The sequence below is a fragment of the Filibacter tadaridae genome, assembly GCF_900609045.1.
Taxonomy (GTDB): Bacteria; Bacillota; Bacilli; order Bacillales_A; family Planococcaceae; genus Sporosarcina; species Sporosarcina tadaridae.
In genome coordinates this window covers 1-48,154 of the sequence record NZ_UXAV01000030.1, presented here as the reverse complement: position 1 = coordinate 48,154, position 48,154 = coordinate 1, and the positions used below count along the sequence as shown (strand labels likewise).

The window sequence follows — 48,154 nt, the reverse complement described above, 5'->3', positions numbered from 1 at the left end:
GAGCAAGCTCCTTATTGTCCGCTCGACTTGCATGTATTAGGCACGCCGCCAGCGTTCGTCCTGAGCCAGGATCAAACTCTCCATAATAGAAGAAAATGAATAGCTCATTTCTTGCTGGCATTAATTAAAAGAATATATTTCAATTCTTCGTTAATGACAATTTGTATTCCTTTGCGCCGACGTAAGTCGGTTACTCAGAAATGTTTTGCTCGAGTGCACTTGACACTCTCGCTATATTTCATTGACGTTTTGCTGTTCAGTTTTCAAGGTTCATTTTATGTCGTTCGCTGTCGGTTAGTGTTGCTCGCTCCCGACTGCTTAATTAATATACCAAGCATCTAAACAAAAGTCAACAGTTTATATTAACTTTCTTCAAAACTTGTTGAACCTCCTATTAAAATCAAGGATTTTACCTACCCGCCCACAGACTCCAATTCAATTGAAACGCCGCCACTACAACACTTAAACGTTTCACAACTCATCTCCTCTATATAAATACAGGTTCTAACAAAAAACGACTCCCCTCTTTTCAAAGGGAATCGTTTTTTGAATGGCGTTCTATTTAATAAATATAAAGTACAATAAAAAGATAACCCATAAACCATACATGATTGGATGCACTTCTTTTCTTCTACCACTTACAATCATTGTAATCGGATAGAAAATGAAACCAATCGCAATTCCGGTTGCAATACTATACGTAAGCGGCATTGCGATAATCGTAAAGAACGCAGGCACTGCAATCTCGAATTTGTTCCATTCAATATTACCCAGTGACGAAACCATTAATACACCCACAATTATTAATGCCGGCGCAGTCACATGAGAAGTGATGACCATAAGAAGTGGTGATAAGAATAAAGCTAATAAGAATAGTATACCTGTAATGACAGATGCAAAACCAGTTCTAGCGCCTGCCGCAACACCTGCTGTGGATTCTATGTAAGATGTTGTTGTCGATGTTCCGAACACAGCCCCTGTTACAGTCGCCATAGAATCTGCTAGTAATGCCCTTCCCGCTCTTGGCAGTTTATCATTCTTCATAAGTCCCGCTTGGTTCGCAACTGCAACTAATGTTCCCGCTGTATCAAAGAAGTCGACGAAAAGGAAAGTTATGACCACAACCAGAAATTGAGTTGTCAACAATGAACCGGGATCATGGATAATTGCATCGAACGCCGCACCGAAAGTTGGTGCAACACTTGGTACTTTGTCAACGATTTTGGTTGGTATATCAATAAGTCCTGCTACCATTCCAACAACCGTCGTAAGTATCATTCCATAAAAGATGGCACCCTTTATTTTGCGAACCATCATTATTACAGTGATTAGGAGACCGAATATCGCCAATAACGTTGTCCCTTGTGACAAATCACCAAGTGTGACAAGCGTGTTCGGGTCCGCAACGATGACGCCCGCGTTTTGAAAACCTAGAAATGTTATAAAAAGACCGATACCGGCTCCCACTGCAAACTTAAGCTGTGTCGGAATTGCGTTGATGATTAGCTCTCGTAGGCCGGTAAGTGAAAGAATGATAAAAATTAAACCGGAACATAAAACGCCTGTTAGTGCTGTCTGCCACGGAATTCCGAGTGTAAGTACAACTGTATAAGCAAAAAATGCATTCAATCCCATGCCAGGCGCTAAGCCAATCGGATATCTTGCGATGAGTCCCATAAATAATGATCCTACTGCGGCAGCAAGTGCTGTCGCAACAAACACCGCGCCTTTATCCATGCGCATCGCTTCCGGCAAATCAGGAACCGAATCGAGTGATAGCATTAACGGATTTACAACAAGTACATAAGCCATAGCAAGGAATGTAGTTAACCCCCCTATAATTTCCTGTTTATATGAAGTACCTAGTTTGTCGAATTCAAAGTATTTCTTCATCATTACCGCCCTTTAATTAATATTTTCTATATACGTCGAAATAAAGAGTTCTATTTGAAACCGCCTAGGCGCTGAGGGTTACCACCCTACCTAGACAGACAGGTCCGCTGCCGGTCTTATGGCCTCGACTTCCCCTTTATGGAACCAACGCTTAGTTTATACAGATATTCATATGTCCAAAACCTATAAACAAAAAAAAAGCACACGACACAATGTCGTATGCTTCCCCAATACAAATCCAAATAGAAGGGAGTTCTCCCTTCTATCTAAATCGTAGTCAGAACATTTAAGGTGTTCCGGTAGAGACATCCAAGCCATATTCCTGGACATATACGACGGTTCTATTCAATTAATCGATACAGTTATTCCCACTCGATTGTGGATGGTGGCTTACTCGTTACATCAAGAAGGACCCGGTTGATACGCGGAACTTCTGTTGTGATTCGCACACTGATTTTTTCCAATATATCATAAGGAATCTTCGCCCAAGTGGCAGTCATTCCGTCAGTTGAGTTAACTGCGCGGATACCGATTGCATAATCATAAGTCCGTTCGTCACTTCTGACTCCTACACTGCGGATATTCGGCAAGACAGTGAAGTACTGCCAAATTGAACGATCTAAGCCAGCTTTTTGGATTTCATCACGAAGAATCCAATCAGAATCACGAACGATTTCCAATTTCTCTTCTGTGATTTCACCAAGTACACGAACTCCAAGGCCTGGACCCGGGAATGGTTGGCGTCTAACAATTTCTTCCGGAAGACCAAGTTCAGCACCTACTGCACGTACTTCGTCTTTGAAAAGTGCAGTTAACGGCTCGATTAGTTTGAAATCCATGTCTTCTGGTAGTCCACCTACATTATGATGTGATTTGATTGTTTTCGCTGTAGCTGTTCCACTTTCAATAATGTCTGCATAGATTGTCCCTTGTGCAAGGAATTCGATGCCGTTAAGTTTCGCTGCTTCATCATCAAATACATAAATGAATTCGTTACCGATTGTTTTACGTTTTTGCTCAGGATCTGTAATCCCTTTTAACTTATTCAAGAAACGTTCGCGTGCATCTATTTTAATGAAGTTCATATGGAACTGGTTGCTAAACGTTTCAACTACGCTATCCGCTTCACCTTTACGAAGAAGACCGTGATCTACAAACATACAAGTCAGCTGATCGCCAATTGCACGATGAATCAATGCCGCTACTACGGATGAATCGACACCACCACTAAGCGCACAGAGAACTTTTTTATCACCAACTGTTGCACGAATCTTTTCGACCTCGATGTCTATGAAGTTGCTCATTGACCAATCGCCTTTTGCTGCGCAAATTTCAAAAATAAAACGACGCAGTAGATCGATACCTTGTTCAGATTCCTGATGCTCGGGATGGAATTGTACCGCATAAACTTTGCGTGTTTCGTCTCCAATTGCCGCAAATTCACAAGACTCTCCACCAGCAAGCTTTGTAAAACCTTCTGGCAACGTTTTAACACGACCGCCGCGAGACATCCAGACGGTTTGCTTTTCAGCCTGTCCGTTGAACAATCCAGCTGATGTATTTACAGTTACTGTCTCAGCATTATAATCCGCTTCGGATGAGTTATCTAGTTCTCCTCCGAAATGTTTTACAACAAGTTGCATCCCAGAACTAATTCCTAGAATAGGAATACCAGCAGAGAAGATTTCTGGATCGATGCCGTATGCTTCTTCCACTGATGCAGGGCCGCCTGACAAAATAATACCCACAGCATTCATCTTTTTAATCTCTTCAGCTGATGTCGTGTGTGCGTGAAGTTCGCTATAAACACCGAAATCACGAATTTTACGTGTAATGTGCTGGTTGTACGGACTACCGTAATCGAGGACCACGACTTTTTCTTGTTCGACCAATAAAGGAGCTGTTGACAATGATTCCACCTCTTCTTCTCATACTCCAAAGTTCTATTTATATAGAGAAAGACGCTACAGAAAGTTTTACTTTCCGCGCGTCTCATCTCTACTAAAAAGCGAAAACAGCCCAAAGATGGACTGAATCCGCCTCCATAGTCAAGTCATTTACGGCAACTTGGTAGAAACATCCGATCCATATTACCGGACATATATGAGGGCACCTTGGGCTTATTCTTTTCTATATCTTACTGCTAGTACCACCGGAAATCAACCCGAAGCCCTAATGATTAAATCTTCCCATATTTCCTTCAATGCGACCCACTCATGATTGACCAAATCTCCGCCATATAAACCTTTTTCATAAGCACTTGTTAGCTGTCGCATATTGTTTCCACCGAAATGATTATCGACCTCGATTGCGAAGTCCGCTAACGTTTGACCATCGTTTCGCTTGAAGCCTATTCGGTCCAACTGGTTCAATAAACTTCTATATTGTTTGGTAAAAGTTCCCCAATCCATTTTCTTGGATTTATAGTTACGGATTAAAACTTTCGGTAGCCACTTTTTCCTTGCAACATAGAATCGCCAACCGATAAATAATACAACTGCACCCGCACCAACAAAATACCAAACATGATTACCAATCCAAGTAGTAACGTCTTTGATAAGTTTATCTAGTTCAAAATTCGTTTCCTTCTTGACTGGTTTTTTCTTTTGACTATTCTTCTTGCGCTCTTGTTCTTTCTCTTTCATTTCTGGCGTTGCCGGATCGTTTATATCCAAATCAAGGTCATAGTCAATGTCGGTCTGCCCGCTAAAACCAATTGTCGGTTCGAATGGCATCCAACCTATTCCCGGCATGTATGCTTCAACCCATGAGTGCGCCTCGTTATTTGTGATTTGATACACACGTTCACCAGTTGCATTCCTCTTAATTTCACCTGGTGCAAATCCTTTTACCCAACGCGCAGGGATATCGATTGAACGCAACATAACGACCATCGATGTTGAAAAGTTATCGCAGTATCCCCTTTTCGTGTCGAAAAGGAATTGATCGACATAATCATCATTTTCACCAGGGATTGCAATATTTTGTTGCGCGTAGGTAAATCCATTTCTACCAAAGTACCTTTCTATTGCCTTTGTCTTTTCGTAAACACTATCTTGTTCTTCAGTAATCGTGTGGGCAAGCTCAGTCACTCTGGCTGGTAATTGTTGAGGCAACTGTAAATAGGGTGAAAGGTCTTCACTTGAAGTCCCGAATTCATCCATTGAAGTATCACGTAATTGCTTTAAGCTATAAACCGGCTCTTGAAATTCAATTCCGTATGTTGCAAGTTCGATTTCCGAATCATCATTCATTGTTTTGTATTGGCCAGTTGAACCTGAGTAAGAAAGAAATACGTCGCTATCAGCGCTGACTTTTCTAGTACCATACGGATATAAAATGAAAGGGAACTTTTCTTTCATCATAATTTGCGCTTCCAACCTTGGGGTATCTGCCGTAGTTGTTTGCAAATCTTTTAGTTCCTCATTTACATTTTGAACGGCAATCGCCCCGGTTGGTGAGTCCTGTTCCCACCCTTTAGATGTATACGTATTCTTCGTTTCTATTTTCCAGTACTGCTTGTCCCGTACTTTCGCTTCGAAAACAAGCGTATTATCCTGCACAAATGACCCACCTAATACTGAATCGTCTGTATCGTACCCACTCGCAGAAACTCCTGAACCGCTTCCACCTTCTCCTGCGTCTTCGCTAAGTGACTTGAAATACGGCACTGGATCCGGCCACATAGGTTCTAGTACGGGAAGTACATTTGCAAAAGCTCCGCCTGCAATAATGACGAATAATAAGGGAATCGATATAGTGGCAAATATCCCTCGAGAAACGGATACATTATGCCTTGCTGCCAGTCTCGAAATGGATAGCAGTCCTAGCAGAAGCAAACCAGCAAGCATTATTCTAAAAATCGATCCATCTGCAGAGTAAGCGCTAAATGTATCAATAAACGCCACGAATATAACAGTCATTACATAGAACAAAAATATACTTTTCCTATATTCAATCCAGTATTTTATAAGGTAGGTTGTCATCCATAACAATGCATAAAACAGAATCGTTCGCAATGGATTCGTGATATCCATCCAGTCCCTGTTCAATAAAATTGATATATTGGAAAGAAGGTCTTGCAGTAGGTAATTAATTGTTTCCACAGAAAAAAATGCTTTTCCAAAAAATACATAATGTATAACCCATAAAACATACAACAGCTTCACGGGAATTGAAATCCACCACTTCGCATTCAATAGAGCAAGTAAAAAGGACAACGCAATAAAGAGTAAAAACAGCCCTAAATAATTCGTATCTGTAAGTTCCATGACAGGCACGAGCCATTCTCGCAAAAGAACGAATGCCAGTACATATAAGAATGCGAGCAGCCACCTATCCATTCGTGGTCCATTCATAATCGTGTCACCTCTTCGAATGCCGTCGTAAACCTTTCTTGAGCTAGTGAATGGACGGCAATACCCCTTGACTTCGCCAATTGAATATTACTTGCCAGCGTTGGCGGTATCTGACCATCTTGGGTCACAACAAAGCATACAATCCGGCGTGCGTTTTTCACATTTTGCGTAACAGACTGTATGAAAGGCCAATCAGGGTTTCCGGTTATCAAAACGATACTCCCACCATGTCCAGAAGTCTCTTCACCGCCTGGTAATCTGGCATCGCTTTGATCTTTTGACGGTTTAATCTTTGCCAGATGAACGAGCGCCCGATGAAATTGCTCTTCCGATTGGATGAATGGAAAAATGGATGACTCCGCACCAGTAGACATAAACGTAAGACCTGCTTGTTGACTTGTAGATTCTTTTAAAATGGATGCAGCAAGTTCAACTTGTCCTTCAAACGTTTCCGCTGGCCTACTATCAAGGATAAGAAATAACTCTTGTGAGCGCTTGTCCTCAAATTCTTTCGTCATTAAGCTTTGTGTCCGTGCAAAAGACTTCCAATGAATCCATGTCACCCGGTCTCCCGGCTGATAATTGCGAACACCGGTCGCCATCGTCGTGTCTTTAACAATGTTAAGCGGCGACGCCATCGAACCGCGATCGTATTGCGTGTCAATCGGCACATAATTAATGGAAACCGTTTTGGGGTATACAAGAATGGTATGTTTGGCGGGAATGAATTTCTTTTTCTTAATCCAACCGAAGAAATCGGACACTTCAACTTCAACTCCTTGAAGAACGTGTTCTCCTCTTGGCATACGTTCAATCTCATACTCCCATTTTACTTCTTTTCGAAATCCCCAAAGAAAAAAACGTTTGAGTTTCTCTCCTGCAAGTTTTGGAATCTCCTTCTCTTCCCATTGTTCAGTTACGACTGTGTAGAGTAACGGAAAACGAATTCTTCTGTATACCGTAATGGATACAGCTAATTTCCCTCCATTTTGTACATTCGGCGTTCGAATGGTCCGCTCCGCCTTTATATCTACTAACGGATAAAAGAATAATAAGATGGAATAACAGATAAAAGGAAAAAGGACATAGAAAATCGTCCAACTGACTTTCCCTCCTTGAAACATAGCGAAAACAACTGCAGAAACGGCTATGAACAAAACGAAAAAGATTCTACCTGAACTTAAAAATGTTCTGGCTACTTTCATCATCTAATTTGTACCTTATCCACCGGCACACGCACCTTCGTTAATATCCGTTCCACAATTTCAATCGTAGAAATCCCTTCATACTTTGCCTCAGGTTGCAAAATCATTCTATGGCCGAATACGAACGGTGATAGATATTGTACATCGTCCGGTGTGACATACGTTCTTCCTTTAATAAGCGCATACGCCTGGCACGCCTTCATAAGCGCAAGTGATCCACGCGGACTAACGCCAAGATAGACATACGGATTATTCCGTGTCTGTGACGCACATTCTACGATGTACCCTTTGATTGTATCGTCTACGTTGACCTCTTTTACGACTACTTGCAAATCGATTAGGTCTTGTAGAGAAATGACCGTTTCCAAATTATCGATGGGAACCCTTTTTTCTGCACGACTCAGAACTTCAATTTCCTCACCTTTTGTCGGATAACCCATTTTCAACTTAAATAAAAATCGATCCAATTGTGCTTCCGGCAATGGGTATGTTCCTTCATATTCAATCGGGTTCTGCGTCGCCATTACAAAAAACGGTTGTGGAATTCGCATAGTCTCCCCGTCGATGGTTACTGAAGACTCTTCCATTCCTTCTAAAAGAGCGGATTGTGTCTTTGGAGATGTTCTGTTTATTTCATCCGCGAGTACGATATTCCCCATGATAGGCCCGGGTCTAAATTCAAATTCCATTTCTTTAGGATTATAAATTGAAACGCCCAGCACATCAGAAGGCAGTAAATCCGGCGTGAACTGAATCCGTTTAAAGTCTGCACCGATTGACCTTGCCAGCGCTTTGACCATCATGGTCTTTCCAACACCCGGCACGTCTTCAAGTAAAACATGTCCACCTGCAAGTAGCGCAGTGACGCTAAGCTCCGATATATCTCGTTTACCAATGATCACCTTGTCGATATTATTCAGGACCTTTTCAATCATTTCTTTATGTGTCATTTAAGTTCCCCCAGTTGTATACAAAGTTCTATTTAACCGAAAATTAACAAAACGTATCTTTATAATACAGTAACAAATCGTCTTCTACAACTTAATGGACGCCAAAAAGGATTCCTGAATAGGAATCCTTTCGCCTACTATCAATTACTTCCAAAAGTCATCAAAAACTGTGATGGGTAGATGACGTTTGTGCATGGAGCGTAGAAAATAATTTTCAATCGTTTCCCTTGGTTCACTTGGGATCTCTTTGCCTTCCAAATAATCATCAATCAAATCGTAGGTCACTCCAAGAGCGACTTCGTCGGGTATTGCCGGTTTGTCTTCTTCGAGGTCTGCGGTCGGTACTTTCGTATAAAGATGCTCCGGGCAGCCAAGTTCCTTTAACAATTGTTTCCCTTGGCGTTTGTTCAATCTGAAAATCGGCATAAGATCTGCGCCGCCGTCACCGAATTTCGTATAAAATCCGGTGATTGCTTCCGCCGCGTGATCACTGCCAAGAACGACGCAATTATGCATCGCAGCGACGGAGTATTGTACTTTCATACGTTCCCTTGCTTTTTCATTGCCTTTTGCATAATCAGTCAACGTCACGCCTGCTGCAGTTAATGCACATTCACTTGCATCGACTGCTTCTTTGATATTCACTGTGTAGATTTTACTAGGTTTAATAAAAGAAAGTGCGTCTTGACAATCAATTTCATCGAACTGTGTACCATAAGGGAGCCTAATTGCGTTGAATGTATAGCGCTCTGTTCCGTCTTCGCTATTTAATTCATCGACTGCGAGTTGGGCAAGCTTTCCAACGAGCGTCGAGTCTTGTCCACCTGAAATGCCAAGCACAAAGCCATTGAGAAATGTGTTTTTCCTTGCATATGCTTTCATGAAGTCGACTGATTTCCGTATCTCTACCAACGGATCAATGGACGGCTTCGCACCCAATTCTGCAATAATTTTCTCCTGTAGAGTAGTCATCGTTTCGCCTCCTCATTCATTTGAAAAGTCTTCTACCATATCTTGTACTTCTTGAATATTACGCATTTTGTTGTCCCAACATTTTTGACTGAGATCGACTGGATACTCCTCTGGATTGAGGGACCGTTTGTATTCGTCCCATAGTAAATTTAAATTTTCTTTTGCATAATCACGTACTTGATGGATAGAAGGGATTTCATAGATGATTGTCCCATCCTCAATCACTTTTGCATGCAAGTCCTTTGCTTCAAAGTTCGTGACAAACTTTGAGACAAATGTGTGCACAGGGTGGAACATTTTAATGCGTTTTTCAGAAGCAGGGTCTTCGTCGTGCATCGTAATGTAATCCCCCTCAGCTTTGCCATTTTCAAGGTCAATGATACGATAAAGCTTCTTCCAGCCCGGCGTTGTAACCTTTTCAGTATTCGATGAAATTTTAATGGTGTCTTCCATTTCGCCTTCATCATTTTCGATTGATACGATTTTATATACTGCGCCGAGCGCTGGTTGGTCATAAGCAGTAATCAGTTTCGTTCCGATTCCCCATACGTCCACCTTCGCACCTTGCGATTTCAAGTTAAGGATCGTATACTCGTCCAAATCATTTGAAACGACAACCTGGGCTTTCGGAAATCCTGCATCGTCTAACATACGACGCGCTTCTTTTGATAAAAATGCTATATCTCCGCTATCAAGACGGATTCCGATGAAATTGATTTTATCGCCAAGCTCTTTAGCTACTTGGATAGCCGTCGGAATCCCGATTCTCAATGTGTTGTATGTATCAACTAAGAAAACACAGTCCTTATGCCTTTTTGCATAAGAATGGAATGCCTCATATTCACTTTTATAAGCCTGTACCAACGAATGGGCGTGCGTACCCGCGACCGGTATATCAAATCTTTTCCCTGCAAGTACGTTACTCGTCGCCTCAACGCCACCGATGAACGTGGCCCGCGCTCCCCATATCGCCGCATCCATTTCATGCGCACGGCGGGTTCCGAACTCCATCACCACTTCGTTCTTCACGACTTGCTTGATGCGGCTTGCCTTCGTCGCAATAAGCGTTTGATAATTAACGATATTAAGAATAGCTGTTTCAATAAGCTGCGCTTGAATAAGCGGTGCCTCCACACGGATGATTGGTTCATTCGCAAAAACGAGTTCCCCTTCAACCATCGAATAGACATCGCCTGTAAAATGCAGTTCCTTTAAATATGAAATGAAATCTTCCTTATATCCAAGATCATCCCTTAAATAGACCAAATCACTCTCGCTAAAGTGAAAGTTGCGTAAAAAGTCGAGCACTCTTTCAAGCCCTGCAAACACTGCGTAGCCATTTCCGAATGGTAATCTTCTGAAAAATAATTCAAATACGGATTTCTTATTATGAATACCATCCGCCCAGTAAGATTCCGCCATATTAATTTGATAAAGATCCATATGTAATGCCAAGCTGTCGTTTGCATAATTTGAGCTCATGTCAATCTCCTTCTTCCAAATTCTAAATTAACAATAGTATACACCATTTACCCTGTTCTGGACCTTTCATAACTTTTTGATTTGTTTTGCTTTCCAATCGCCTTGTTAGGCTTCTCCAATCCACATCGGTCGTCTGAATACTCCACCAACTGTTGCCAGAGTTTTTTTATACTAATACGCCATTACTCATTTTTGCTTTTCATTTACTTCTCACACAAAGCTAAATATAATTAGTTATAATCGGATAGTTATGATTATAAGAAGAGGAGGGTATCTCATGCGTATGTTAAAAACTTTCCTACTTTTCTTCGTTCTATCGGTTGTACTCGCAGGCTGTAGCACTAGCACAAACTCATCGAAAGAAGCGAAAAAACCAGCTGATAGGGTGGAATTGACTGTATCGGCTGCAATTAGTTTGACTGATGCACTTGAAGAAATAAAAAATATATATGAAGAAGATCACAACGTTTCACTGAGATTCAACTTGGGCGGCTCAGGCAAGCTGGCACAACAAATTAAACAAGGTGCACCGGTAGATGCGTTCGTTTCCGCAAATCAAGATTGGATGGACAAGTTGGAAGATGAAGAACTGATTCTTCCTGCAACCCGAGAAGATGTTACAGGGAACAAAATTGTGCTCATTGTAAAAAAAGGCTCCTCAGTTGCACTTCAATCCATCGAAGATATTTCAGCGGGAACTGTTGAACAAATCGCAATCGGCAATCCCGAAAGTGTGCCAGCGGGACAATACGCGGAACAAACGTTACAAACACTAAACAAATGGGATGCATTGAAAGACAAAATGGTTCTTGCGAAAGACGTACGCCAAGTCCTGACATATGTAGAAACCGGCAACGTGGACATTGGTTTTGTATACGAAAGTGATGCGCTCACTTCGAAAAGTGTTAAGATACTAGCAACTGCCGAAAACGGTTTACATGACCCAATCATTTATCCTGCAGCTGTTTTGAAAGAGTCCAAATACGAAAAAGAAGCAAGTGAATTCGTGGCTTTCCTAGTAACAGACGAAGCACAAAAGATTCTGGAGAGGCACGGATTCAGAAAGTGAAGATAGGTGATTTTCTGTGAGTGATGTGAACTTATCCCCATTATGGCTTTCGTTTCAAACGGCGGCAATTGCGACCGTCATCGTATTCATCGTCGGTGTGTTGCTGGCGCGATTTTTAGCACGAAACGAATTCTATGGAAAAAGTATTATTGAAGCCATTCTTTTATTGCCACTCGTACTACCGCCTACTGTCGTTGGATTCGGTTTGCTATACGTATTCGGAAAAAACGGATTTTTAGGTCGTTTTCTCCTTGACTATTTCGATTTCCAAGTTGTTTTTTCTTGGTACGCTGTGATTATTGCCGCGGTTGTTGTATCCTTTCCACTTATGTATCAAAGTGCCGCCGCCGCATTCAAAAACTATGACCCAAACATCGAAAATGCCGCCTATACGATGGGTGCTTCAAAATGGAAAGTCTTTTGGACAATTTCTTTCCCTCTTGCATGGCCCGGACTATTGGCTGGATTAGTACTGTCATTTGCCCGCGCACTTGGCGAATTCGGGGCAACACTTATGCTGGCAGGCTATATTCCAAACGTGACTGATACGATTCCACTCGCTATCTATTTCGCAGTCGAATCAGGGAATATGGAAATGGCTACATTTTGGGTTGTAATCATTGTTGCACTCGGATTTAGTGCCATTTTGTGGTTGAACTGGTGGAGTAAGCGGAACATGATGCGTTATGCAGAACGGCGGAAAAGTAAGTGAAGGAGGGTGACGATGCTTACTGTTGACATACAAAAAACATTAACCCATTTTGAGCTCAATGTCGATTTCACTGTTTCAAAAGACGAAATCATTGTTCTCTTCGGTCCTTCGGGCTCTGGTAAAACAACGATTTTAAATTGTATTGTGGGACTCACAAAAGCAACAAGCGGTTTCATCCAATTAAACAATCGTACTTTGTTTGATGCGAAAAAGGTGAATCTACCCATTCAACAACGAAAAATCGGTTATCTCTTTCAGGACTATGCGCTATTTCCTCACTTATCCGTTTGGAAAAACATTGCCTATGGCATGAAAACCGAATCCTTTGCAAAACAATTGATGAAGGAGTTACGGATTGACCACTTGGCAGATCAATTTCCGAATGCGATATCAGGTGGCGAAAAACAGCGCGTTGCCATTGCACGTGCGCTAGCGACGGAACCCGATCTCTTGTTATTGGACGAACCCTTCTCAGCACTGGATGATGCAACGCGTGAACGGAGCCATGAAGAATTGATGCGTCTACATAAGCTCTGGGAAATCCCTGTTATTCTTGTGACACATAGTCACGCGGAAGCAGAGAAATTAGGAAGTCGCATTTTGTATTTGGATGAAGGGACTATTAGATGAGAGTAAAGCTGAATGGTGTAACCGTTGTAACATAAAAAAACACAAGGCGCCCGCCAGACTTCGGGCACCTTGTGTTTTTCTTATTGTAAGTGGTTTCTCATCAAACCATGCACTTGTGACTCAATAGCTGCAATGCTTTCCACTTCATGGATAGTTTCTGGTTGCGGATTAAACCATTTAATCCTTCCATCTTCAAATAGACCTTGGTGGTCATTCCCTTTTATCTTTAGCTTAAACTGATAACGCTCATGAACTTGATCTGCAAATAATTGTTCCACTTCGAAGTGCTCAATCATACTAACGCCTCCATAATAGTGTACCGTTTTGTCTTACTTGTTCATTATGTGTCATTATTTATCATACTAACCGTGCAATATGGTTGTTATCGTCTAATCGTTTTAACTGGAAACTAAACTATGTATGTTCAAATAGGAAATTCCAATGAATCCGCTACGGCGCTCCGGGGATGCCTCCGAGGGCACTGAAAAAATCCGATTTTCTTAAATTCCGTTGATTTCCGTTCCGAGCGGACGCTTTCCGCGGGTACGGCTTCAGCCTCCTCGTCGCTGCGTTCCTGCGGGGTCTTCAGCTCGTGCTGTTCCCGCAGGAGTCGCCGCTCTCCACTACAATCAACTAGTTATCACTATAAAAAAGAAGTTTTTCAGTGGCCTCGATGCCTCCCGCAATAAGCCAGACAGCTGCGCCGTCAGTCTTATTGCTTCGGCTACCCCTTAAAAGGCGCCTTCGCTAGTTTGTAACACACCACTTAGTGGCAATAGCTAGCACCGAATTCATAATTCACGTCTACTCGAAAAGCCCGCACTGAATAGCTTTCTTGAATACTGATGGGAAAACTTGAATTCCCCTTCGTTTTTACTACTTTCATCGATGATTTCGCCATCTTTCATAACATAAATACGGTTACACATATATTCGACAACTTGCAAGTCATGGGAAATAAATAGAATAGCCATGCCCGTGTCGCGATTGAGTTTGACGAGTAAATCGATAATTTCTTTTTGTATTAAACGGTCGAGACTTGAGACAATTTCGTCGCATATTAATAATTCCGGGCGAACGAGAATGGACCTAAGTAAGTTGATGCGCTGTCTTTCCCCTCCGCTCAGTTCAGAGGGACGCTGTTTCAGGTGCGCTTCGGTCAGTTTTACATTTCCAAGCATTTGACGAATATGCATATTCCGATCATCCCTATTGTTTCGCAGGGGCTCCATCAGTATCTCTTTAACAGTCCAGGTGGGATTAAGAGCAGCTGATGCGTTTTGAAAAATAAGCTGGCATCCTTCGTAAAACCCTTTTTTCGTTTTCCTACTAACAGGCATACCATGGAACGAGACGGTGCCGGATTCGGACGTTTCGAGTTGCATAATGAGGCGTGATAATGTACTTTTACCACTTCCACTTTCTCCAACAAGACCTACGATTTCACCTTCCTCAACAGACAGATCGATTCCGTGAAGAGTTTTCTTTCCTTTGTGATAGCTTTTTGTCATATTTTCCACAGTTAACAGCATCCGCTATCCAACCTTTCTTCCATTTAGAAGCGACTTTCCAACAATCGTTTGGTATAAGGGTGTGTCGGTCGCGCAAACAGTTCTGCAACACTGCCTGTCTCGACTACTTTTCCTGCATGCATGACGATCATTTCATCTGCCGCCTCAGCTACAATATCTAAATCATGCGTGATCAACAAAGTCGTCGTACCCTGCTTTTCATTTAACACCTTCAGTATGTCGATGAATTCCTTCTGCACCACCCTATCCAGAGATGATGTAGGTTCATCCGCTATCAAAAGGTTTGGCTTTACATACAAGGCACATGCAATCATACAACGTTGCAACATCCCCCCCGATAATTCGAATGGATACTGATGAAAAATAGCAACGGAAAGGCCAAGTTCAACCAAAATACTGGACATCTTCGCACGGAACTGTTTCACAGTATCCCCATTTCGTCCGCCAGAAAACGCATAGAGTTGACGTTCCATTTTGACAGATGGATTAAAACTATTCGCTGCATCTTGAAAAATTGTGAAGATGTCTGTTTTTCGAATCCCCATAATTTCTTCCGTCGAACTGTCCATCAAGTCCTTTCCATCAAACAGCGCTTTTCCAGTTGTTTCTGTACCCAAGGGCAGGTTACCGAGCAGTGCTGCGACAGTCATACTTTTTCCACTCCCGCTTTCACCGATAATCGATGTGATTTTCCCACGCGGAACTAAGAACGAACTGTCTTCTACAATGTTCTTTTCGTTGATGGAAATCGATAGTTGGTCCACTTTAAGCATTTAATCGCCTCCGCCCTGGATCTTTCAACGCTTCTCCTATGAAGTTAATGGACAAAATCGTTATGAAGATCATGATTCCCGGAAACAAGCCAATCCACCACGCACCAATCAATATATCATTCTGAGCGTAGTACAACATATTTCCCCATGACGGGATTGCTGGCGGTACGCCTATACCAAGAAAACTGAGCGACACTTCAATGAACACCGCTCCCGCAAAATTGAACAGCGTAACGACGAAAATAGCAGGCACACTATTTCGAAGCATATGGCCAAAAATGATTTTCCACACAGGCGTTCCGAACATGATAGCCATTTTTACAAACTCAGCCTCTTTAAGCCTGATGAATTCCGAGCGGACGATACGTGCAGTAACAAGCCACCCGGTAATTCCAATAATAAGTGCCATACTCCACATACCGCCTTGCATAAATGCTTGAAACGCCAAAATAAGTATCAAAGATGGGATTGTAATAAGCGCTTCCAGAAAACGCATCATCACCACATCGACATACCCTCCAACATAGCCGCTTATTCCGCCGTAAAGTACGCCGATAACTAGAGACAGGAATACAGAAACACCCGCAACGGTGAGCGTTACTTTTCCTCCTTCCAACAGACGTGAAAACACATCACGCCCGAGATGATCCGTCCCTAACAGATGATTCTCACCTGGTGGTACATATATTTTATCCATATCCATGTCATTTGGCGCATGCGTTGAAAACAGTCCTGCGAAAGCCGTCATAATAACGATAAGGCCAAGGACTACACACCAGAAGAGTAATACTTTTCGAGATTTCATCTACTGTATGCCCCTTTCCGCAATTTGGGATCCACTGCATACATGACAAGGTCGATGATGAATAAACTGAAGACAACGAGCAATCCGGTGAAAAGTATGCCACCCATAATAAGCGGGAAATCTTTCATCATCACAGCTTTTACTAGTAGTTGTCCTAAACCTGCCCACGAAAAAAGCGATTCTACGATAATGGATCCACCAAAGAAAGAGGGGATCGTCATTCCGATGTAGTTCAAATACGGAATAGATGCATTTCGCAAAACGCCTTTTCTTATTTCGCGTTCCAGTACTCCATTCGCTTTTGCAACCATTACATAGTATTTGCTAGTTTCCGCTTTAATACTTTCTTGGAGGAAGCGCGCATAAATGCCTGTATGAGTCAGAATGATGACGGCTGCCGGCATAATAAGATGTCGCAGTTTGTCTAGTATCCCCCCGTCACCTCCCACCTCCCCGGTACCAGATGACGGGAGAATTCCGAGTTTCACTGAAAAAAAGGAAATAAATAAAATCCCCAGCCAAAATGACGGTATTGAACTTGTCGCAATACTAATCGTCGATAATCCTTTATCCCATAAGGAGCCTTTTTGCATCCCCGCGACGGTTCCGAGCCAAAGAGAACCGATAATAATGAAAAACAAGGTCACACCAAAAAGCAACAGGGTGTTCGGTAACCGTTCTAGAAGAATGACGGTTACAGGACGGCCTTCTTTAGACGAGTAGCCCAAATTCCCTTGCAAAATTTCTTTTAGCCACAATCCGTATTGCTCGATTACCGGTCGGTCAAGCGAAAAAGCGCGACTGATTCGTTCTTTCTCGGCCGTGTTCAACGTTTGTGCATTGCCCCCGTAGAAAGCCGTTGCCGGATCACCAGGAGCCAGATGCATGATGAAAAAAGAGAGGAAGCTAATGACGAGGAGAACAATCGTCCCCATCACCATCCGCTTCCCGAACCACTTAACGCTCATTCCACTTCCACTCCTCGACGTTCCAAAGAAAACCTGACCCATGATGGCCTAGTGTTCGCTCTTTTACACCGCTCAGATTCTTATTAATGCCATAAATTGCATCGACGTAGGCAATAAAATCATACGGTGGATCCTGGGCAAGCTCCTTTTGAAACTCCATATAGGCTGTTTTCCGTTCATCTTTATCTGTCAATAAACGTCCTTCATCAAGTAAAGCATCCACTTTTACATTCGAGTAATTACCGTAGTTATAGCCTGAACTCGTTTTGCTCGACTGATCTGAGTGAAACAGGATATGCGTGTGATGATCCGCATCATATGGGCTTCCCCAAGCGATTATGAACGCATCGGTCTCGTCAATGGTAAATGCACTCCAGTCCAGTGCCGCCACTTTCACATCGGCACCGATTGCTTTAAATCCTTCTGCTGTATAGTTGGCCATATTGACACGCACTGAATCCGTTGCAGGTACTGTAATCGTAAACGCCAACTTTTCATCATTTTTATAGCGGAAGCCATCCTTTTCTTCTTTCCAGCCCGCGGCATCAAGAAGTGTTTGTGCTTTTTCAACATCGTATTCATACTTCCCTACCTCAGCGTTGTTGAACACATGTTTTTGAAGTGGCGAATACGCTTCCGTTCCGTACCCTTTCAAAATACCCTTGACGATTTGCTTGCGATCCGTCGCATAGTTGAATGCACGTCTGACATTGACATCTTTCCATAAGTCTTTGTCCATGTTATAAAGGATACCTCGGTAATCCGCTGTATCGATTGCATGGATTCCGATATTCTTTTCACTTTTCAAGCTCATTGCTTGTACCGGATCTAACAACGCGATATCGACTTCACCTGATTTCAGTTGTAGCGCTCGAACGTTACTGTCGGGTATGAATTTAAAAATCACTTTTTCGATGGATGGCGTTGTCCCGTGGAAATCACTGTACGCCTTTAACGTCAAACTATTTCCCCGATCCCACTTATCAAACATGTACGGACCTGCGCCGATAGGATGACTATTGAATTCAGCTGTTCGCATATCTTCATCTTTAAATGCATGCTTCGGCAGAATGGGCATTGTCAGTTTATCAAGTATCGGTATAAATGGATGTTTTAACGTTAATTCAAATGAGTGCTCGTCCACCTTCGTTAGCGAATCAACTTCAGTAAAATCAGCTTTTAAAAAGGAAGCATTCGTATCATCCAATATGCTTTCAATCGTGAAAATGACATCTTCAGCGGTTAGTGCTTTGCCATCATGGAACTTGATGCCCTCTTTTAGAGTGAATGTATACGTTAACTTGTCCGGAGAGACAGTATACGATTCTGCAATATCAGTGATAGCTTCATTGTTCTCATCAAATCTCATTAGGCCACGAAACAGCAATGCGTCTAGGTTTGTCTCCTCAAGAATAGGGTTTAGTCCTTCAAATTCTGATTCAGAAGCATATACGAGACGGTTTTCCTTCGGTTTTGCGTCGGCTTCTTCTTTTTTAGTACAACCCGAAACAATTAGTGCAAGCATAGAAAAAATGAGTAAAAATAGTAGTTTCTTATTTAGCATACTGGCCTCCGTCTAGTACAATTTTTTAAGCAGCTTTTCTTCTCCAGTACAGTCTATTTCTATTTCTATCTATTTATGCGTCTTGTATGTATGCTATCTAACTAAAGTATATGGACCAATCATCTTCTAAAACCCGGCAATCATTCTACCTGCCGGGTTTTGACTATTAGTACTTCCTTAAAAAGCTTGGAGTTTTATTCAACCATTCTTCATTTATAATACGTTGACAATCAGCAACTATTTTTTCAATGGTTTGGGTGCTATTTGCTAGCACCCTTAGGGTGAATCCAGGAATAGGCAGTTCTGACAGACCAATTTTAAACTCGGTTGAATCCTTATGGATAGCCTGGTATACCTTGTCAATCAGGTTAGAATCCGTTTTTTCACCGATTACAATCAAGGATCCTAAATGAGAAAAACCTTCCATTTGGCCAAGGCCATCCATATTTTTAGTTGCTGGATTTAATTTGACGTGATCATATACCGCCAACTCATTATCCATATAAATTTCATTTATTAATTGAAGCGTATTATAGCTAAAGCGTTCACCGCTAGGCGACCATCCAGGCGTAATGATATCCGAATAAAAGAGTGCAGCACCTTTTTCCATATGAATATTCGTTTTTTGCTTATAGCGAGCATCCCGATAGCCGATGATTGGATCGGGAATATATTCAAGATAGCTGCCTTCCTTAAGATCCATTACCGTTTCCTGGTAGGCAAGTGTATGGGGTGTCTTGTATATTTTAGTTGCTGATTGTGTTGTTAAGGTTAATTGGGCCTGTTTGTCCAATGTAATTTGCATTTTATAGCTGTCGCCGTCTAAATAGCCGCCTCCGGGATTTAAAATGTAATAACAGACCTGTCCCGATTCGTCATGATAAATGGGACGCATCACTTTATATGCCCCTTGGAAATATACATTCCGTGCAACTGTCTTTCCACTTCTTACCTCAGTGTCTAAACGTAAAATCCCTGTCCAGTCCTCCACCTTACTCTAATCCCTTTAAGAGTACATTCTTTCTAATCCAATCCGTTATTTCATCAAGACCGGTATTGTCTTTTAAATTTGTAAAAACGAACGGTTTGTTTCCACGGAACGTTTTTGTATCAGATTCCATCACTTCCAAGCTAGCCCCGACGTAAGGCGCCAAATCTATTTTGTTTATGACGAACATGTCTGATTTGATCATACCTTGTCCACCTTTTCGCGGAATCTTTTCACCTTGCGCTACATCTATAATATATATAGAGAAGTCAACAAGTTCAGGACTAAAAGTGGCAGCGAGATTATCTCCGCCGCTTTCCACGAAAATCAGTTCAACATCGGGGTGCTTCTCTATTAGTTCATCAATTGCTGCAAAGTTCATGGAAGCATCTTCACGTATCGCCGTGTGAGGACAACCTCCCGTTTCCACGCCTATGATCCGATCCGCAGGTAAGACACCATTTTGCATTAGGAATTTTGCATCCTCTTTTGTATAAATATCATTTGTTACCACCGCCATGCTAATTTCATCTTTGAAATAGCGTGTTAACTTTTCAACCAACATCGTTTTTCCTGCGCCAACAGGTCCACCTACACCAATTTTAATCGGTTCCATGACTAACACTTCCTTTTTTTATTATCCGGCTACATTTTTTCCTTCTTACGACATGAAAATACGAATATTCACGCGTTCATGTTTCATTTGGGATAGTTCTAGGCCTGGGGAGACTATTCCGAAATCATCTTCATCCAAACTCTGGATTTTTTCTGTTGCTTTCGCTAACGGTACTTGGAATTGCTGAATCGTTTTTTGACCGGCTGTCTGCCCTAAAGGGATGGCTCGTACAGCATTTTGAACAAGTGTAGAGATTGTAGAGTACAAATAATAGAGAGTGGTTGTCGATTTTGTAACGCCTAAATGATGGCCTATCATCGTAAACACAATCGCCGGATGGCCAAATGATAGTTTCTTGTTAATACGTTCGCGATATTCCAAAAAAACGGGAACATCATATAGCGATTCCACAAGCTTCAACATCCGCTCACCAATTCGCTGAGTTCCTTCCCTTGTTTCACGCGGCAGATTTTGCACGGTTAGCATACAATCCAATTTCCATACTTTTTGCAAATTATTTTCTTCCAATGCTTCATATACAAGACGGGAAGCGAGCCCATCGGAATAGATGAGCTGCTCATTTAAATAGACATCAAGCCATTGTAAAAATGACGCTTGGTCATGCACTCGGTCTTCTTGAATATAACTTTCCAGGCCATATGAGTGGCTAAAAGCGCCCGTCGGAAAACTTGAATCACAAAGCTGGAATAAAGATAGAATGTTATCACCCATGACTATGCCCGATATGACGAAACGCCTGTTTCACTTTCCGATCTTCACGTTTAAAAGGTATTTGAAGTTGTTGCAGCAAATCTTCAACCAGATAATCGTATTGGACAAGCATGTCGTTTTCCTCAAATTGTGCTGGTAGATGACGATTTCCTAATTGGTGGGCAATTGTCCCCATTTCATGTAAGTCGCGTGGACTAATTATTAGTAAATCATCCGAGACGACGTCAATCATGATGAGATTTTTATCATCCATATATAAAATATCTCCAGCAACCAGATCACGTGATTCTTTTAAACGTATACCGATTTCTTTACCGTGATCTGTCTTGACGAGTTGAACCCGTTTCACTAAATGGGCGCTTTCAAGGTATACTTTTTCAATATGGCGCTTTTCAATTTCTTCCTTTTCCATGTTCTCAATATTCATCGTGATTTTCTCTACTATCAATGCTTTCACCTCAAAATAGGAAATATCTCTGCCCCATTGGCACTTCGTCAACAGGATCACATGTTATTAATTCCCCGTTTATTTTCACCTCATATGTTTGTGGGTCCACTGTAATATCCGGCGTTTCAGAATTAAGTTTCATATCTTTTTTCGTTAAATTCCGAATGCCGTGAACAGGAAGAACCACTTTTTCTAGTCCTAATTTTTCATGTACATTATCATCAAATGCAGCTTGTGAAATGAATGTAATCGCGCTTTTGGCAAGTGCTTTTCCCATCTGCGCATACATCGGGCGATAAATGACAGGCTGCGGAGTTGGAATCGATGCATTCGCATCTCCCATTAAGCTTTCTACGATAAATCCATTTTTAAGTACCATTTCAGGCTTCACACCGAAAAATGCAGGTGACCAAATGACAAGGTCGGCGAATTTACCGACTTCTAAAGAACCAACGTGGTCAGATATACCATGCGTGATAGCTGGATTGATTGTATACTTTGCAATAAATCGCTTCACACGATTATTATCCGAAAGTTCGCTATCGCCTTCCATTGTGCCTCTTTGCTTTTTCATTTTATCGGCAGTTTGCCAAGTTCTCATAATGACCTCGCCGATACGCCCCATTGCTTGTGCATCTGAGCTGACCATACTAAATACACCCATGTCTTGAAGGATATCTTCAGCAGCAATTGTTTCTTTTCGAATTCTTGAATCTGCAAAAGCAAGATCTTCAGGTATGGATGGGTTTAAATGATGACATACCATCAGCATATCCAAATGCTCATCAATCGTATTCACCGTGTAAGGTAACGTCGGGTTAGTCGATGACGGCAGAACATTCATATAGCTGGCTGATTTAATCAGGTCAGGAGCATGACCTCCACCTGCCCCCTCTGTATGGTACATATGAATAACGCGTTCTTTAATCGCATCCATCGTGTTTTCCATAAAACCGCCTTCGTTCAACGTATCTGCATGAACAGCTACTTGAACGTCATACTTGTCAGCAACACTCAGTGCATGATCAAGTGCCGAGGTAGTAGCTCCCCAGTCTTCATGAACTTTTAAACCGATTGCGCCTGCCAGTACTTGTTCGATAAGCGGCTCTTCTGCGGCAGCCTGTCCTTTACCCGTAAATCCAACATTAATCGGCATACCTTCTGCCGCTAATAGCATACGATGAATATTCCATTCACCTGGGGCAACCGTTGTTGCTTTAGATCCAGCGGCAGGACCAGTTCCTCCACCAATGAGAGTCGTAAGACCAGAAGCCAGCGCTGTTTCAATTTGGTCAGGATTTATGAAATGCACATGCGAGTCAATTCCACCGGCAGTGACAATCATTCCTTCTCCTGCAATAATTTCAGTGGCTACGCCAATTACAATGTCCACGTTATCCATAATAAGCGGATTACCTGCTTTACCAATCCCGGCAATTTTTCCATCACGAATGGCTATATCCGCCTTATAAATCCCTGTATAATCCAAAATAACGGCATTCGTGATTACTACATCCGGAACACCATCTTTTCTTGTCGCGAGCGGATTTTGGCCCATTCCATCACGTATAACTTTTCCCCCGCCAAATAAAACCTCTTCGCCATATGTTGTATAATCTTTTTCAATTTGAATCAGTAACTCTGTATCCGCCAGGCGAATGGAATCTCCAGTTGTTGGTCCGTACATTTGCGCATATTGTTTTCTTGACATATTAAAACTCATTCATTGGCCTCTCTTTCTAATGACCCGTCTACTTTATTGTTAAATCCATACACACGGCGCTCCCCGGCATAATCTATCAACTCGACCTCTTTCTCATCCCCGGGCTCAAATCGCACTGCAGCACCGGCGGGAATGTTTAACCGTTTCCCGAGCCCTTCTTCTCTACTAAATTGAAGCGCTTCGTTCACTTCATAGAAATGAAAATGAGATCCTATTTGAACCGGACGATCGCCCGTATTTATTACCGAAATTGAAGTTATCGTTTTCCCTTGGTTTATAAGGATATCTTCCTCTTTTAAAAATAATTGCCCAGGTATCATTTACCTATTCCTCCTATCGTCAATTACCTAATGGGATTATGAACTGTAACCAGTTTTGTGCCATCCGGAAATGTTGCTTCTACTTGCACATCGTGAATCATCTCCGGCACACCTTTCATGACATCTTCCCGCGACAAGATTGTTGCACCATATTCCATTAATTGCGCTACCGTTTTCCCATCCCTTGCACCCTCTAATACTTCATAAGTAATAAGTGCAACAGATTCAGGATGATTTAACGCCAATCCTCTTTCCCTTCGTCTTGTAGCAAGATCCGCAGTGACAACTATCATGAGCTTGTCTATCTCACGTGGTAACAAATGCATTAAGTAGCCTCCTTGTTATTCATACCCAAACAATATGCCCTTTATTAATGGATAAAATACTGGAATGGGGCAAAAATGGCAGTTCATAATTATTTTTAACGATCTGGCACATTTTTTTGGGGAAACAGTGGAGCATCTCCAACAAATAACCGATTGCTTGTTTCCCGATGATAGAATATCATCAGTAATGCAGTTCAAGAGTTCTATTACTTTTCTCTATAGATGCTTTACGTTATTCGTCACAAAAGAAAGTGATTTAAAGCCTGCACAGAAAAAAGCTGCCTTAATTTTTGGCAATTTAAAGAAGGTGGGTTTTATAAAATATCGGGGATAATAGGCTTCTTAAGCCTCGCCAAATTAAAGTGATTATAAAATCAAACTTTATAAAAAAGGAGCTTTTTATGGATAAAAACAAACGGAATTCATTCGGAGAAAGTACCTTGATTTCCTTGTTAGTGACTTCTCTTAAAGGAATTTCACAAGTTATGCTTATCGAAAACGCCATTACAGGGTTTGTTATTTTATTGGCGATTACGATTTCCTCCTATTCTTTAGGCATTATCGCCTTGGCTTCTGCAGTTTTAGGCACTGTTGTGGGGAAAATCGGTGGTGCGGATGAAAATACTGTTAACCAGGGATTGATGGGATTCAATTCCGTGTTAACTGGAATGGCATTGGCTTTATTCCTGAGTGGACCGTATATGTGGATAGTGGCATTGGTTGGGGCTGTCGTTGCTGCTGTTCTTACAGCTAGCATGATGCACTTTATGGGGAGTACCGGAATTCCCGTTCTTACATTCCCCTATATTATTTTGACATGGTTCGTTCTACTCGCCTCTTACAAATTGGAAGGCATTAGAATAAGCCCAACATTAGTACCGCAAAATCTGACCAGTTGGGAGCTTCACACGTCAGGTAAAATTCGTTTGTTGGATGTAGTCTTTAATGGTTTTGGGGAAGTTTTTTTCCTGACTGAGGTAATACCCGGAATATTGATCTTTATAGCTGTTTTTTGGGCGGGGAGAAAACTTGGCATATACGCAGCAATTGGTAATGCCGTTGCTCTTCTCACAGCATTCTTGTTAGGCGGGGAACACACGTTAATTATGTTGGGCTTGTATGGCTATAATGCAATTTTAACTATTTTGGCTGTGTCCGCAGTATTCAACAGTGAACAAAATCGTTTTTCACCGTTAACAGGCATTATCGCGGCGTGTCTAACTGTGCCCGTAACAGCAAGTGTAAGCATATGGCTATTGCCGTATGGACTTCCTGCTTTAACGATGCCCTTTGTCCTTTGCACATGGCTAATACTGGGTGCAAGGAAAGTCCTTCCCAAGTTATAGCCTATACTACAATCACATTAAACACTAAATGTCCGGTAGTGCTGGATATAAAAAAGACTGATTAGGAATCCCTAATCAGTCCTTTTTATTTTACAGCCGTAACTTTAAAGTATTCATCGAGCGTTGAATCACTCATTCTCCATTCTTTTGGTGATTTCCTGCTTTTCTTCTCTCCACCATTGAGCTTCCTCTTGATCATTCAAAATACCCGCAATTTCATGTTCTTCTTCCACAGCAGGTGCTGACCCACGAAGAGGACGACCTGATGTCTCTTGGACAAAGAAAGCAACCACGATAATACCAATGACGGAAACAATCATGATGTAATAGGCAGGTACCATTAAACTCATTGTCTGGCTTATCAAGAATGCAACAACCAAAGGCGTTGTTCCACCAAATACAGATGCGGATAAGTTATACATAATGGAAAGTCCGCCGTATCTGACGTCCGTAAAGAATAGTGAAGGCAACACGGACGGCATCGTTCCTTGAAAGGAAGCTAGGAATACTGCTAAAATCATCAAGCCTAAAAATACAAGAAGATTATCTCCGCTTTCAATCAATTTGAACGCGGGAATCGCTAAAATGAGCAAACCGATAAGACCACCCATTATAATCCGTTTCGTCCCGATACGATCACTGACATAACCCATCAACAACACAATCGGTATCATGATGAACATAACGACTAAAATTAGGATAAGCCCTTTCGTTTCGCCATATCCAAGTACCGAACTTAAATGGGATGGCATATACGACAACAACATATAATCGACAACATTATAGAATAGAACAAGCCCAATGCCGATTAGCATCGGTTTCTTATGGTAAACGAAAATGTCTTTCATAGATGCCTGATCATCATGCTCTTTTGACTCTTCCATCGCTTCAAATGCAGGTGTTTCTTCTAAATTACTTCGTAAATAAAACCCTATAAAACCAATCGGAGCCGCTATGATGAATGGAATACGCCATCCCCATGCAAGCATCGTTTCATCCCCTAAAGTCAATGTAAGAATGGTTACTAAACCTGCACCACAAATGTAACCAACCAGTGTTCCAACTTCCAGGCCACTTGCCATAAACCCACGCTTCTTATCCGGGGAGGATTCAGCGATAAATGTCATCGCGCCCGAATATTCCCCGCCTGTAGAAAACCCTTGTACAAGTCTTGCAACCAACAGAAGAATGGAAGCTGTTATACCAATGGATTCATAGCTTGGTATCAGACCGATACTAAGTGTTGCGATTGCCATAATAATCAAGGTGATCGCCAAAATGTTTTTTCGTCCTAAACGGTCACCGAGCATCCCGAAGAACATGCCGCCTAACGGACGTACTAAAAAGGCTACTGAAAATGTTGCAAAAGCAAACACTAATTGTGTTGAACCCGATACTTCCGGAAAAAAGACTTTCCCGATGATAACCGCTAAGTACGAGTAAATCCCAAAGTCAAACCATTCCATTGCATTTCCGACAGCCGAAGCGAATACCGCTTTTTTAGCGGTATCCGGATTCACAACGACGATATCCTTCTTGCGTAACAGTCGCCTCTTTTTCTTTTTATCCAATTTCTTTTTCTCTGTTTCTCCATCCTCCATGTACGTTATTCCCCCTATAGTTTCTTAATCTCTTTTTTTCGCTTATTTCAGCGTTTAACCTATGTATGATTGTTAAAGTATACCCTTTTCTATTAAATCTAAAACATTCTCAATTTCTACCGGCTATTATTCTTCCCCCAAAAAACCCTTTTCATTTTAATTTATCGTTGAAATAAGTAACTCCATAGATACTTCATCCAGTTATCTTTAATTCTAGATGGCCTAATATTCCCCACATTCTATCTGTCAATAATTCTATATCAGGTTCAATTTTTCCTTGACGGGGTAATTTATTAATTGAGGCATTTTTAGTGACAATATACAGGGAGGGGATAGTTATGTTTGGCCTTTCAGATTTACTGTCGTTAATCATTTCTGCATTTATCATCTTGCCTGTTGTCATATTCCTGAGGGAAACCGGTTACTTTATCGTCAGTGGAATTTTCGGTGTTGAAAATCCTAGGCTGACCATTGGATCAGGCCCGCGGGTTTTCAAAATAGGAATGTTCGATGTCAGAAGGTATTACCACCTTTACAGCTGGTTTTCTTATGATGATATTAAGAGAAAAAACAAGTTTGCCTATATCTCCATCTACGCAGGACCCATTCTTATCAACCTTCTTCTTGCGGTAATCCTTAATGCACTTCTAGCAAATGGGATGCTGCAAGACTATAAAACTTTCTTGGATCGCTTTATTTTTTATTCAATGTATTACGTTCTATTTGATATCGTTCCCATGATAACGGCAAATGGCAAGCCGAATAATGGAATGATTATTTATGAAATGCTCCGATATGGAAAACGAACCGATTACAATAACGAACCTTTCATTCCAGCAACAACCGAAGTTGAGGAACAATATCAGGAGGAAATGAAAGAGCTAAATGAGTTGAAAGAAGAAAAAGTAATGACAGAACTGGAAAGTATGAAAGAAATGCATGAGCAAGAAAAAGAAGTAGGGAAAAAGGGGAAGGATTTGGATGAATAATAAATCAGGTACCGATTTTGATTTCTATACATGGTCATTATCTTCGTATACAATGAGGGTTGATTAAATGAAGATAGTAGGAGTGATATCATGTTTAAAAATGCATTAGGACGTTTTCGTTTCATGGGAATCCTGGAAGGTAGCTCGCTGCTTATCTTGTTGTTCATTGCGATGCCTCTCAAATATTGGTTTGATATGTCAAATGCCGTAACGATCGTTGGAACACTTCACGGCTATATATTCCTAGCTTATATTGTTGCCATTTTGTATGCGATGATTGCGGTTAAATGGCCTTTCAGATTTACGATTGGCGCTGTACTTTCCGCCTTCATCCCATTCGGTAATTTTATTTTGGACAGCCGTCTCAAAGTTTTTGAAAATCCGAGCGGAGAACCACTATAAATTTTGTTCTTGGTAACTCAAACAATCGTGAAAGTTTAAACAGGATTGTTTGAACTTCCACGATTGAACGAGTGCCTGTCACCGCGAACTTTTGTTTCTCGCACAGATCCGCATCATTACGTATTATTTCACACCTTTTGTCCATTTCTTAAAAAGTTCTTCATTGCTTTCAATAAATTCTTTGGCTGCTTGTTCAGGATCTGTTCCTTTAAAAATTTCAACCATCACTGACTCCAGATGCTCCTTATCCCACTCAAATTGATCCAAAATTTTGTAAGCGGCTGGTGAATCCTCTTCCAGGCCTTTTCGAGTAAGCGTATGAATATCATCCGGCTTGCCAAATACTTCTCTTGGGTCCTCCAAAAATTTCAAGTCATATTCTTTCATAGCCCAGTGTGGAGACCAAAGCGTTACAATAATGTCTTCCTTTTTCTTAATCGCCCTGTCGAGTGCAGCCATCATCATCGCGTCACTAGTAGCCTTTAATGTCCAGTTATCTAAGCCATATTCTTTCATTGCTAACTCGGTCATTTGCATTTGGCCTGCACCCGGGTCAATCCCTGTAATCGCCCAGTCAGTTCCCTCTCCAATTGAATGAGCATTTTCTTTCATCTCTTCAATCGAATCAATTTCTACATAACTTGGCACGACCAAGCCTAACGGTGCTTCTTTGATACTAGGGCCCAAATCTACAAGATCCCCCTCAAACTTTTCCCAATAACTTACGTCTGTATATGGAAGCCATGCTGAAACCATCGCATCAGCCGACCCATCCGCTACGGCAATATACATCGCACCTGTATTAACTTCTTTCAAAGTGACGTCATACCCGACTTTCTCAAGTGCCTCTTTTATCACATGACTACTCGCAAGTTCCGTTGCCCAAGATACAAAAGGTATCGTAATCTCTTTTTTACCAAGGTGATCCCCTTCGCTGCTGGAATCACTCAACCCCTTTTCAGCATTTCCGCATGCCGATAACATGATTGCAAGTACGAATAGGATAGTAATACTTAACAAACGGTTATTCATTCTTAGACTTTTCACTAGTATCCCCCTAGGTTAATGGTGCTGTTTATTTTATTTTTTTCTCTTTTCAGTGTCCTCAATCGGTAAGTATGTAAATATCTCCCCCGACTCTATCAGGTCAATTAGCCGCCTTAACCAGTCATAATAACTCTTGGATTCATAAATTTGAACATGTAAGTTTCCGGCATATTCTCTTATACCACGACTCACCTGATCATTATTGATGATTTTTTCAAGCTCTTTTCCTGCATCTTCAACTGCGGTTACATTCATCTCTACCTCACGTTCCCACTTTTTACAGTAAAAAGAGATGAATGATTTAAAGAAATTTGACTCCGCTACAAAATGCTCCCTTCTAGATCCCTTCTCCCATGTTTTTTGTACCATTCCATTACTCCGCAATTTTTTCACTGCGGTACTCATACTCGGTTTAGTCATACCCAGACGATCTTTCATTTGGTCAAGCGTCATTTCCCCTTCAATATACATCGTTCCATAAAGGCGCCCTGCTGAAGGAGTGACACCATACAGATCCATCGTCTCAGCAATCGCGTCGATGACTATTTGTTTTGCGTGTTCAATTGACTCTAGTGCTACTTCGTCTTTTTTCAATTGTACAGACATCTATGCAAATCTCCTTTTCTACGAAACATCGTTAAGTATTTATTTTACACTTTTAATACTACAATAATAAGAACAGATGTCAAATGAAAATAAAATCACATTTTAAATTTTTTAGTTCCTTCATAAGTATTGATTTGAGAGAGTTTGCAGGCATAAAATTCAATAAAATAATATAGAGGAGTTTACAAACCAAAAATCATATGTTACATTTATCAGCGTTAAGTACGTTAAATTAAATTTTAACAAACTTAATGTTATAAACTATAAGGGAGTGATTATCAGATGATGTCCATACAAAAAATGTACATAGATGGTAAATGGATAGAAGCAGAATCACGTGCTACCCGTGAAATAATTAATCCATATAATCAGAAGGTCATAGCTACTGCCTCAGAAGGAAATGAAAATGATACACACACGGCAATACAGGTTGCTAGAAAAACCTTCGATCAAGGGAACTGGGCAGCAACACCTGCAAACGAACGTGGAAAACTTCTCTATAAAATTGCAGCATTAATAGAACGAGACCAAAAAGAATTGGCACGGCTTGAAACATTGGATACTGGAAAAACACTGATAGAAAGTGAAGGCGATATGGTGGACATAGCTGAAGTCTTCCGCTATTTCGCTGGGTTAGCGGATAAGGATGGTGGCGAAATTATTGAATCACCTATTCTCAATTCAATGAGCAGAGTCGTTCGCGAGCCCGTTGGCGTTGCTGCTCTGATCTTACCTTGGAACTATCCTCTTCTCCAGGCGTCATGGAAGATCGCACCAGCACTCGCTGCCGGTAATACAATTATCGTGAAGCCTAGTGAAATCACGCCTTTAACAACTGTTAAAGTCACTGAATTAATAGAAGAAGCAGGTGTCCCAAAAGGAGTTGTTAACTTAGTACTTGGGCCGGGTCACAGTGTAGGTCAGGCGATGGCAGATAGCCCACTTGTCGATCTTATTTCCTTTACAGGCGGCATTGAAACAGGCAAAGGTATTATGTCTTCGGCAAGTGGTAATTTGAAAAAAATCGCATTAGAGCTTGGAGGTAAAAATCCGAACATTGTTTTTGCCGATAGTGATTTGGATACGGCAGTGGATCAGGCTTTAAATGCGGTTTACTTCCATGCAGGTCAAGTCTGCTCAGCTGGTGCTAGATTACTTATTGAAGATAAGATTCATGATTGGTTTGTTGAAAAACTAGTGGAACGTGTTAAGAGAATTAAACTTGGGGATGGTTTTGACGAACTTACACAATCTGGTCCTATGATTTCATCAGAACAGCGGGATAAAGTTGAAAAGTATGTGGAAATCGGAAAAGAAGAGGGAGCAAAATTAATCATTGGCGGTGGACGACCAGAAGATGCTTCACTCGCAGACGGCTTCTTCTATCTACCAACCATTTTCACAGAATGTACAGCCGATATGCGTATTGTTCAAGAAGAAATATTTGGTCCCGTCTTAACAATTGAACGATTTTCCAGCGAAGAAGAGGTCATTTCATTAGCAAATGATACTATATACGGGCTTGCTGGCGCTGTTTGGTCAAAAGACATACTAAAAGCGGAACGAGTAGCAAGCCAATTACGTATGGGAACCGTTTGGATTAACGATTTCCATCCCTACTTTGCGCAAGCACCCTGGGGCGGATACAAGCAATCAGGCATCGGACGCGAGTTGGGCAAAACTGGATTAGAAGAGTTCACAGAACTAAAACACATTTACCAAAACACAAAACCAGAACCAGTGAACTGGTTTAAATAAATATAAGTACTAGTTGACTAGATCGATAAAAACTATTAGGGGGAAATATTATTATGGCAGGCATGAATATGAAGGTAGAACACATGACGACAATGCAATCTTTTGAGGTTCCAACAATTATAAAACACGGAATCGGCATCATTAAATACGCAGGTAATGAAATTAAAAACCTTGGCGTGACAAAGGCTTTGCTCGTTACTGACCCAGGTATTTACAATGCAGGGATGACGAAATCCGTAGAGGTATCCCTCGCCGAGGCCGGTGTTGAAGTCGTTCTTTTCAATAAGGTAGAAGCAAATCCACCTGTAAGAGTTGTTAATGAAGGAACTAAACTTTATAAAGAAACCAATTGTAATGGTCTTGTCGCAGTTGGTGGCGGCAGTTCGATGGATACAGCTAAAGCAATCGGTGTTGAAGTAGCACATGGCGGATCTGTTCTAGAATACGAAGCCGCTGATGGGAAAAAACCATTAGTAAACCGTGTTCCTCCATTAACTACGATTCCAACAACTGCGGGCACAGGTTCTGAAGTGACACAATGGGCTGTTATTACTGATGAAGAACGCGAATTCAAATTCAATACTGGCGGTCCATTAATCGCTGCACACTTAACGATGGTAGACCCTGAACTTCATACTTCCATGCCGCCACACGTCACGGCAATGACAGGTATCGATGCACTTTCGCACGCAATTGAGTGTTATACGATGAAATATGCTCAACCAGTAACCGATGCCGTCGCACTTCTGGCAATTGAATACGTGGCAAATTATGTTCATCGCGCATATGCGGATGGAGCTGACATTGAAGCTAGGTACGGTATGGCACAGGCCGCAATGCTTGCTGGGCTTTCATACGGCAGTGAATCTGCTGGTGCAGCGCATGCAATGGCACAAACACTTGGTGGTATCGTAAACGTTCCACATGGTCAATGTGTCTCTTGGATGCTAGGTCCTGTAATGGAATTCAATTGGAAAGGTAGTCCGGAACGCTATGCGCGCATTGCTCAAGCCTTAGGCATCAATACGTTCCATATGACCATCGAAGAAGCTGCGAAAGCCGCAGTTAATGAAATATATAAACTTGTGGACGAAATGGATATTCCATCGCTAAAAGAACAAGGTGTTCCAGAAGATATGATTCCACGTCTTGCTGAAGCTGCAATGACCGATCCTCAAACGGTTGGTAATCCGCGCGATCTTTCAGTCAAAGATTATGAATGGATATACAAACGTTGTTATAACCTGGTACCTAAGACTTTATAATATAGATAAACGAAAAAAGCTCTATTACAGAGCTTTTTTTTCGTTTGTGACATACTTGTTTCCGCATCCCCTGTTGAAGCAATTAATTCAAAGCTTGACTAATCGGTAGTACATAATTATAGGAAAAGACGATGATGGTATGAAATAATTTGAAAAACATGAGAATAATCCTCAACCTGTACGATGTATTAAGTGTAAGGGCCTTTACGATAAAAAAAGGGGTTAATCGAATGAACATTACAAGTGAAAACTTTATAAAACAGTTCAAAAAAAGAAAAGAAGATGCGTTGGAATATGTGATAGATGAATATATCGGAATTGTAAAAGCAGTCATTACTAATTCCTTAAAATCCTATAATGATCCCCAGAGCATAGAAGAATGTATTAGCGATACGTTCTTAGGCGCCTTTGACAATGCGAAACAATTTAAAGGGGAACAAGTGGATTTTAGGAAGTGGATTTGTACAATTGCAAAGTTTAAAGCGATTGACAAACAAAGAAAAATGGCAAATTCACCCGCAACGGCGGAGTTTGAAGATTATCAAATTGAAGTGAAATCCGCCGAAGAAGAATTTTTGATCAAATCATCGATAGAAGACTTACTAAAAATGATGACAAAACTAGAACAAGTAGACCGTGATATTTTCACCATGAAATACTTTTTAATTATGAAAAACGAAGAAATCGCCCTACAACTTGGGCTTACGAAGGCATCTGTTGATAATCGTTTATACCGTGGAAAAAAAAGATTGCAACAAATTCGTTTAGGAGGGGCATTCAATTGAAAAGGTTATATAGTGAATTTAACAATTTAAATATTGACACGGATCTTCAGCCAATGGAAGTAAGCGAGTTCGAAAAAGAGAAGGTGAAAAGGACTGTCATGAGAGCTAAAAGGAAAAATCATTTACCTAGAAATTTATCGGTAGCTGTAGTCTTTTTAGTCGCTTCCAGTATTACGTTAAGTGTTGCATTTCCAACCTTTGCAGCAAAATTGCCGATTGTCGGTAACGTATTCGAGTTATTCAATGATGATGAGAAGTATGTATTCGAGGAGCATGATACGTATGCTACGGATATTGGGGTAACAAAAGAAAGTAATGGAGTCAGTGTCACGGTGACTGATGCAGTATATGATGGGGAAAATATTACGATTGCTTATACAATGGAAAGTGAAAAAGATTTAGGGCAAAGGCCAGTGTTAGATGGAAAATTGGATGCTAATGAATTCCAGGATATATATAAAGATAGTGGATACTCCCCAAATTATATTACAAAAAAAGTAAGTGATAATGAATACGCAGGATTATTTATCTATCAGTTAATTGAGGGACCTAAACCAGATGAGATTCATGTGACTTGGGATGGTGACAATGTAGTTAACTTAGTTGATGCTGATAATCCACTGCCAGGGGACTGGTCTTTTCAGTTAACATTACAAGCACTTGAAGGTAAGACGAAAGAATTATCTGAGACGGGCATTCATTCAAAAGAAAATGGCATCGACGTAGCACTTACAAAAATGACAGAAACACCTGTATCCACTACTCTTTATCTATCTGAACAGGTTGATGTACGGAAAGCGGCAATGGAGAACGTAGAATGGCGTGGTGTAGTGATTGATTATTTGGTGACAGATGACTTGGGAAATGAATACAATGCGATTCATTATAAGGACACAGGTCATAGTACTGATTTCAAACAAGATCATGTTAGTGATCCAAGAATAACTACCACAGTTTTCAATAAGGAAGCGACATCTGTAACTATTACTCCAATTGTTAATATATACAAAATGGTAAACGATGACGGCACTCTGGAGTCCGTAAAGGAACCCTACCCTATTGAACCAATGCAGTTTGATTTGAATTAATGAAATTTAGGTGCCTGTTTCTAATGCAATCATGAATTGCGTTAGAAACAGGCACCTTTTTTAATTTGTCGTTCTATCTAATACAGATCTAGAATTCAATCCTTCTCTTCAATAATCAATTCCATGTATACAGTTTTCATATGTCCATAGAATGATCTTTTCATCATTATTCGTTTCATAGTACTCCGACAATAATTGATTCCACTCTTCTAATTGATGTTCGCTGACATTTACTATACCTACACCATTTAACATCATAATTGCATTTGCCGAAACAATTGCTGTACGCTTATTCCCGTCCCAAAATAGCTGCGTTCTCATAGCATAATACATATACTTCAATGCTTTGTATGTTAGTGACATTTTGCTACCCATAATTTCATTAATAGCGGCCACTACTTCGGATTCGATTGGAATCGTAGGCGTATAATCAACCCCGTATATTCCTACATTACCAGTCCGTAAGGCGCCCCATTCAAGTGATTCATTATAGGATATGAAACTGTTGATTCTACAAGCAATAGCTAGATTAAAGGTAGTGTCATGAGGTGAATTTAAAACATATTGATACGCATTTTTGAGATTGAGGATAATCTGTATATCATCCATGCTAATCCCACTTACGCTCATACCTTCTACAATTGTTTTTGTTTGGGAAAAGGTTGTATTTACGTTTTCTAAGCGTGAAGCTGAATGGATTAGTCCAATAACACTTTTCTTTAATAAGAACTTAGATTCACGTTCATTAAGGTTGTATTTATTTGAAATCGTCACTACTACCCCTCCGTCTTTACAACACTATAAAAAATTAACGCACCCTTAATATTTCATTTATAAAGAACTTTATCGTCATTATACAACAAGGACGAGGAATTGATTAGGAAATTAAATATATACCAAGGTTAAAAGTCCAGCGTATTTCTTCAACGTCTATGCTTTAGCGCATGATAACAAGAAAAAACGTGCAACTCCTACATAATAGAAGTTGTACGTTTTTTTCAATTCAAGCCCACATCCATTTCCAAATTTCTTTCGGTGTGGCATTTTTACCGTACATCAGTATGCCCGTTTTGAAGATTTTTCCCGCCAATTTCATAAAGAGCCAAATACTGATGACTAAAATAACGACTGCGATACCGATTTCCACCCATGGCCATTCCTCGAGGAGAGATAGGCGTAACAGTAAAATCGCTGGGGCTGTAACCGGGATGAATGACCCTACTTGCGCAATGACTCCACTTGGATCAGCAAGTATTGGACCGATGAAGATGAGTGGCAAGAACGGCAACATGATGACCATCCCTTGGAAATTACTCGTTGCGGTCATGTCTTCAACTGTGGAACCGATCGCTACGAAGATTGCAGCGAATAGCAGATAGCCTGCGAACGCAATGAATAGTAGAAGAAACAACTCGGGAACGAGCAGGTATTCCATAAGCGGAAGCTCGAATCGCCACATGATAGCCGGAAGTGCAACAGCCAGCCATACAATCACTTGAGTGATTCCAAGAATGAAGTAACCAATAATTTTCCCTTGCATCAATTCCACTGGTGTCAATGAAGATAAAATGATTTCCGCAACTTTCTCTTTCTTCTCCTGTGAAGCAGATTGGAAAATCATCATCCCTGTCATAACAATTGAGAACAGAATGACTCCGGCGAATGCACCTGGTATAATCCGTTTCAGCGGATCTGCCTCACCTAAAGCAACCCCTTTCGCTTCCGCCTCATCAACAGAAACTGGAACAACCGATACTTGGTTCGCTATTGTCTCTTTTTGTATCTCAGACAACCCGAGCCTTTCCAACTGTAACTGGCGGAGCGGTTGCTCAAGAATACTAGCTTCATACGGGGATAACTTGTCTAAATCATCACTCATATACATTTTTATCTGACCTTGTTCCAGCCCTGCTTCCGTCAATGCAATATAGACACTCTGCTCCATATCAGGCAAGTCATTCTGCATTTCAGCTTCTTGAATTTTAGTCTGCATCAGCGTCCAGTTATTGATTTCCGACTCGTTAACTACCTCTTGTACTTCATTCCAAATCCCTAATTCATCGTATAGATAGACGCTAACGTTCTCTTCTGAATTGGATTTATCAAATAACATCGGAATGAAAAGGAAAGCTAAAAAGATAACAGGTGTACTCAGCAATGAGATGATGAATGATTTGTTCGTCATATTCCGTTTAATTTCCCACTTTGCCACTTTTAAACTATTACGCATGACTTCCAACTCCTTCCGGCAATTGATGTTGGTCTGTCGCAATGTCTATGAAGATTTCATGGAGTGAAATTTTGTCAATCGACAGCTCCTGAACTGTTAATTGTTCCGGCAATTTCCTTAACCAAAGTGGAACAATGACATCTTGGGTTAAATAAAGCACTGTCACATCTCCGTTTTGCTCGATTCGTAGTACATTCGGAATCGTTTCCAATAAAGTAATCGGGTTTTGGCCTTTAATTGTACATTTAAAATTCGCATATTCATTTTTCACGTCTTCCATTGCACCGTAGATGACTTTTTCACCACGGTGAATCATGTACAATCGATCACATAATTCCTCCACAACATTCATCTGATGTGAAGACAAAAGAATTGCTGTCCCGTTATTTGCGAGTTCACGGATTTCCTGTTTGAACGTTTCCTGACTGACCGGATCTAGCCCTGAAAAAGGCTCATCTAAAATGAGCAATTCTGGTTCATGGATAATCGAAGCGATGAATTGTACTTTTTGCCCCATCCCTTTCGATAATTCCTCAACCGAAACTTTGTCCTTGCCTTCCAAACCGAATTTAGCTAAATAGGATAGTGCACGCTCTTTTGCTTTCTTTTTCGGATAATCTTTCAGGTCGGCCAAATATAAAATCATATCCATCACCTTGACGTTTTTGTACAAACCACGTTCTTCCGGCAAATAGCCGATTTTCTGCCGCGGAATCTCATTTTCAGCGTGTCCATTGAACTCAATACTTCCTTCATCCGGATACATAATCCCCATGATAGTACGGATTGTCGTCGATTTCCCCGCACCATTTGGGCCTAGAATCGCCATGATTTCACCTTTACGTACGTCAAACGAAATGTTTTTAATGATTTGTTTCAATTTGAAAGACTTTCCTAGATTTTTCACAGTCAGCACATTTGTCATTTTCGTTCCTCCCCCTTATATTCACTTCACTAATAGCATCGTTACAATTTCATCCAGCTCCAACGTTTGAGTATTCGAGCATCTAACATTTTCATTGCGGAGAAAGTCTTCTGCTTCGGTTGGACGATTCGTCACTAACGAACTTTCTTTTCTTTCCACTTCACCAGGCAATGTCGGGATTTCAAGTGGCTCTGAAAACCAGTAGCGTTTATATGTTTCAATCAGCTCTTCTTTTTCAAACTGACCGGCAATATGTCCGTCTTTCAAAACAACAAGATAGTCCGCGAGTTTCTGTATATCCTCGACCTGATGTGTCGCAAGAATGATTGTTCTTTCCCCGTTATCCATCCACTCTATGAGTAAATCGTTCAGGACTTGCTTAGAAGGTATATCAAGATGTGCGGTCGGTTCATCAAGAATAAGGACCGGGGCATTCCTAGCGATAACAAGTGCTAAATTCAGTTGTTGCTGGGTGCCCGGGGATAACTTCTTAAAATTTGCGGATAAATCAATTCCAAACAACAAGATGATTTTTTGAAATAACGATTCATCCCACATCGGATACCACCGGGCTGTTAACTCTTTCATTTCATGACCCGTGAATGGTACGATAAGCGGTAATTTTTGCGGTAAATAGGCAACATTCTTTTTCCACGACTCATCCTCTCCTAGCACAGATTGCCCAAGTATTTGTATGTCACCACCATCTGTTTTGAATAAATTCATGATCATGTTCAAAAGAGTACTTTTTCCGGCCCCATTCTTTCCGATAAGTGCTGCTATCGTCCCCTTTTCGATTTCCAAATGAATCGATTCCAATTGAAAATTATCAATCACCTTATGTACATTGCTCATTGTCACTGCATGATTCATTTCTTTACTCCCCCTTCCCTTTGTCTTCGTAATCTTTCATTAGGTCAGAAAAAATTTCTTTAACTTGTTCAGTTGAGTAATCATGACGGAGTGCCGTTTCGATTGCAGTTTCAAATACGAGTCGAACGGTTGCTACTTTCACTTCCTTTTTCAATCCTTCCTCGATTTCAGCGACAAATGATCCCTTGCCTTGCGTTGAGCGAATAAATCCTTGTTGCTCTAAATTTTGATACACCCGTCTTGTAGTTATGATACTTACTTCAAGATCTTTGGAAAGAGTGCGAATTGAAGGAAGTAAAGCACCTGTACTCAATTGCCCACTTGCAATCAATGCCTTGATCTGCTCTTCAATTTGAAAATAAATCGGTTCCCGAGAGTCTTTAGATAATTGAATCGGAAGTTCCATTTCACGTACCCACTCCTTTCCTACAAATCAGATTGAATAGTCTATTTCTTTTATTTTTTTATTCGCCTGCCGAAGCGCTAAAATCGTCCCGATATAAGCAGCAATCATGGATGCAATCGATGATAAAAGCGGCCATTTTTTTGCGGCAATCATCGTCCAGTAAACAACCCCGTACCCTGTATATACATGTAATAAGAAAAGTCCTCCACAAACTACGATGATAAATAGAATTGAATATAGATACGTTTTAAAGTTACTAGATGTAGGGGCTTCTCCTAAATCGGTCACCGGATAAATGGATCCCCAATAAAGGCCGAACGAAATCCATATGAGCGCAAAAGCGACATACTGAGGGAACGTCAATGTAGTTCTCATTGTTTCTGAAAATATGTAGATGGACATGAAAAACAACGTATGCAGCGGTACTGCGTATGCATAGTAAATGACAAATCTGTTTTTAATAAGAATCTCTCTTGAAATTGGTAATTGATGTAACATGATAAAATAGGGATTTACCCATGAATTATTTCCTGCTCTTTTCAATTGAAATTCTTTTGGTCTAGCCCAAAGCGCCGCCACTCCAATGATAATCAAAAAGAATGGATCATATAAGACAAATCCTGTCTCTAAATACATTGGCGTTGAATAGATGATGAAAAACGCGTAGGGAATCAGTAAAAGACTCAATAGTACAAGTGCTTTCTTTGAATTCCGAAGTTCAAATTTCGCCAGCAATATTGCTTGATTCCAACTTTCCAATTTGTTCTCCCCCAGACAAGTTATGGTGTGTATATTCATATACACACCATAAGATAGAAAACAGAAAAAGTCAATGCGGATTTCTTCAAATTCCTTATTTTGAGGCCTTATATATATTAGATCTGTTCCTAGATAACATCTTTTCTGTTGTTGAGTAATTTCCACTCCAAATAAAAAACACCGTCTGAAGACAGTGTCAATTAATGTTCTCGAAGTTTTAATTTACAGTTCAAACGCAGTAAAGCTACCCTCCTCATCAAAATCTTTAACCGTAATAACTTTATTGGAAAACTGTTCTACCGTGTTTATGCCACCCCCTATAACAAGAGATAGCACATTGAAATCTTTCTCCTCTTTCTTTTTATTAAATGCTTCAAGAAATGAAGTATTTACACTATCTTCGCCGTCTGTAACAAATACAATATCCGCCTTTTTAAAACGACTTTCATTTATTACATTCAATGCTCCATCGAGGGGAAGTGCAAAGTTCGTACCTCCCCCTAAGAAAGTTTGGGCTAAATTGATCATAACTAAGCTTTTTATATTTCCTCTTTCGAATTTAAAAACCTGGGTACGGGTAGAGAATAATATCAAACAAAAATCCCTTCTTTGCTTTTTTGCAATCGACATGAGTGCCAAGGTAAAACCTTTTGACTGGGCATCTAGCTTATGCATACTCCCTGACTGATCTAGACAAAGTATGATTGGCCCTTTTCCCAATACCTCATGTCCATTTTGCTCATACTGCATCGTCTTGCCTTCTACAAAGCGACGAAGAAAGTCGTTCTTAGTTGTTGGATGTGTGTATAGGCTTAACTCCATCGGTAACAGTCTTTCAATGTCGTTGCCTAACGTAACCCCACTTCTTTCTATTGAATTACTATGCTTGGACTTTTGCTTTCTACGGGCTATCTGCTTAAACCGACCAGCCCAATCTGCAATCTCTTTCATCTGAGTAGTGGATGTAATTTTTTCAGCTAATTTTAGTTGGTCCCGTAAAGGAACCTTTTTCAATTCCGCGTCCCCACTGCCAGCACTCGTTCCTCCAAGTAGCGATTTTAACCTATTTTTCGTTTGTTTCGTTTCCTGCATAGCTTGTGCCATCACTTGCGAAAAACTATGATCGTTATCTTGCAAGGACTGTTGAAGTTGACCATCCAAATCTGACATAGCTTCGTTTAATTCTTCTTGTAGCTTCTCACTACCATTTTCAGCCCCATTTTGTTGTTCCTGCTTTTGAAGTTGCCTTTGCATAGCTTGAATTTCTTGCATTTGTTTTCGCAAATCTTCATCCTGTTCTAGTTGTTCAAGGAACCATTGGTTCGTCATCTCCCCGAATTTCACAGTTCCTATGGCAGAAGATAAGTCATCCAACCGGGTGAAATTTCGGTAGTTTTCAAATGAATCATCACTCATGATTTTCTCCATAAACGATTTGTTTACTTGTAAACCATCAATAACTTCCTCTTCTCTCAATTTTGGTTTCATCTTGTATAAAGAAGCCCATATATCACCAAGTAACGGTTCAAACATTGGCAACTCTCCATCAACGCTTAACTTTTGAAGTCCCCGCGACATAGTATAAATTTCTTTGAAACGTCTTTTATCGAATGCGTCTGTATTCAATACTGAACGATTACCAGTGTGGTTTTTAAGACTCCTCACAAAGAACACTCCCTCTCACATTTTGAAAAATATGCTGGTAGACGCCCTCTTATCATTTGGAGCATCTAAATACCACGGTTCTATAATGCTATTTAGTACTTCATGTTGTATTGAAGTCACTTTATCAAGTACTACGTCGATATCAGCTTTCCGACTTTGATTGTGACTTTTAAGCTTATTCAAATCACTCACTAAAGCTGCCATTTTTTGAGTTGCTTCCATTCCAGCCCCTGGTGACTGATCCTGCAGTATGGCGTAGAACACTTCATTTGCTTCATTTTGTATGGAATGGAGGGTATTCGTGACAATATCATGTGCGTGGTTGCGAATAATGAATGACACGGCATCTTTTTGGTCCACCGTTTCCCAAAGGGCATTTTCAAGAATTGCAATATCATCTACATTGACGACTTGCCTTCCATTCACCAACGCTTTTGCTTGCAAAACGCTTAACGACTGCTTGAACCGTCGATCGGAGGGGCGAATACCTTCATCTCGCAACTCTACACGAATCTTCGATAAGATCTCGTATACTTCTTCAGGTATCAATACCCTGTCTGTCAAAAGCTGGAGCTGTACCAATTCTTCCATTGTCATGGATGGCATTTGCTGATTTTGTCCAACACCTTTCATCATAGAGACAAAACTCGTTTCATCTGCAATCAAGTCAATCTCAAAGCGCAACAGGAAACGATCAAATAATGCATCAAGCCCTTCTCCTTCCTCAGGAAACTCATTTGAAGCACCTATTACTGACATCAAGGGAGCTTGAATGGGAGCCCCATCATTATAGAAGAGCCTTTCATTAATTAGCGTCAACAAACTGTTAAGAATCGCTGAATTTGCTTTAAAGATTTCATCCAAAAATACGAGATGCGCCTCTGGCATTTTAGCTGCTGTAACCCGCTTGTATACACCCTGTTCAAGACCCTTTAACGATAACGGGCCAAATACTTCTTCAGGCGTACTGAACTTTGTCAGCAACCATTGGAAATACGTTGTTCCTCGCACGATTTTCGCTAACTCCGCCGACAATGCGGATTTAGCGGTCCCCGCAGGTCCAATCATGAGCATATGCTGCCTAGAGAGCAAAGCTACGAGAATTCCCTCCACCTCATTTTCCCGCTCGTAAAATTTTGAATTGAGGGCTTGTCTGATTTCGGTTAACTTCTTGAATTTATTATTTATCATTTTGCATAACCCCTTATTTTGTAATGGATCCTGCAATTAGTGTTCCTAATTCCATTACATAACAGTATGATTCAGACACAGCCATTTTACTCTTTCAGTATCGATTTCTAGTCAAACCTTTTTGTCTTTCTGAATTGCTGATCTCTATTCAGCAATCTGACTTGCGACACATTCGACCGTATTTCAGAAAAACAAAAAACCAACCTTTCCTGAATAGGAAAAATTGGTTCTAATATATATGTTGAACAAATGATGATCACATAAGTGTTTTCAGACAGTCAGCAGCAAGTTCGTAAATTGAATTATTGAATATATCTTCGAACATCCTCTACACTTTCGTATCTAAAGATATTGAATAACACAAGTTTCAAAGTAGTCGTGTCGGAATTCATGATGCCGTCTTTCATGTCTTGAGGGACTTTCCCAAATTTTTCAATCAACAGTTGAATCGCAGTTTCGGATAAAGCTGCTGCTACGCCTTCTTCTCTGCCTTCTTCTCTGCCTTCTTCTCTGCCTTCTTCCATCCACATTTCAGCTAATGTCATGGTCACTTCACTCCCTTCAGGATAGGATGTTTCAATTTGATGAATCATTTTATTGACGTTGCGTTTAGTTAAAGATTTACCGGCGCTAAATATATAGCGTATGATTGTTTCCAAATACTCGGTCCCCGTTTGCCTGTCTTCTAATTCATTCAAATAATGAATTGAGCGAAGAATAGACTCTTCTAGTTTGTCGCCATCTTTCGTGAATATATCACGGAGTAGCGTCAATAAGATCTTTGTCTTTGCTTTTCCTTTGATTTCTTCATCGGTATAAACAGATACGTTGTAAAGCAAGTAGTCAAAGTTCGGCACGTAGACTTTCAAGTTTTCGGGAAGTTCATCGTAACCGGACAATAGGTCACCCAAATTTGAAGGAGTGTTCCATTTATCTACACCATGGTAGATAACGAGCGGAATGATAATTGGAAGCGGCTTTTTTCGCTCTTTGTTCATTTTCGCTTCCCATATCTCCACCATATATTTCAATAGCTGAAAAGCGATTCCTTTATCTGTGTAACTTTTATGTTCAAACAAAAAATAGAGGTAGCTCTCTTTTCCTGAAATATCTACTTGAAATAACAAATCAGAGTAGCTTTCTTCGAGTTCTGGGCTAATGAAACTGTCTTTTTGCGGCTCCAAGGTGTCTAAGTTAACAACTCGCATAATCGATTCCGGTAAATAATTTGTGAGAAAGTCTTTAGCCGTCTCTACATTCCCCATCGTTTCTTTGAAAAACTTATCGTGCGGGTTTTGAATCTTCACGTACAGAATCCCCCTTTTCACCAAACGTTCAACCTACAATCCTTACGTTGTATTATACATTCTAATCCTGTTCTTTGCCAATGCAGGGGAAACAGAACATATGAGATGATGAAATCAAAACACAAGTTTATTTACACATTGCAAAAGAAAAAAAGTTCTCTCAAAAGTTGTCCAACTAACGAAAAGCTTTCATGGCCAGAAAATAATCCAAGATAAGTTTTAGGCATCAAAAACGAGGACATAATTTAGGTGCCTGATTCTAATGCTATTCTGAGTTGTGTTAGAACCAGGTACCTTTTTTAACTCATACAATATTTCCACGATGTCCTTCTTGCGGTTTATTTATGGGGAGAACTCATTTGCTTTCTTCATCTTTCATTTCACGGAATCGTTGATCAATGTGTGAAATAACAAAGTTGCACTCTTCAACCTCGAATTCATCAGGATATTTTATATAATAAGCCAAGCACTTAACAGCATGCTTACGCCACGTTTCTAATTCATCGATTGTACAATCTTTGATTTGTTACTTTACTGATTTCCGATTCATTTGGATTGCCACCTACTCTCTGATATTTTAATGAACATCTTCTGACCACTATAACGTTTTAACGGGACTCGCGCTTCTAAGACATTTTAACTGTAGTAGAATGCGAATAAATCTGGTTTTGTTGTTCGACTACGTACAGTTTGACTTTGCCAAAATTCAACTTGATTTGTGCGATCATTTTCGTAATTGCCTGGTCTTCATTGTCGGCTTTTTCAAGTCGTTCGGAGCGTTCATCCACTTTCACCCTCCCGTTTGCAATTGCCAAAAAGGTTCGGTGCGCCAAGTGAGCCGTGCCCATTTCGATTGCCAAATGAAGCACTTCTTGTACGGTTACCGTTTTACGCCCTGCTTTTTGTTCACCGAGGAAATTATACAATCTTGGATTGTGAGTAAGTTTGTCCAAATGTCGTAAACGCCCTTTCACCAATCGCGCTGTCGCTTTCAAAAACGCTTTGAATTGCGTACTCGCATTTTTACTTGAAAAATCAATGACAGACACAACGTCGAGATCGTTCTCGACAATATCTTTTTTAATACTCTTAACCTCTTTGGTTATTGCTAGGGGCATTTTGCCTTCTGTAGAGGGGGCAATTTGCACTTCCTCTTGGGCCGATTGTGCTGCTGTCGATGGCGCATCTTGCACTTCCTCTTGGACTGATTTTGCCGTCGTCGATGACGTATCTTGCCCCGTCGAATAGTGCGGCTTTTTATAATTGATGCGGTACCATTTTGTCTTGTCCATTTTCATCCGATTATAGGAAGTGGTCGAAATGATATAACCGCTATCTTCCAGTCTACGAATCGCTCTTTTAATCGTATCGATAGACCAAAATGGAAATTCCTCATTTTTCCACTGGTCAACTGTTTTGTAAACCCACTTATGCCCATCCCGGACGTTCGTCGAGATGAGCGATAGAAAATGAAGCTGTTGGAGTACTATCGCCTCGTTCAAACCAACTTCCATCGCTAAAGATGGAAGCACTTGAAGCGGCGACTCTTCAATTAATAAATTCATCATGAATCCTCCTCCGGTGAAATAAGCGAAAATAAATTCGCCTTACTGATGAACGTCTTTTGCTTAGACGAACGACACCTTCATCCTCTATATAGGCGGTCCCTTTGAAAAGAGATACAACGTGACGAAATTTATTTTTAAAGCAGCAATTTTGAGGTGAGAAGTTTCTGAAGCCATGTCCGCGGAATTAATACGCAGTCATCTTTTTTAATTGACATCACAATTAAGTACCCGTACACTTTTAATAGTTTAACAGCTAAAGTATTTACTAATTAAATTAATTGGCAAGGGGGATATGAATGGATCGGCAACGAAGCCTTCATGATTTGGAAGATTTATTTTGGCAATTATCAAGAAAAATGGAACATCTGTGGAAAGATATTTATGCGAAAACCTTTCCCGGATCACAATCACGTATTATGTATTTGCTCGAGCAAAATGGACCAAGGAAAATGTCCGAGTTGGCAAATTCAATACATATTACCGCTGGAGCAATCACAACGGCTTCGAATCTGCTCATCGAAAATGGCTATATTACTCGCTTACGGAATGAACAAGATCGTCGGGTCGTTCACTTGGATTTGACAGACAAAGGAAAAACAACACTCAACGAGCTACAAAACGAAGGACGAGAAATTATGAAATTAATATTCCACGATATCTCCGATGCGGATTTGGAGAGGATGCATACCCTGTTTAAACAAGCATCCAGCAACATCGACAATAGGTAAAAACGAGCAATCGCATGACAGAACTTGTTATATTCATAAAAGGACGTGTTCACTATTCATAAAATGTTAAAACCGACAATTTTATCGATTTCGATGGCGACAGTAATGGCTGGCGCTGCGATTTCACCTGCGCTCGGGTTAATTGCTAAAGCCTTTCCTGATGCAAGCCCCACAATGATTAAACTAATCTTAACCGCACCTTCCATCATGATTATTCCCTTTTCTTTTCTATCGAGTTATTTAACGTCTAAACTGACGAAAAGAACAATTATCATGATTGGTTTGTTTATTTATTTAATCGGAGGGATTGGTCCTCAGTTTGTTCCTACGATTGAATCACTACTCGTTCTGCGCCTAATTTTAGGGGCTGGGGTTGGACTTGTGATGCCTTTATCGATGACACTCATCAATGATTATTTCGCGGGAAAAGAGCGGACGAAAATGATGGGGTACAACTCTGCTTTTAGCAATCTCGGTGGTATTTTGACGATGTTATTGGCAGGGTGGCTTGCGACATTTGGCTGGCGTGTCCCTTTTAATGTGTATTTTTTAGGCCTCGTCATCTTTGTCATGATTTTCTTCTTTTTACCGAAAGGAGAAATCCAAAAACCGAAAACACACGAACAAAAGGCTAAACTCCCATTCGCTGTATACGGTTATGCAATCGCAATGGGCGGGATTATGTTGGCTTATTATTCGATTGCAACAAACATCGCATTGTATTTGGAACAGAGTGCATTAGGCGGTGCAGCACTTGCAGGAACAGTCGTATCCTTTACGACCGTCGGCGGGATGATTACAAGCCTGTTGCTCGTTCAGATCGAATTAACGTTTAAAAAATTCGCCATACCCGTCATGCTGTTTGGCATGGGGGTTGCATTTCTCTTATTGACATTCACACATAGCGTCCCACTTGTCATCGTAGGCGTTTGCTTAGTCGGCTTTGGACAAGGTGCCTTGTTTCCAATACTTGTTTTAAAAGCACTTGATCGTGTCCCATTCCATCAAGCTGACCAGGCAATCGCCATAACTTCCAGCTTTACATTTTTAGGCCAATTTTTATCGCCAGTCGTGCTAGACGGAATTGGAACAGTTGCCAACCAGGCAAACATCCGCTTCCAATACGGGATACTTTCGGTTTCAATCATGGTCATTGTTTTGGTTAGTACGTTTATGATCTTGCGTACTCATAAGAAAGTTGCTTCTCTGCATTAAGAGTTTACGATCAGTAACTAAAAAGCCCCTTCCCAAGTTGAAACTCAAACTTGAAAAGGGGCTTCTGTATTTGAAGCAAGTTAGTTATTCCCCAAGAATATATCTATTTTATAAAGGCTACTTTCACATATGCGGTTGAACAAGAAAGCGACAAAAATCCAAAAGCAAAACTATGAAAAAAGCTTAATTCCTGCTACTTTTCAGCAAAGAATTAAGCTTTTGATCTTCAACAAACGCGCCCGATTCTGGAATAGACCAGAGTTATACTGTTTTTTCATCACTTGTAAAAGTGATGAATGCGTTGAGTAATAAAACATATAAGGGATAAAGGATT

45 protein-coding genes, 1 rRNA gene and 2 riboswitches are annotated in these 48,154 nt (G+C 40.7%); of the genes, 12 read left to right on the top strand and 34 right to left on the bottom strand.

What is annotated here, in order from left to right:
* The 8 genes from FILTAD_RS05265 to FILTAD_RS05230 all read right to left on the bottom strand — a co-directional run.
* Nucleotides 1-87, bottom strand: a 16S ribosomal RNA gene (locus tag FILTAD_RS05265); the annotation flags it as partial.
* A 471-nt stretch (nucleotides 88-558) separates the two neighbouring features.
* Entirely contained in the window at nucleotides 559-1,893 is a 1,335-nt protein-coding gene (locus FILTAD_RS05260) for an NCS2 family permease (protein ID WP_124069462.1), read from the bottom strand.
* Nucleotides 1,894-2,147: 254 nt separating this feature from the next.
* Nucleotides 2,148-2,249, bottom strand: a riboswitch (purine riboswitch).
* Nucleotides 2,250-2,255: 6 nt separating this feature from the next.
* Entirely contained in the window at nucleotides 2,256-3,803 is a 1,548-nt protein-coding gene (guaA, locus tag FILTAD_RS05255) for a glutamine-hydrolyzing GMP synthase (protein WP_124069469.1), read from the bottom strand.
* Nucleotides 3,804-3,918: 115 nt separating this feature from the next.
* Nucleotides 3,919-4,020, bottom strand: a riboswitch (purine riboswitch).
* Between the two features lie 32 nt (nucleotides 4,021-4,052).
* On the bottom strand, nucleotides 4,053-6,251 hold the full coding sequence (locus FILTAD_RS05250) for a transglutaminase domain-containing protein (RefSeq protein ID WP_124069461.1): 2,199 nt from the start codon (nucleotides 6,249-6,251) through the stop codon (nucleotides 4,053-4,055).
* Entirely contained in the window at nucleotides 6,248-7,459 is a 1,212-nt protein-coding gene (locus FILTAD_RS05245; RefSeq protein WP_124069460.1) for a DUF58 domain-containing protein, read from the bottom strand. Before FILTAD_RS05245 ends, FILTAD_RS05250 begins: the two co-directional genes overlap by 4 nt.
* Nucleotides 7,456-8,406 carry an AAA family ATPase gene (locus tag FILTAD_RS05240; RefSeq protein WP_124069459.1) on the bottom strand — a complete coding sequence of 317 codons (951 nt, stop codon included), beginning with the start codon at nucleotides 8,404-8,406 and terminating at the stop codon, nucleotides 7,456-7,458. The genes FILTAD_RS05245 and FILTAD_RS05240 overlap by 4 nt, the downstream gene beginning before the upstream one ends.
* Nucleotides 8,407-8,550: 144 nt before the next feature.
* On the bottom strand, nucleotides 8,551-9,378 hold the full coding sequence (gene nadE / locus FILTAD_RS05235; RefSeq protein ID WP_124069458.1) for an ammonia-dependent NAD(+) synthetase: 828 nt from the start codon (nucleotides 9,376-9,378) through the stop codon (nucleotides 8,551-8,553).
* Between the two features lie 12 nt (nucleotides 9,379-9,390).
* Entirely contained in the window at nucleotides 9,391-10,860 is a 1,470-nt protein-coding gene (locus FILTAD_RS05230; RefSeq protein WP_124069457.1) for a nicotinate phosphoribosyltransferase, read from the bottom strand.
* Between the two features lie 277 nt (nucleotides 10,861-11,137).
* On the opposite strand from FILTAD_RS05230, the gene modA reads away from it, so the two are divergent.
* Genes modA through FILTAD_RS05215 form a run of 3 tightly spaced genes read left to right on the top strand, consistent with a single transcriptional unit; the run spans nucleotide 11,138 to nucleotide 13,271 of the window.
* Nucleotides 11,138-11,929: a molybdate ABC transporter substrate-binding protein gene (gene modA, locus FILTAD_RS05225; protein WP_203229655.1), complete on the top strand. Its 792-nt coding sequence runs from the start codon at nucleotides 11,138-11,140 to the stop codon at nucleotides 11,927-11,929.
* Nucleotides 11,930-11,954: 25 nt separating this feature from the next.
* The gene (modB, locus tag FILTAD_RS05220; protein ID WP_124069467.1) at nucleotides 11,955-12,641 is read left to right on the top strand and encodes a molybdate ABC transporter permease subunit; all 687 of its coding nucleotides are present in this window, start codon (nucleotides 11,955-11,957) and stop codon (nucleotides 12,639-12,641) included.
* Between the two features lie 12 nt (nucleotides 12,642-12,653).
* A complete protein-coding gene (locus tag FILTAD_RS05215; protein ID WP_124069456.1) occupies nucleotides 12,654-13,271 on the top strand; it encodes an ATP-binding cassette domain-containing protein in 618 nt (205 codons plus the stop codon).
* Between the two features lie 80 nt (nucleotides 13,272-13,351).
* On the opposite strand, the gene FILTAD_RS05210 is transcribed toward FILTAD_RS05215, so the two are convergent.
* The 13 genes from FILTAD_RS05210 to FILTAD_RS05150 all read right to left on the bottom strand — a co-directional run bounded on the left by FILTAD_RS05210 (nucleotide 13,352) and on the right by FILTAD_RS05150 (nucleotide 24,066).
* Nucleotides 13,352-13,567, bottom strand: coding sequence for a DUF5342 family protein (locus tag FILTAD_RS05210; protein WP_124069455.1), 216 nt, complete (start codon nucleotides 13,565-13,567; stop codon nucleotides 13,352-13,354).
* Between the two features lie 495 nt (nucleotides 13,568-14,062).
* Nucleotides 14,063-14,803, bottom strand: a complete 741-nt coding sequence (locus tag FILTAD_RS05205; protein ID WP_124069454.1) for an ABC transporter ATP-binding protein — start codon at nucleotides 14,801-14,803, stop codon at nucleotides 14,063-14,065.
* 23 nt (nucleotides 14,804-14,826) lie between these two features.
* Complete coding sequence (locus FILTAD_RS05200; protein WP_124069453.1) at nucleotides 14,827-15,576, bottom strand: ATP-binding cassette domain-containing protein; 750 nt, start codon at nucleotides 15,574-15,576, stop codon at nucleotides 14,827-14,829.
* Nucleotides 15,569-16,381 (bottom strand): ABC transporter permease, encoded by an 813-nt coding sequence (locus FILTAD_RS05195; protein ID WP_124069452.1) that lies wholly within the window; start codon nucleotides 16,379-16,381, stop codon nucleotides 15,569-15,571. Before FILTAD_RS05195 ends, FILTAD_RS05200 begins: the two co-directional genes overlap by 8 nt.
* Nucleotides 16,378-17,349: an ABC transporter permease gene (locus FILTAD_RS05190; RefSeq protein WP_124069451.1), complete on the bottom strand. Its 972-nt coding sequence runs from the start codon at nucleotides 17,347-17,349 to the stop codon at nucleotides 16,378-16,380. The genes FILTAD_RS05195 and FILTAD_RS05190 overlap by 4 nt, the downstream gene beginning before the upstream one ends.
* Entirely contained in the window at nucleotides 17,339-18,913 is a 1,575-nt protein-coding gene (locus FILTAD_RS05185) for an ABC transporter substrate-binding protein (protein ID WP_124069450.1), read from the bottom strand. The genes FILTAD_RS05190 and FILTAD_RS05185 overlap by 11 nt, the downstream gene beginning before the upstream one ends.
* Before the next feature lie 166 nt (nucleotides 18,914-19,079).
* Entirely contained in the window at nucleotides 19,080-19,904 is an 825-nt protein-coding gene (locus FILTAD_RS05180) for an urease accessory protein UreD (protein WP_124069449.1), read from the bottom strand.
* Nucleotide 19,905: 1 nt separating this feature from the next.
* The gene (gene ureG / locus FILTAD_RS05175) at nucleotides 19,906-20,517 is read right to left on the bottom strand and encodes an urease accessory protein UreG (RefSeq protein WP_124069448.1); all 612 of its coding nucleotides are present in this window, start codon (nucleotides 20,515-20,517) and stop codon (nucleotides 19,906-19,908) included.
* A gap of 45 nt (nucleotides 20,518-20,562) precedes the next feature.
* Nucleotides 20,563-21,249, bottom strand: a complete 687-nt coding sequence (locus FILTAD_RS05170) for an urease accessory protein UreF (protein WP_124069447.1) — start codon at nucleotides 21,247-21,249, stop codon at nucleotides 20,563-20,565.
* Nucleotides 21,242-21,697, bottom strand: a complete 456-nt coding sequence (gene ureE / locus FILTAD_RS05165) for an urease accessory protein UreE (protein ID WP_124069466.1) — start codon at nucleotides 21,695-21,697, stop codon at nucleotides 21,242-21,244. The genes FILTAD_RS05170 and ureE overlap by 8 nt, the downstream gene beginning before the upstream one ends.
* Nucleotides 21,698-21,707: 10 nt before the next feature.
* Nucleotides 21,708-23,420 (bottom strand): urease subunit alpha, encoded by a 1,713-nt coding sequence (gene ureC / locus FILTAD_RS05160; protein WP_124069446.1) that lies wholly within the window; start codon nucleotides 23,418-23,420, stop codon nucleotides 21,708-21,710.
* Nucleotides 23,417-23,740: an urease subunit beta gene (gene ureB / locus FILTAD_RS05155; protein WP_124069445.1), complete on the bottom strand. Its 324-nt coding sequence runs from the start codon at nucleotides 23,738-23,740 to the stop codon at nucleotides 23,417-23,419. The genes ureC and ureB overlap by 4 nt, the downstream gene beginning before the upstream one ends.
* 23 nt (nucleotides 23,741-23,763) lie before the next feature.
* A complete protein-coding gene (locus FILTAD_RS05150; protein WP_124069444.1) occupies nucleotides 23,764-24,066 on the bottom strand; it encodes an urease subunit gamma in 303 nt (100 codons plus the stop codon).
* A 401-nt stretch (nucleotides 24,067-24,467) separates the two neighbouring features.
* On the opposite strand from FILTAD_RS05150, the gene FILTAD_RS05145 reads away from it, so the two are divergent.
* Nucleotides 24,468-25,412, top strand: a complete 945-nt coding sequence (locus FILTAD_RS05145) for an urea transporter (protein ID WP_124069443.1) — start codon at nucleotides 24,468-24,470, stop codon at nucleotides 25,410-25,412.
* Between the two features lie 128 nt (nucleotides 25,413-25,540).
* On the opposite strand, the gene proP is transcribed toward FILTAD_RS05145, so the two are convergent.
* Complete coding sequence (proP, locus tag FILTAD_RS05140) at nucleotides 25,541-27,013, bottom strand: glycine betaine/L-proline transporter ProP (RefSeq protein ID WP_124069442.1); 1,473 nt, start codon at nucleotides 27,011-27,013, stop codon at nucleotides 25,541-25,543.
* Nucleotides 27,014-27,351: 338 nt separating this feature from the next.
* Between proP and FILTAD_RS05135 the strand changes: the two genes are divergently transcribed.
* Both FILTAD_RS05135 and FILTAD_RS05130 read left to right on the top strand, forming a co-directional pair.
* Entirely contained in the window at nucleotides 27,352-28,002 is a 651-nt protein-coding gene (locus tag FILTAD_RS05135) for a hypothetical protein (RefSeq protein WP_124069441.1), read from the top strand.
* 90 nt (nucleotides 28,003-28,092) lie between these two features.
* A complete protein-coding gene (locus FILTAD_RS05130) occupies nucleotides 28,093-28,404 on the top strand; it encodes a DUF3817 domain-containing protein (protein WP_124069440.1) in 312 nt (103 codons plus the stop codon).
* Between the two features lie 123 nt (nucleotides 28,405-28,527).
* Here the strand turns inward: FILTAD_RS05130 and FILTAD_RS05125 are convergent, their stop codons facing one another.
* Both FILTAD_RS05125 and cudC read right to left on the bottom strand, forming a co-directional pair.
* Nucleotides 28,528-29,451: a glycine betaine ABC transporter substrate-binding protein gene (locus FILTAD_RS05125; protein WP_238988153.1), complete on the bottom strand. Its 924-nt coding sequence runs from the start codon at nucleotides 29,449-29,451 to the stop codon at nucleotides 28,528-28,530.
* A 33-nt stretch (nucleotides 29,452-29,484) separates the two neighbouring features.
* Complete coding sequence (cudC, locus tag FILTAD_RS05120) at nucleotides 29,485-30,057, bottom strand: choline uptake/conversion transcriptional regulator CudC (RefSeq protein WP_124069439.1); 573 nt, start codon at nucleotides 30,055-30,057, stop codon at nucleotides 29,485-29,487.
* Nucleotides 30,058-30,342: 285 nt separating this feature from the next.
* Here cudC and betB point away from each other — a divergent pair, with 285 nt between their 5' ends.
* The 4 genes from betB (at nucleotide 30,343) to FILTAD_RS05100 (ending at nucleotide 34,953) form a co-directional block, all read left to right on the top strand.
* Nucleotides 30,343-31,815, top strand: coding sequence for a betaine-aldehyde dehydrogenase (gene betB, locus FILTAD_RS05115; protein ID WP_124069464.1), 1,473 nt, complete (start codon nucleotides 30,343-30,345; stop codon nucleotides 31,813-31,815).
* Nucleotides 31,816-31,868: 53 nt separating this feature from the next.
* The gene (gene gbsB, locus FILTAD_RS05110; RefSeq protein ID WP_124069438.1) at nucleotides 31,869-33,080 is read left to right on the top strand and encodes a choline dehydrogenase; all 1,212 of its coding nucleotides are present in this window, start codon (nucleotides 31,869-31,871) and stop codon (nucleotides 33,078-33,080) included.
* Nucleotides 33,081-33,310: 230 nt separating this feature from the next.
* Nucleotides 33,311-33,865: a sigma-70 family RNA polymerase sigma factor gene (locus tag FILTAD_RS05105; protein ID WP_124069437.1), complete on the top strand. Its 555-nt coding sequence runs from the start codon at nucleotides 33,311-33,313 to the stop codon at nucleotides 33,863-33,865.
* Nucleotides 33,862-34,953 carry a DUF4179 domain-containing protein gene (locus FILTAD_RS05100; protein ID WP_124069436.1) on the top strand — a complete coding sequence of 364 codons (1,092 nt, stop codon included), beginning with the start codon at nucleotides 33,862-33,864 and terminating at the stop codon, nucleotides 34,951-34,953. Before FILTAD_RS05105 ends, FILTAD_RS05100 begins: the two co-directional genes overlap by 4 nt.
* Before the next feature lie 108 nt (nucleotides 34,954-35,061).
* On the opposite strand, the gene FILTAD_RS05095 is transcribed toward FILTAD_RS05100, so the two are convergent.
* The 10 genes from FILTAD_RS05095 to FILTAD_RS05050 all read right to left on the bottom strand — a co-directional run bounded on the left by FILTAD_RS05095 (nucleotide 35,062) and on the right by FILTAD_RS05050 (nucleotide 45,877).
* Nucleotides 35,062-35,727, bottom strand: coding sequence for a Fic family protein (locus tag FILTAD_RS05095; RefSeq protein ID WP_124069435.1), 666 nt, complete (start codon nucleotides 35,725-35,727; stop codon nucleotides 35,062-35,064).
* A gap of 229 nt (nucleotides 35,728-35,956) precedes the next feature.
* Complete coding sequence (locus FILTAD_RS05090; protein ID WP_124069434.1) at nucleotides 35,957-37,183, bottom strand: ABC transporter permease; 1,227 nt, start codon at nucleotides 37,181-37,183, stop codon at nucleotides 35,957-35,959.
* Nucleotides 37,176-38,108 (bottom strand): ABC transporter ATP-binding protein, encoded by a 933-nt coding sequence (locus FILTAD_RS05085; RefSeq protein WP_124069433.1) that lies wholly within the window; start codon nucleotides 38,106-38,108, stop codon nucleotides 37,176-37,178. Before FILTAD_RS05085 ends, FILTAD_RS05090 begins: the two co-directional genes overlap by 8 nt.
* Nucleotides 38,109-38,129: 21 nt before the next feature.
* Nucleotides 38,130-38,981, bottom strand: coding sequence for an ABC transporter ATP-binding protein (locus FILTAD_RS05080; RefSeq protein ID WP_124069432.1), 852 nt, complete (start codon nucleotides 38,979-38,981; stop codon nucleotides 38,130-38,132).
* A 4-nt stretch (nucleotides 38,982-38,985) separates the two neighbouring features.
* Nucleotides 38,986-39,387 carry a GntR family transcriptional regulator gene (locus tag FILTAD_RS05075; RefSeq protein ID WP_124069431.1) on the bottom strand — a complete coding sequence of 134 codons (402 nt, stop codon included), beginning with the start codon at nucleotides 39,385-39,387 and terminating at the stop codon, nucleotides 38,986-38,988.
* A gap of 27 nt (nucleotides 39,388-39,414) precedes the next feature.
* On the bottom strand, nucleotides 39,415-40,146 hold the full coding sequence (locus FILTAD_RS05070) for a hypothetical protein (protein WP_124069430.1): 732 nt from the start codon (nucleotides 40,144-40,146) through the stop codon (nucleotides 39,415-39,417).
* Nucleotides 40,147-40,368: 222 nt separating this feature from the next.
* Nucleotides 40,369-41,811: a VWA domain-containing protein gene (locus FILTAD_RS05065; protein WP_238988152.1), complete on the bottom strand. Its 1,443-nt coding sequence runs from the start codon at nucleotides 41,809-41,811 to the stop codon at nucleotides 40,369-40,371.
* A 15-nt stretch (nucleotides 41,812-41,826) separates the two neighbouring features.
* Nucleotides 41,827-43,002 carry an AAA family ATPase gene (locus FILTAD_RS05060; protein WP_124069429.1) on the bottom strand — a complete coding sequence of 392 codons (1,176 nt, stop codon included), beginning with the start codon at nucleotides 43,000-43,002 and terminating at the stop codon, nucleotides 41,827-41,829.
* A 302-nt stretch (nucleotides 43,003-43,304) separates the two neighbouring features.
* A complete protein-coding gene (locus FILTAD_RS05055) occupies nucleotides 43,305-44,309 on the bottom strand; it encodes an Rpn family recombination-promoting nuclease/putative transposase (protein ID WP_124069428.1) in 1,005 nt (334 codons plus the stop codon).
* Nucleotides 44,310-44,935: 626 nt separating this feature from the next.
* Nucleotides 44,936-45,877 carry a hypothetical protein gene (locus tag FILTAD_RS05050; protein ID WP_148085381.1) on the bottom strand — a complete coding sequence of 314 codons (942 nt, stop codon included), beginning with the start codon at nucleotides 45,875-45,877 and terminating at the stop codon, nucleotides 44,936-44,938.
* A 296-nt stretch (nucleotides 45,878-46,173) separates the two neighbouring features.
* Here FILTAD_RS05050 and FILTAD_RS05045 point away from each other — a divergent pair, with 296 nt between their 5' ends.
* Nucleotides 46,174-46,605: a MarR family winged helix-turn-helix transcriptional regulator gene (locus FILTAD_RS05045; protein ID WP_124069426.1), complete on the top strand. Its 432-nt coding sequence runs from the start codon at nucleotides 46,174-46,176 to the stop codon at nucleotides 46,603-46,605.
* 45 nt (nucleotides 46,606-46,650) lie between these two features.
* Complete coding sequence (locus FILTAD_RS05040) at nucleotides 46,651-47,820, top strand: MFS transporter (protein WP_238988151.1); 1,170 nt, start codon at nucleotides 46,651-46,653, stop codon at nucleotides 47,818-47,820.
* The last annotated feature ends 334 nt before the right edge of the window (nucleotides 47,821-48,154 follow it).

Excerpts from the sequence above, each read along its gene's own strand:
- FILTAD_RS05260 (WP_124069462.1), bottom strand. The coding sequence starts at position 1,893 with ATGAAGAAATACTTTGAATTCGACAAACTAGGTACTTCATATAAACAG.
- FILTAD_RS05250 (WP_124069461.1), bottom strand. The coding sequence starts at position 6,251 with ATGAATGGACCACGAATGGATAGGTGGCTGCTCGCATTCTTATATGTA.
- FILTAD_RS05245 (WP_124069460.1), bottom strand. The coding sequence starts at position 7,459 with ATGATGAAAGTAGCCAGAACATTTTTAAGTTCAGGTAGAATCTTTTTC.
- FILTAD_RS05240 (WP_124069459.1), bottom strand. The coding sequence starts at position 8,406 with ATGACACATAAAGAAATGATTGAAAAGGTCCTGAATAATATCGACAAG.
- nadE (WP_124069458.1), bottom strand. The coding sequence starts at position 9,378 with ATGACTACTCTACAGGAGAAAATTATTGCAGAATTGGGTGCGAAGCCG.
- FILTAD_RS05230 (WP_124069457.1), bottom strand. The coding sequence starts at position 10,860 with ATGAGCTCAAATTATGCAAACGACAGCTTGGCATTACATATGGATCTT.
- modA (WP_203229655.1), top strand. The coding sequence starts at position 11,138 with ATGCGTATGTTAAAAACTTTCCTACTTTTCTTCGTTCTATCGGTTGTA.
- FILTAD_RS05215 (WP_124069456.1), top strand. The coding sequence starts at position 12,654 with ATGCTTACTGTTGACATACAAAAAACATTAACCCATTTTGAGCTCAAT.
- FILTAD_RS05210 (WP_124069455.1), bottom strand. The coding sequence starts at position 13,567 with ATGATTGAGCACTTCGAAGTGGAACAATTATTTGCAGATCAAGTTCAT.
- FILTAD_RS05205 (WP_124069454.1), bottom strand. The coding sequence starts at position 14,803 with ATGCTGTTAACTGTGGAAAATATGACAAAAAGCTATCACAAAGGAAAG.
- FILTAD_RS05200 (WP_124069453.1), bottom strand. The coding sequence starts at position 15,576 with ATGCTTAAAGTGGACCAACTATCGATTTCCATCAACGAAAAGAACATT.
- FILTAD_RS05195 (WP_124069452.1), bottom strand. The coding sequence starts at position 16,381 with ATGAAATCTCGAAAAGTATTACTCTTCTGGTGTGTAGTCCTTGGCCTT.
- FILTAD_RS05190 (WP_124069451.1), bottom strand. The coding sequence starts at position 17,349 with ATGAGCGTTAAGTGGTTCGGGAAGCGGATGGTGATGGGGACGATTGTT.
- FILTAD_RS05185 (WP_124069450.1), bottom strand. The coding sequence starts at position 18,913 with ATGCTAAATAAGAAACTACTATTTTTACTCATTTTTTCTATGCTTGCA.
- ureG (WP_124069448.1), bottom strand. The coding sequence starts at position 20,517 with ATGGAACCGATTAAAATTGGTGTAGGTGGACCTGTTGGCGCAGGAAAA.
- FILTAD_RS05170 (WP_124069447.1), bottom strand. The coding sequence starts at position 21,249 with ATGGGTGATAACATTCTATCTTTATTCCAGCTTTGTGATTCAAGTTTT.
- ureC (WP_124069446.1), bottom strand. The coding sequence starts at position 23,420 with ATGAGTTTTAATATGTCAAGAAAACAATATGCGCAAATGTACGGACCA.
- ureB (WP_124069445.1), bottom strand. The coding sequence starts at position 23,740 with ATGATACCTGGGCAATTATTTTTAAAAGAGGAAGATATCCTTATAAAC.
- FILTAD_RS05150 (WP_124069444.1), bottom strand. The coding sequence starts at position 24,066 with ATGCATTTGTTACCACGTGAGATAGACAAGCTCATGATAGTTGTCACT.
- FILTAD_RS05145 (WP_124069443.1), top strand. The coding sequence starts at position 24,468 with ATGGATAAAAACAAACGGAATTCATTCGGAGAAAGTACCTTGATTTCC.
- proP (WP_124069442.1), bottom strand. The coding sequence starts at position 27,013 with ATGGAGGATGGAGAAACAGAGAAAAAGAAATTGGATAAAAAGAAAAAG.
- FILTAD_RS05135 (WP_124069441.1), top strand. The coding sequence starts at position 27,352 with ATGTTTGGCCTTTCAGATTTACTGTCGTTAATCATTTCTGCATTTATC.
- FILTAD_RS05130 (WP_124069440.1), top strand. The coding sequence starts at position 28,093 with ATGTTTAAAAATGCATTAGGACGTTTTCGTTTCATGGGAATCCTGGAA.
- cudC (WP_124069439.1), bottom strand. The coding sequence starts at position 30,057 with ATGTCTGTACAATTGAAAAAAGACGAAGTAGCACTAGAGTCAATTGAA.
- betB (WP_124069464.1), top strand. The coding sequence starts at position 30,343 with ATGTCCATACAAAAAATGTACATAGATGGTAAATGGATAGAAGCAGAA.
- gbsB (WP_124069438.1), top strand. The coding sequence starts at position 31,869 with ATGGCAGGCATGAATATGAAGGTAGAACACATGACGACAATGCAATCT.
- FILTAD_RS05105 (WP_124069437.1), top strand. The coding sequence starts at position 33,311 with ATGAACATTACAAGTGAAAACTTTATAAAACAGTTCAAAAAAAGAAAA.
- FILTAD_RS05090 (WP_124069434.1), bottom strand. The coding sequence starts at position 37,183 with ATGCGTAATAGTTTAAAAGTGGCAAAGTGGGAAATTAAACGGAATATG.
- FILTAD_RS05085 (WP_124069433.1), bottom strand. The coding sequence starts at position 38,108 with ATGACAAATGTGCTGACTGTGAAAAATCTAGGAAAGTCTTTCAAATTG.
- FILTAD_RS05080 (WP_124069432.1), bottom strand. The coding sequence starts at position 38,981 with ATGAATCATGCAGTGACAATGAGCAATGTACATAAGGTGATTGATAAT.
- FILTAD_RS05075 (WP_124069431.1), bottom strand. The coding sequence starts at position 39,387 with ATGGAACTTCCGATTCAATTATCTAAAGACTCTCGGGAACCGATTTAT.
- FILTAD_RS05060 (WP_124069429.1), bottom strand. The coding sequence starts at position 43,002 with ATGATAAATAATAAATTCAAGAAGTTAACCGAAATCAGACAAGCCCTC.
- FILTAD_RS05050 (WP_148085381.1), bottom strand. The coding sequence starts at position 45,877 with ATGATGAATTTATTAATTGAAGAGTCGCCGCTTCAAGTGCTTCCATCT.
- FILTAD_RS05045 (WP_124069426.1), top strand. The coding sequence starts at position 46,174 with ATGGATCGGCAACGAAGCCTTCATGATTTGGAAGATTTATTTTGGCAA.